The organism is Sphingobium sp. TomMM35A (assembly GCF_054771735.1).
The window spans coordinates 755,344-811,267 of sequence record NZ_BSRC01000002.1; the positions used below are offsets into that span (position 1 = coordinate 755,344).

Consider the following 55,924-nt stretch of genomic DNA (forward strand, 5'->3'; position numbering starts at 1 on the left):
GGTGGACTCGTTCGAAGCGATCGAGAAGATGACGCTCGCCTTCATGGATGCGAACGAAAATGATCCCGACCTAAAGGGCCGCCTGAAGGTCACCGTCAACCGTCCGCGCCAGGGCAATGAGCAGATCGACGCGCTGCTGGACGCGTCCCCCGCCTTCGGCAATGTCACCCGTTACGCCTATGGCCGCAACGGCCTGCAGCTGTTCGTCGAAACCGACCTGTTGTCGAGCGGCCAGATCGGCGACACGCTGATCCTCGAATTCGACTATGTGTGGCCCGGTTATGACAGCCACATCCTGTCGGTGGTCGAACTCTGACATAGCTTAAGGGGAGCAGGCCGCGCTTCGTCGCGGGCTGCTCCCTCCAGAGCGTGATCGTCTTACACGAACGCATCGCAGAGGCTCCTTTCCGTCACCCCGGGCTTGACCCGGGGTCCCGCTGTTTCAGCAGCCTCAGGTAAGAAGCGAGACCCCGGATCAGGTCCGGGGTGACGATCAATCCAACCTCGTCGTGCCTTATCCCACCATGATCAGCGTCAGATTATCGCGGCCGCCTGATGCAAGCGCGGCGGCCATGATCGCGTTCATGATCTCGCCCCGCTCTTCGCCCATATATCCGGCGATCTGCGCATCATCGAGCTCCGCCGTGATGCCATCGGAACAGAGCAGGAAGCGGTCGTCCTCGGCAAGGTCCACAGTGCAGAAATCGATCTCGACCTGATGATCGACGCCCAGCGCGCGGGTGATCACATTGGCCTGCGGATGATGCGCCGCTTGGTTTGAGCTCAGCACGCCTGCGTCCAACAACTGCTGCACCACGCTATGATCGTGGCTCAGCCGCTGGAGTTGCTGCGCACGGAAACGATAAACCCGGCTGTCGCCCGCCCAGAAGACATGGGCTTGATCCTGATCGAGCCACAGCCCCGCGACAGTACATCCGCCCCGCTGTCCTCGCTCGGTCAAATGCGCATGGATCGCCCCGTTGGTCGCCTGCAAGGTTCGGGCTATGGCAGGGGCGTCGATCGGTGCCGCATCCTCGCACAGGGCCGCGAGCGCGCGCACGGTCATGGTCGCCGCCACATCACCGGCATCATGCCCGCCCATGCCGTCCGCCACTGCCCAGAGCCCATGTTCGGGCGCTTCCAGATAGCGGTCTTCGTTCAGCAACCGGACCTTGCCGACATGCGTACGCGCGGCGGACCGATGGGGCGCGCCATCCGCCGGATCATCGCAAGCGATGCGCAGCGCGCTCATCGGCCTTCCTCTTCCTGCTGGGCGCTGACCTCGCCATAGGCCGTAACGAAGGCGTCGTTGAGCGTCCCTGCCTCGCCCTCCAGCTCCGCTGCCAGCGCCGCGTGGCGCCTGGACGCTTCCTCCCAACAGACCGCCGCCCGGCTCTTGAGCAGCGATCCCTGCCCCTCCGTAGCGACGGCGATCGCTTGTGGATCGAAGCTGTCGACGGCAGCGGCTAGGCTCTGTTGAAAGCCGTGGAAGGTCGCGACCAGATGCTTCTTTATGTCCCGGAACGACGCGTTGAGAGCGTCCGGACCGGACAGGAAGCTTCCTTCGCTCGCCAGCAGCAGGTCGATGGCGAGCCGCTGGGTCGGCGCCCATTTGAACGGGTTGTTGTCCGCGCTGGTGATGATCGTCTGGGCCAGCTGATATTGCCCCCGCACCCGGTCCCGCTCGGCCAGAAGGTCGCCGACACCCAGAACCATCTGGCGATAGACCGCGCCTGCGCGCCGCAGGATTTCCGCCGGGTCCTCCGCACCGAACTGCGCCGCGTCGATCCCTGCCCCTTCGCAAAAGGCATCGAACATCGTGCCGGCGGTGATCGGCGGGACGCTGGGTCCATCCGTCCAGTCGCTCGGCACATCAATACGGTGGCCAAGCGGCGGCATCATGAGCAGTGTGCCATTTTCCGGCGATCCGCCCGCCGACGCCTGTGGCGCATGATCGGCGGCTAGGCGGTAGCGGCCAAGCAGGATGGATTGGGGGAGGTTCAGCGCAATATCCTCGCCGATCGGTAGCCGTTCCTCCGTCGCTGCGTCGAAAACCCCGTTTGCGCCGGTACAATGGAGCAGCAACTGCCCATTTTCGACCCGCATGCTGAGGTGCGACCGGGAAATCTCCCGATCCGGATCGATCATCACCCAATCCGACGCAGGATCGCGTCCCACGGTCAGCACCCCCTCCGCCAGGAAGCGGGCATCGACCGGCGTCAACGCATCATCCTTGTTGAACAGGCGGAATATGTACATCAGGCGGCTCCCTTGCGTGGCGCTGCATCGGCCGACGCCGCAGGATCGATCCGCGTCATCAACATCGCCCGTTCCGCGTCCGCCAGAGCCGTGGCGACATATTCCTGCCGGTCGGCCATGGATGCGACCATGCGGTTCATGGTGTCGAACAGGTCGCCTATCTCATCCTTGCGCCGGTGCGAAATGCGGAAGGAGAGGTTGCCTGCCGTCACATCCTCCATCGCCCGTTTCAGGCGGCGGAGCGGGCGGCTCCATATGCGCACGCTCGCGGCGGTGCATAAGCCAAGTACCAGCGTCACGAAGATCGCAAACCCCGCGAAGAGCAGGCTGGCGGTGCGTTGCGCCCGGTCCAGCTGCCCGCGCTCCATCACCACATCGACCTTGCCGAACGGCACGCCTGCATAGCGGACCGGCTGCACGAAGCGCATGCCGCCGTCTGTCAGCGTCACGGCCGATCCTGCGGTTCGAGGGAGGGGCATTTCGTCCGCCGCTGCTCCCGGCCGGTATCGGGTGCCGAGCAGCCGCGGGTTGCTGGCCGCGCGGATGATGTCATGCTCGTCCGCGATGACGAGCTTGCGCAGGCTCGGATCACTCGCGGCGGCGACTGCGAAGGCTTGCAACGGCGCCCAATCCTGTTCGGTCGGCGGGCGGCCCGCATTCTCCGCCACATGCAGCGCCGCATTGCGGGCGACGAAGGATGCGATGGAAGAACCGGAAGCCAGCGCCATGTCCTGCATGACGGCCTTTTCCCGCTGCACCACGAAGTTGATCCCGCTGCCGAGCGCCAGCAGCACCGATGCGGCCAGCAGCAACGGCATCCGGTAGCGCTGGACCCACCCTTCCTGCCGTTGGTCCATCTCGCCGGTCGCCGCGTCATATTCGCGGCGCAGGGCGTCTGCCACCTCTCCGGCATCGGCGAAGCGTTGGTCGGGCTTCTTCGCCAGCAATTTGGTGATGAGGAACCGCAGCCCCTTCGGACAATCGGGCACGTGCCGCGCGATTTCCAGCGGCTGTTCCTGCGCGATCTGGATGGCGAGCGTGGCAAGCCCGGCGCCCGTGAAGGCGACCTTGCCCGTCACCATTTCATAAAGGACGACGCCCAGCGAAAACAGGTCGGATCGCGCGTCGACCGGCATCCCCAGCGCCTGCTCCGGACTCATGTAGCGCGGCGTGCCCAGCACGGCCCCGGCCTGGGTTCGCGCGGCCTGCCTTTGCGCCGACGATGTGTCGCGGCCGTCGATCCGGGCGATGCCGAAATCGAGCAGCTTGGCGGTCCGGCCATTGCCGCAGATCAGGATATTGGACGGCTTGATGTCGCGATGAACCACGCCCTGGGCATGGGCATAGGCAAGCGCGCTCGCGATCTGCGCGCCCAGCAGGGCGGCCTTGTCCGCCGTCATCCGCCCCTGCGCGGCGAGCATTTCATCAAGCGGGCAGCCGTCGATATATTCCATCGCGATATAGGGCGTGCCATCGGCCTCGCCCACATCGTAGATGGTGACGATATTGGCGTGGCTCAGCATCCCGGCCGCGCGGGATTCGCTCAGGAACCGGCGCGTAATCTCGCTGTCCGCGCGAAATTCCGGCTTCAGCAGCTTGATCGCGATGGGCCGGTCGATACTCGGGTCATGCGCGCGATGGACATGCGCCATCGCCCCTTCGCCGATCAGCTCATCGATCCGGTAGCGTCCAACCCAGGTCATCGCCGTGCCTTTACCGTTGCCTGCAGCCGCCGCGCGCGATCCAGGTCACGCTTGATCAGCGCATTGCCGGGGTCCAGGCGCAGCGCCTGGTTCAGCAGTCCGACCGCAGTGCCGATCTGCCCCTTGTTCAGCGCGGTGAGCCCTGCCGATCGCAGCTGGGCGGCGCGGCGCGGGTCGGCTGTGCGCGGCGTAGCGGCAGGCGCCGACGGAGCGGGCGCGGCCTTGGCGGCAGGGGCTGGCGCGGCACGCGGACGGGCGGGCGCCGGGGCAGGCGCTTCCTTCGGCCGTATCCCCGGCACCCTGATCGTCTGACCTGGCTTCAGCGAAGCGGGCACCGCCAGATCGTTGTAGCGGCTAAGCAGGTAGAATTTCCTGGCGTCGCCCAGGAACCGCTGCGCAATGCCCTGCATCGTGTCGCCAGCCTCGACGCGATAGGAGAATGCGGTGCTGCCCAATGCCGCGACCGGATCGGCCGTGATGCTTTCCATCAGCCTGGCGGAGGCCGTGTCCGCAGGATCGCGCTTCAGCATGGCGTCCAGCTTCTTGCGCGCGGCTTTCTCATCGCCATTGTTCAGCAGGGATACGACGTCCTCCACCTCCTGCGCGTTGCTGACCTGCTGCACCATGGGCGCGCGCACGCTCTCGCCGCCCGGCTTCGCGGCGCATCCGGCAAGGCCGGCCGCCACGATGGCAAGCAGCAATTTAGGCGCATTAATCCTCATTCAGGCGGTCCTTGCGTAGCTATTGGGTTCGGCCGGAGAGGGCCGGGCGTTGGTGGTGAACAGGCTCGTGATGGTCTGCCCGTTGCGCGCGAAGGCCAGGAAATCGGCCTCCGGCATGGGCCGGGCGAAGTAGAAGCCCTGGAACAGGTTGCAGCCATGACGGCGCAGCCACAGCATTTCCTCCGGCCGTTCTACGCCCTCGGCAAGCACGCTGATGCCAAGCCCGCGTGCGAGTGCGATGATCGACTGGCAGATCGCCTGGCAATCGCGGCGGCTGTCGACGTCCGTCACGAACTCGCGGTCGATCTTCAGCTTGTCGAAGGACAGCTTCTTCAAAGAGCTGAGGCTGGAGAAGCCGGTGCCGAAATCGTCGATCGAAATCGCAGCCCCCGACGCGCGAATGCGTTCGAACAGCTGGGCAGCCGTGCGGGAATCCGCCATGGCGATACTCTCTGTCAGCTCCAGTTCCAGCAGGCGGGCGGACAGGCCATGACGGCCCAGCGTGCGCTCCACCAGATTGTCGAAGCCCTCGCGTTCCAGCTGATGGCCCGACACGTTGACGGCGACCTTGACGCCCGGCAGCCCCATCGCGGTCCAGTTCCCCGCCGCGCGGCAGGCGGCGTCCAGCACCCATGTGCCAAGCTCCGCCGCCAAGCCCGCAGCTTCGGCCAAGGGGATGAACTCGGCCGGGCCAACCAGCCCCCGAACCGGGTGCCGCCAGCGGATCAGCGCCTCGGCGCCGCAAACCGATTGGGTCCGCGCGTCCAGGAAGGGCTGGAACCATGTTTCGAATTCGCCAGCCGTGATGGCGCGACGCAGATCCTGTTCCAGCGCGAAGTCGCAGCTGACGGCCTTCGACGCCTGATCGACAGGACCAGACGCCATGCCATGACGGCTCGCCAGAAGGGAAAAAGCGCGGGAAATCAACTTCGCCGCTGGGGCGATGTCCGGATCGCATGCCACATGGCCCAGGCGAATGACCGGCAGCAGCTCATCGCCATCGATCAGCATCCGGTCCTGCAGAGCATAGGCGATCGCCTGCAACGCCGGGGCCGCTTCTTCCTCGCTGTTGCCCGCGAACCAGAGCGCGAAATGCGCCCGGTCCACATGGGCGGCCATGCGGGACGTCCCGGCCATGCGGCTGATGCGCCTCGCGATTTCGGCGAGAACATGATCCGCCTTTTCCGGATCGATGGCGCTCAGCCGGTCGAAGTCGGCAAATTCGATCATGCCCAGCACGCCCGGCCGCTCGGCCATCGCCTGGATCAGCTTTTCGCGGGTGGGAAGGCCGGATACGCCATGACGCTGCACGAAACGCTGGGCCATGGAACGGTTTGCCTCGATGAGCTTCAGCGCTTCAGCATATATGCCGCGGGCAAGCGGATAGCTGCCTTCGATGCCGAACGCTCTGCGCAGGCGCATAAGCCAATATGTCTCCGCGCTCGCATGCAGCAGCGTGATGGCGAGCAGCAGCGGAAGAAAAAGGGCGGCTGCGGCTGGATGGATCAGGATGCCCACGCCGATTGCGATGGATGCACCGGCCAACAGCCATAACCATGGCCGTCCCTTTCCACCCAGCATCCTGTGACCAATGCGCGGCATGCTCACCCTTTCGGGTCGAGGATTTAAGGCAAATTGTGAAACAGATGATTAAGGGAAGAGCGCAAATTCGGGCAGCTTGCCTAACCTGCATTAGTCTTCAAAGGTTAAGGACTTATCTATCGGCGGATGGCTGCTCGTCTTCTTCCACCCGGTAGGACAGCCATCGCAGCCCCATTCCCGCGATAGACGTCGCCATGCCGATGACCAAGCATAGCGACAGCAGCGGGTCCCGGCTGGCGCTGCGCCATGATACAAAGCCCAGCAAAAGGACGCTGATGGTAGATATCGCATATCCGGCGGCTTTTATCGCAGCGCTTTTGATCATTTCGCCTGGTTGAATGTTTCTAATTGTTACTGGTTCCCAACGACCAGAGGCAACAGTGTAGAGAAACATATGGACCGCATCTTCACCGCCTTGGCGACCCGGATCGCCTCCGCCGCCGGACAGCCGCTCAGCTTCGTCCTCGCCTTTGGACTTATCCTGGTCTGGGGCGTGTCCGGGCCGCTGTTCGGCTATTCCGATACCTGGCAACTGGTGATCAACACCGGCACGACCATCGTCACCTTCCTCATGGTCTTCCTGATCCAGAACAGCCAGAACCGCGACGCCGCCGCCATGCAGGCGAAGCTCGATGAAGTGATCCGCGCCCTCGATTCCGCGCGCGAACAATTTATCGGCATAGAGCATCGCAGCGCGGGGGAGGTGGAGCAGATCCGCGCTGCGCTGGAAAAGGAAGTCGGCTGCGATGAAGGCAAGGCCGGAACGGCGGACGACAGCGTCGAGCATGTCCTGCGGCGGACCTGAAGCAGGACATTCTCTTCACCCGTTCGGGCTGAGCTTGTCGAAGCCCTCCATTTTTCTAAGAGAAATAGAGCGGTTGGCTTCGCCGCTCCGATCCTCCCCTATCCAAACTGCTTGATAAGTGAAGAAGTGGCGCTGTCGGCATTGGCATCCGCAACGATGGCGTAAGCCGCGCGCGCGATGACTTCCGCCTGGCTCAGCGCAGCGGGCATGGCGCTGGCGGCGACCTGCTCGACGGCGGCACTGCCGGACCTGTCCGCCGCTGCGCTGCGCGAAAAGAAGCCCGCATCCGACAGCAGGCTATCCAGCGACCGCGATGATACAGGCGCCTGGCCGATCTCGGTACGCGCAGGTGGCGAATAGACTAAAGCTGGCTCAACCGATGCCGTTATGATCGGTGCAGGCGATGACGACGCTACGCTGCTGCTGGCCGGTTCGCTCGGCGCCGGAGTTGCAGACGGCTCCGTAGCGGTTGTCGAGCCTGAACTGCTCGTCGTGCCGGTGGAATTCTTGTTGTTCCAGTTGGCAATGGCGTTGGCGTTTGAATTGATGCTGACCACGCAAATCTCCGATGTCCCATCCTGCGGCTATCGGATCATCTCTTCCAGACCATGAAGGGGCATCGTCAGCGGGGCGTTAAGCATAACAAGACGCATGAATTCGCGTTCTGGATCGCCACCACCCTGAATACCGTTCGCCCTGAGCCTGTCGATCCGCAGGGCGGCGAAGCCAACGGCTCTACTCTTATCTTTGAGATAAGGGACTCAACCCAACGAGTCGGAAATCCACTCTGATTCAGGGGAGAGACCGGAAAGCCTCTCCCCCTCCAATCGCGTCAGACCCCAAAACCACCCGACACCGAAATCACCTGACCCGTCACATAACGAGCCCGTTCCGACGCAAAGAACACCGCCGCCTGGCCGATATCCTCCGACTGGCCCCAACGCTTCAGGCAAAGCAGCTTCTTGGTTTCGGCGACCCAATAATCATCGAACACGCCTTGCGCGGTCAGTTCATGGAACATGCCCGCGTCGATGACGCCCACCAGCACCGAATTGGCGCGGATCTCATGCTTGCCTTCTTCCTTGGCGATGCCCTTGATCAGCGCTTCGTTCGCTGCCTTGGGCGCGACCGACAGGCCATCGAGCTTGGGCCACCAGTCATGTCCCGCCGATCCCAGATGGACGAACGATCCGCCACCCTTTTCGCGCATGTGCGGGATGAAGGCGCGGGCGGCATTGTAGAAGCCGAACACCTCGACCTCCATCGCCTGGCGGAACTGCTCGTCGCTCCATTCGGCGATAGCGACCTGTGGCACCAGCGGACCCGCGCCCCAGACGACGCTATGCACGCGGCCATGCGCGGCGGTCGCCGAAGCGACGACCGCGTCCACCGAAGCGCGATCCCGCACATCGACCTGATGCAGGCTGGCCTTGACGCCCAGCGCGTCGATGGCCTGCGCCGTCGCCTCCGCCACGTCTTTCTTGCTGCGATAGCAGATGGCGACGTCCGTGCCGGACTTGGCGAACTCGACCGCGACGCCCTTGCCGATCCCGCCGCTGCCGCCAAAGATGATCGCTGCGCCTTCCGGGAAATCCCTGTTCATTCCTGTTCTATCCTCTTCTGTTTAAATGTCATTCGGCCGCTGCGGCCGTGGGCGCCTGATCCACCCCCTTGGTGGCATGGTCGCCATTGGCGCGGCCCTGATGGCCCGCCGCCTGCGCGCGCGGATTGTAGAATTGCCGATACCATGCGCGATTGCGGTGGAACGGCCCATCAGTCGGCAGGCGCAGTATCTGCAGCGCTGGTGCCTTCGTCCGCCAAATCTCGAAATCCTGCGAGAATGCGGAAAGGCCCAGCTGCTGATATTGGCGATGCAGTTCGACATCCTCTGCGGATGGCGGCACCTGCCGTCCCCGCGTAATGATGCCATGCCACACATGGGTCACGCCATCCTCGACCGGCGTATGCAGCACGATCTGCACCGCGTCCGTCTCCCCCGAAAAGCGTGCGATCAGGATGCCGGGCCCAGTATAATAGGCGTCGACGTCCAGCACCCCGCCCTCGCTGGTCATCGTCTCATGACCGCCGCCGGACAGCTGCCGTCCGGTGACGCCCTCGAAGCGCGAGTTGAAATAGGCCAGCCTCTGCCCATGCACCGGGCCGAAATGCCGCGCATCGACCAGATTGTCGATAATCTCCTGCGGGTGGACCGGGATCTGCCCCAGATCATCATAGATGCACCGTATCCAGGCGGCATCCTCCCATTCCGGCAAGTCCGGCAGGGGATAGTCGGGCTCCATCTGCTCGGGATCATGCCAGGCAAACAGGCATCCGAACCGCTCCTCCACCGGAAAGGCGCGCACCCGCGCCGCCGGGGGCAGCGGCCCGTCGAAATAGGGCACATTGTTGCAGATGCCGTCCGGCCCGAAGCGCCAGGCATGATAGGGGCAGCGGATCGAGTCTCCCTCGATACGCCGCGCGCCCGCGCCTGAACTTTGCTCGGCGGCCAGATGCGCGCCCATATGGGGGCAATAAGCATCGAGCAGCGCTGCCCGGCCACTCTCGCCGCGATACAGCACCAGGTCCCGCCCGAATATGCGCAGCGCCTTGGGCGCGGAAACGGCGTCCTCCACCCGCGCGATCATGAACCAGCCACGGGGAAAAGTGAATTCGCCGAGGCCATAGTCGGCCGTGGTCGCCATCCGTCCATCCTCTCTCTTGTTCTGCGCGCATAGTGAAATATGGACGCCTCCGGATCAATTCGCGCTTGCGATATTCGATCATATCGTGATCCTCTACGATCACTAAATGATATGGATCGACATATGCCTCAAAAGGAAAGCCCCGGCGTCGCCGCCATATTGGCGCAGCTCCGCCACGAACTGCGAGTGCAGGGCATCAGGGTAGCAGACCTTGCCGCCCGCTTGGACGTAGCGGAGCCGACCCTGTGGCGCTGGCTACGGGGCAGGGGGCTGACGCTCGACAATCTCGACCGTCTCTGCCTCGCCATCGGCATCGACGTACGCGACCTGCTCGCCCGGTCGGCCGATGGCGGCGCGGACCGCTTCACGCTGGCGCAGGAGCGGGTTCTGGCCGCCGACCGCAGCCTGGCGCTGCTCTTCTTCCTGGTGCTGAACGGCGCGCAGCGGGCGGAGTGCCAAGCGACGCTCGGCATCGATGAAGCGGCCCTGGACGAAGCAATCGAGCGGCTCCGGCGGCTGGGCCTCGTCGACAGCCTGCCCGGCGGCCGCCTGCGCCCGCTCACCAGCCGCGCCGTGCGCTGGCGACCCGACGGCCCGCTCGACCAGGCCTTCAACCGGGTGGTGAAGCATTTCTTCCTCGGCCCCTCGCTGCTCGAAGGGGACGCGCGCTATGTCTCCGACATGCTCTGGCTCGGCCCCAACGGCCGCGACCGGGTGCAGGCCCTGTTCGAGCGGCTGCGCGACGACGTCTATCTGATCGCCCGGCAGGAGCGCGAAGCCGCCGCGGACACAGGCGATTGGTGCGCCCTATTCCTGCTCGTCCGCCCGCTGCAAATGGCGCGCGTCACCGAAGATCTCTGAGGCCTCAAGCCCCCAGCCACCACAATATGCCAATCAGCGTGATCGACGCCATCGTCGTCGTCAGCATGACCGCCCAAGCGCTCAATTCCATCGCCCATCGCCCCGCCTTGCCCGCCAGCACGAAGCTCGACGCGCCGCACGGCATCGCCGCCATCAGGATCGCGACCTTCGCCCAAAGCGGTGGGATCGGCGGCAGCATCCACAGCAGCCCCGCCGTGATCAGCGGCTGGGCCAGCAGCTTCAGCGCGACGACACGGCCGATCGGCCCGGGCGTGGCGCTTTGCCGGGGCAGCGCGATGAAGATGCCGATCGCCGTCAGCGCACAGGGCGCCGTCGCCTGCGCCAGCGTCTGCATCAATATGTCGGCTGGCCCGGTCAGCGGCAGGCGCAGGACCGACCAGACGCACCCCAGCACCGCCATGAAGATGAGCGGATTGCGCACCGTCGATCGCGCCGCCAGCTTCAATCCGGTGCCCACCCCATGGCCCTGGCTCGCGGTTACTTCGCTCATCACCAGCCCAACGGTGAACACGATCGCCGAATAGATCAGCATCGTCACGGATACCGGCGCGACCGCTTCCGGCCCCCAGGCCAGCGTCGCCACCGGCAGGCCGATGAAGCCCGTATTGCTGAAACAGGCGCACAAAGCCGCGATATTCGCGTTCGCCCCCGACCGCCCGAACCGCCGGGCAATGGCAAAGGCCAGCGCATAGGTGATCAGCGCGCCCAGCGTGACCGCGATGAACATGCCCGGCACCGCCAGGTTGCGCGGGTCCATATGCGCAATCGAACGAAAGGTAAGGATAGGCAGGGTGATGGCGATGACGAAGCGGTTCAGCACCTCGAACGCGCGGTCGCCCAATATGTCATAGCGCCCGCACACATAGCCGATCAGGATCAGCCCGAAGACCGGGACCAGAGCGCCCAAGATCGTCACAGCCATGAAAAGCGCCACCTCATGCTCGACGGCTTCGTCCCGTCGCATCCGCTCCTATGACAGGGCGGATGCGACGGAAATGCCTTTCTGTGCAATCGTGGATGCGCGCAGAACAATCAGGCTAGAACTGCGCCGCGCTGCTCTCGAAACTGCGCAGGGCGGCTTGGCGCAGCGGTAGCTGGCGGAAATCGTCCGACAGGATTTCCACGCCATAGGGCCCATCATAGCCTGCCCGGCTCATCGCGCGGATGAAGCCCGGCACGTCGAACTCTCCCTCGCCGCACAGCTTGCGATGGCGCATCGTGTCTTCGGTGATCTCACCCTGCATTGCAATCATTGCGTCGCACAGTTCAGCCGCGATGACGAAGCGTGGCGGAAGCTGCGCCACCTCTTCCATCGTGCCGCCCGACCGCATCACATGCCAGATGTCGACCAGCAGCCCGCCATTGCGCGCATCCGCCGCGGTGACCATCTCCAGCGCGGAGCCGAGGTTTGGCAGCATTGAAAAGGGCAGCATCTCCAGCCCGATCAGCAGTCCATGTTCCGCCGCCTGCGCACAGAGCGCGGCGAACTCGCCCGCCAGATCATCCCCCGCCGGATCGCCCGGCAGGAAGGGCGGCATGACCTTGATATGACGCGCGCCCAAAGCATCGGCGGCGCGGAACAGCTCCGCCCGTGCCGCATCCGACCGGCTCCGCCGCTCCCCTGTCGCGAACCAGTCGGCCAGAAACTCCAGCTCGACGATCCGCTGCCCCGCATCGTCCAGCAGGCGCCTCAGCGAGCCATAATCCCGCCCACTCTCTTCCCAGGCGATAAGGTCGCCCAGCCAAAACCCTGTTCCCGCATAGCCCGCGCGCGCCGCCGCCTCGATCCGCTGATCCAGCGGAAAACGGCCCAGATTGTCCGGCCGGTCGGGCCGGACATCGCCTGCCGTCGTCCAGCAGGTGGCGATCAGTTGCGGCGCGCCCATGGCTTGCCGGGTCAATCCATGCGTGGGGTTTCAACGCCTGCATTGCGGCAGGCATAGTCGAGCAGTGCCGAATAGTCCTTGCTCGCATAATCCGTCGCCCGAGCGCCGCCGAACGCCGCATGCGCCGCCGCGCCCATGGGCAGGCCGACGCGGTTTTCCGCCGCCGCGTTCATCGCCAGCGTCAGGTCCTTGAAGGCCAAGTCGATGGTGAAGCCGGGCTCCATGTCACCCTTCAGCACCTTGTTCGCCATCAGCACATGCAATGATCCGTTGCGGGCAGTGGTGCCGCCGGTCACGTCATGGATCGTCTGGATGTCGAGGCCGAGCTTGGTGCCGAGCGCGATGCATTCCGCATCGATCTGTGCGGTCGACAGCAGCATCAGGTTGTTGATGATCTTCATGCGGGTGCCCATGCCGGGCTTGCCGCAGCGGAAGATATCCGTGCCCATCGCGTTCAGCGCTGGTTCGACGCGTGCGAAGTCCGCATCTTCCGCGCCGACCATGAACAGCGACTCCCCGCGTTCGGCGTGGAAGGACAGGCGGCCGATCGGCGAATCGATGAAGGCGATACCCTTGTCACGGCAGGCCGCGATGACGCGATCGGTGCCCTTGGTGTCGATCGTGGACAGATCGACCAGCAGCGTGCCTGCATCGATATGCGCCAGCACGCCATCTTCGCCCAGCACCACCGCCTCGACATGCTGGGTCGCGGGCAGAACGGTGAAGACGATATCCTGCCCCCGCACCGCTTCGGCAATGCTCGCGGCCTTGGCGGCGCCGAGCGCGGCAACCTTGTCCATCTTGTCCGCATCGATGTCGAACACCGTTACGGCAAAGCCCTTGCGCTGAAGGTTCGATGACATGGGCAGGCCCATGGCGCCCAGTCCGATGAAGCCGATCTTGGTGGTCATTCTATCTTCCTCTCAACATTTGGCCCTTGGCTTGGCCATGATGAATTTCGATTTTATTCACGCGGAGACGCAGAGACGCGGAGGGATGATAAAGGCGCCGCAGGCGCTCTCAACCTTCGGCATAAGGGGGGAAGCCTGCCTGATATAAGCTTCGCTTCCTCGATTCCCCCTCCGCGTCTCCGCGCCTCCGCGTGAAAAAACTTAATGCAGCTTTTCGGCGATAACCCCCGCTTCCACAAGCGCCGCGATCTGTCCTTCGGACAATCCCAGCACATCGCTCAGCACATCGCGCGTGTCCTCGCCCGAACGGGGCGGGGCGCGGCGGTAATCGGCGGGCGTCTTTGAAAACTGGCCCGGATAGCCCAGCACCTTGACCGGCGTGCCGTCCGACCGAACCATGTCCTTGATGACGCCACGCGCGGCGATATGCTCGTCCGCCAATATGTCGGGGATTTCGTTGACGCGCCCGCCGGGCAGCTTGGCGGCTTCCATCGCGGCGATCAGGTCGTCCGATTTCCACTTGGCGATGGCCGGTCCCATCTCATCCTGCAATGCCTTGCGATTGGGCGACCGGTTGCCATTGTCGACGAAGCGGGGATCATCAGGCAGGTCCGGGCGGCCGATCAGTTCGCAGAAGCTGCGGAACTGCCGGTCATTGCCCAGCGCAACCAATATGTCCCCGTCGGAGCAGGAGAAATCCTGATAAGGCACGGTATTGGGATGCTCATTGCCCAGCCGCCGGGGGATCATCCCCCCGTTCATATAGTTGGACGCCTGATTGGCGAGCAGCGCCACCTGCGTGTCGAGCAGCGCCATGTCGATATGCTGCCCTTCCCCCGTACGGTCGCGATGGGCGAGCGCGGCGAGGATCGAGATCGCTGAATAAAGACCGGTCACAAGGTCGCTGATCGGGATGCCTACCTTCATCGGCCCGCCGCCTGCCTCGTCATCGGGACGGCCGGTGATCGACATCAGGCCGCTCATCCCCTGGATCAGGAAGTCGTAACCGCCGCGATCCTTATATGGCCCGTCCTGACCAAATCCGGTGATCGAACAATAGATGAGCTTCGGGTTGATGGCCGACAGCGACGCATAATCCAGCCCATATTTGGTGAGCCCGCCGACGCGGAAATTCTCGACGACGATGTCGGCGCCCAGTGCGATCTGCCGGATCAGGTCCGCGCCGCGCGGATCGGCCAGGTTGATGGCGACCGACTGCTTGTTGCGGTTCGCGCAGAGATAATAGGCCGCGTCCTTCGATCCATCGTCCAGGAATGGAGGGCCCCAGCGCCTTGTATCGTCACCCTGGCCGGGCTGTTCGATCTTGATCACGTCCGCGCCCAGATCGCCCAATATCTGCGTGGTCCAGGGCCCCGCCAGCACGCGCGAAAGGTCCAGGACCTTCATCCCCGCCAAGGGGCCAGTGGCTGTCTTTTGCTCGGTCACTTGTTCTTGAACTCCGGCGCGCGCTTGCCAAGGAAGGCGGCGATCGCTTCATGATGGTCTTCGGTATAATGGGCGAGCGACTGATACCCCGCCGCCAATTCAAGCAGCGTCGGCAATTTCATGTCCGCGCCTTCGCGCATCAGCCGCTTTGCCATGCGCGTCGCATGACCCGGATTCGCGGCGATCTTGCCCGCCAATTCCAGCGCGCGGTCCATCAACTTGTCGGCAGGCAGGACTTCGGCGACCAGCCCATATTCCAGCGCCGTTGCCGCATTGATCGCATCGCCGGTCAGCGTCATCAAATTGGCGCGCTGCGGCCCGATCAGGCGTGGCAACAGCCAGCCGCCGCCGCCGCCCGGAATGATGCCGAGCTTCACATAGCTCTCCGCCACCACGGCGCTGTCGGCCATCAGGCGAATGTCGCACATGCACGCCATGTCGAGGCCTAGGCCGATTGCGGGCCCGTTGATCGCCGCGATGATCGGCACTTCCAGCTCATGGATCGCCGGTCCGATCATCTGCACGCTGGTGCGATAGGCGTTGCGGATTTCATAAGGCGTGCCGCCGAACATGCCGGATCGCTCGGCCATATATTTGACATTGCCACCCGCGCTGAACGCCTTGCCATTGCCGGTAAGGACGATCGCGCGCACTGACGTGTCGCGCACCATGCTGCGGCAGAAATCGACGATCTCCTCGCTCTGCTCGACCTCGGTGATCGTGTTGCGTTCATCGGGGCGGTTGAAGCGGGCGACGACCACGGGGCCATCGCGCTCGACGAGAAGGAACGGATCCAAGCGGGACTCTCCCAATCCAGATATGAAAAGTTCGCGGCGACGCTAGGCGCTCGCTTACTCCCAAGCTAATATTGATTTTCGACTGTTCGATATATGAAAGCTATCATGGAACTGCGCCAGCTCCGCTATTTCGTCATGCTTGCCGAAACCGGCAATTTTCACCGCGCGGCGGAACGGCTCAACATGTCGCAGCCGCCGCTGACCGTCGCCATCCGCAAGCTGGAGGAGGAATTGGGCGCGGCCCTGTTCGTGCGGAGCGCGCGCGGCGTTTCCTTGACGGCGGCGGGCCGCGCCTCGCTCGACATGGCCCGCGCGACGCTGGCGCAGGCGGATCGTTTTCGGGAGGCGGCACGTGAAGGCGCTGCCGGGGAGCGGGGGCGGTTGCGCGTCGGCTTCGTCGGGTCGGCGACCTTCGAACTGCTCCCCCGCCTCATTGCCGAGTATCGCCACCGCTATCCCGCCGTCGAACTGGTGCTGGAGGAAGCGACCAGCGCAGAAATCGCGCGAAAGCTTGCCGCCGCCGAGCTGGATGTCGGCCTTGTGCGCTTGCCGCTGCTTCAGATCGCGGCTGTTGACACGCAGGTCATCGACCCCGACGAACTGCACGCCGCCTTGCCGGAGGGCAGTCCCTTTGCCGGTGCGGACGGCGTGGAGCTTGGCGACCTGGCGGAGCAGCCCTTCATCCTGCAAAGCCGCATCAGCGTGCTGCATTCGATCACGCTGACCGCCTGTCAAAAGGCGGGCTTCATGCCGATCGTCGCGCAGGAAGCCGCGCAATTGAGCGCCGTGCTTGCCCTCGTCCGCTCCGGCCTTGGCGTCGCGCTGGTCCCGTCGCGCGCCGCGGGCTCGGTCCCCCAAGGCGTCCGCCTCGTCCGCCTGGCGACAAAGGTGCCCGTCCTCACCGGCGTTGCGCTCCCCCGTGATGCTGCCAGCCCGCTCGCCAAGAATTTCGCCGCGATTGCTTCCGATAGTCATTGAATATCGAATAACCCCAATTCGATATTGGACTATCATTTCACAAAACGCGATTTAATCGCCACTTCCTTCACGGTTTCACGAGGCCGGCTTGTTCGAAACACTGACCCTTTCCGCCCTCCCGCCTGAGGATGAGGCAATCCGCCCAGCCCTCCGCGCGCTCATTCAGGAAGCGATCGCCGAACTGCCGGTTCACCGCCGCGCCCGATCCTGGCAGGGCTTCGACGCCGCCTTCAGCCGCAAGCTGGGGCAGGCCGGCTATCTCGGCCTTTCGCTACCCAAGGAATATGGCGGCGTCGGCCGTGGTCCCTTCACCCGCTTCGTCGTCGTCGAGGAACTGCTCTCCGCAGGCGCTCCGGTCGCCGGGCATTGGATCGCCGACCGCCAGAGCGGCCCGCTGATCCTGCACTACGGCACGGAGGAGCAGCGCCGCTTCTACCTGCCCCGCATTTCGAAGGGTGAAGCGCTTTTCTGCATCGGCATGAGCGAACCGGGCTCCGGTTCCGACCTCGCCAGCGTCCGCAGCCGCGCCGAGCAGCAGGCGGACGGCGGCTGGTTGCTCAATGGCCAGAAGATCTGGACCACGAACGCGATGCACAGCGATTACATGATCGCTCTGGTCCGCACATCGGGCACCAGCGCTGACCGGCAGCAGGGCCTGTCGCAGCTGATCGTCGACCTGAAGGCGCCGGGCGTCAGCATCCGTCCGATCGTCGATCTCACCGGCGACGCGCATTTCGCCGAAGTCTTCTTCGAGGATGTTCGCCTCGCTCCCGACGCGCTGATCGGCGCGGAAGGGCAGGGGTGGAAGCAGGTCACCGCCGAACTCGCCTTCGAACGCAGCGGGCCAGAGCGCATCTATTCGTCGGTCGTGCTGATCGACGCCTGGGTCCGCCATCTCGAAGCGGTCGGTCGCAAGGACAGCGCTACGCTGCGCCTCGTCGGCTCGCTGATGGCGCAGCAGGCGGTTCTGCGTGAAATGTCGCTGGCCGTGACCGCGCGGCTGGTCGCGGGTGAAAGCCCGGTGGTCGAAGCGTCGCTGATGAAGGATCTCGGCACCAGCTTCGAACAGGCCGTGCCGCAGCTGATCGGCGATGATCTGGCGGCCAACCCCGACGAGCCGGTCGATCCCGAACTCTACCGCACTTTGCTTTACGTCACCCATATCGCGCCCAGTTTCTCGCTGCGCGGTGGCACGCGCGAAATTCTGCGCGGCATCATCGCCCGCGGCCTTGGCCTGCGCTGAAGGGAGCCACTTCATGGACATGTCCGAACTGATCGATCCCTTCGCCCGCCTGATCGAGGATATCTGCACTCCTGCCGCGATCCGTGAGATCGAGCAGGGCGGCGACAGCAGCGCGATGTGGAATGCCTTTGTCGAATCCGGCTTTCTCGACGCGCTCGTCGCCGAAGAGTTTGGCGGGGCAGGGCTCTCCTTGGAAGACGCCGCGCCCTTGATCGCCCTGCTTGGCCGTCATGCCGTGCCGTTGCCGGTCGGCGATACCATGATCGCCCGCGCGCTGCTCGCCGCCGCTGGCGTTGAAGCGCCCGAAGGTCCGATCGCGATCGCTACCGGTGCGGGGGCAGTCCCCTTTGCCGCCGTCGCCTCGCACATCCTTTCCGGCACAGCAGACGCGCCGGTGCTCACCGCGGCAAAGATCGAAGCGACTGGCGTCCCCCATGACGTCGACGCTCATGTGGCCGGGCTCAACGGCGCGGCATTGCGTCCCATCGCGGCGGTGCTGCGGGCGCAGCTCATATCCGGCGCCGCTGGCCGGGTCATGGAAATGACCGTCGCCTATGCCAATGAGCGGGTGCAGTTTGGCAAGCCAATCGGCAAGCAGCAGGCGGTGCAGCAGCAACTGTCCGTTCTGGCCGAACAGGCCGTCGCCGCCCGCATCGCCGCCGCGATCGGCGCGCGCTCGGGACTTCAGCCGAAGCCTGCCGACGCCGCGATCGCCAAGCATGGCGCCAGCCTGGCAGCGGGGCAGGTTGCCGCAATTGCGCATGCCGTTCATGGCGCAATCGGCATCAGCGAGGAATATGACCTGCAACTGCTCACCCGCCGCCTGCATGGCTGGCGTCTGGCTGACGGGTCGGAAAGCTATTGGGCGGGCCTGTTGGGTGAATTGCGGCTGGCTGCCGCCGCATCGCCGACCGCTGATTTCATTCGGGGCGCCTGAACCGCGCCATTCACTGGCGGCCGGGCCTTTCCCCTGCTGATCAGGAAGGGTAAGAGGCCGCCAACCCATGCGCCGCTGATCGTCAAGGCATGAGCTTTGCGGCGCATCCAAGAGCTGGAGGACCCTGCGCATGACCAATTCGACGCCCCGCCCCATCATCGATGGTCAGGAACGCAGTCAGGGGTCCCTTGGCACGATACAATTGGTCAACCCGGCCACCGAAGAACTGATCGCCACACTGCCATCCTGCGGCGCTGAGGAAGCGGCAGAGGCGGCGCGGCTGTCGGTGGACGGCTTTGCCCAATGGTCGGCCATCTCCCCCTTCGAACGCAGCAAGGTCCTGCGCCGCGCCGCTGACCTGATGCGCGGCGAGGCCGATGAGGCCGCTGCAGAAATGACACGTGAAGGCGGCAAACCGCTGGCGCAGGCGCGCGGTGAATGGCTGGCGTCGGCAGACCTGCTCGACTGGTATGCGGAAGAAGGCCGCCGCGCCTATGGACGTCTGATCCCGACCCGCGCCAGCGACATGCGCTGGGCGGTGGAGCGCCGTCCTGTGGGGTCTGTTGCTGCCTTCACGCCCTGGAATTTCCCGGCCTGGACGGTGATGCAGAAGGTCGCGCCCGCGCTGGCGGCGGGATGTTCCGTCGTGCTCAAATGCGCCGAGGAAACGCCAGGCTCAGGCTGGCGGATCGGCCGGGCGCTGTTGGCAGCGGGTCTTCCGCCGCGCGCCATCAGCGTGATCTGGGGTGATCCTGCCGCGATCTCGTCCACGCTTTGCGCGGCTCCGGAAATTCACAAGGTGACGCTGACGGGATCGACCCGCGTCGGCCGCCTGCTGGCGAGCGCGGCCGGACAGCATCTCAAGAAGGTGACGATGGAACTGGGCGGGCACAATCCCGTCATCGTCGCGCGGGACGCGGATCTTTCGACGGTCGTCCCCCTCGCTACCGAATTCAAGTTCCGCAACGCCGGGCAAGTATGCGTGTCGCCGACCCGCTTCCTGGTGGAAAAGCCGCTCTACGCCGATTTCGTCGCAGGCGTGACCGAAGCCGCTGGCAAGCTGCGCGTCGGCGATGGCCTGGACACGGACACGCAGATGGGCCCGCTCACGACCGCAGGCCAGCTCTCGAAGATCGAGGCACTGGCGGCAGATGCGGTGCAGCGCGGTGCCAGAATTGAAACGGGTGGGTCGCGCATCGGCAATCGCGGCTATTTCTTCCAGCCCACCGTCCTGTCGGGCATGACCCCTGAAATGGACGCCATGAATGAGGAGCCCTTCGGTCCTCTCATGCTGGTGATGCCAGTCGACGACATCGACGCCGCGTTGACCGAAGCGAACCGCCTTCCTTATGGCTTGGCCTCTTACGCATTCACCAACAGCATGAGCACTGAGCGCAAGATCTCCCAAAACATCCATGCTGGCATGCTGGGCCTCAATCACTTTGCGATGGCCATGCCGGAAACGCCCTTCGGCGGCGTTGGCGACAGCGGCATGGGTTCCGAAGGCGGCAGCGAAGGGATGGAAGCCTATCTCCGGCCCTTCCTGGTCTCCGCAAAAATCGGCTGATCCCACACTCCCTCAACGATGAAGATGCTGCTCCGCGCTGATGAAGCGCGGGGCAGTTTTTGTTCGTGTCCAATTGACGAAATCCTCTCAGCTCCTTGACTCGGAAACTGATTGGTTTACCAAATCAACCTAACGACAAAAAGGAGAGGACCTAATGAGCGAGTCCGATGGGCCGGGCTTAAGCCTGGGCCAGCAATATGCCGCAACCATGCCCTTGGCGCGCGTACATGGCGTGGGCGACATGCGCGTGGATCAGGTTCCCGTCCCCGAAGTCGGCCCCCGCGACGTGCTGGTGCGCATCAGCGCGACGGGCGTATGCGGCAGTGATCTGGGATATGTCGCGGCCGGTGGCCTGGGCGGGGGCGCGCCGCTCATCGATCCACTGCCGATCGGGCATGAGTTTGCAGGCGTTGTCGAGAAGGTGGGGGAGCAGGTCAGCGGTATCCGGCCCGGACAGCGCTGCGCCGTCAATCCGGACGCGGGGCTGATAGGCGGCGGAGGGCCGGCCGGGGGCTTCGCGCCGTTCATCCTCATTCCGGATGCGCGTGCCGGAGCCGACATCTGCCCCATCCCCGATAGCTTGCCGCTTGAAAAGGCCGCCTTGGCAGAGCCCCTGTCGGTCGGCCTGCATGGTGTGAACATCGGCCGGGTGCAGCCGGGTGAAAAGGTGGTGATACTCGGCGCAGGTCCGATCGGCCTATGCACCATCATCTGCCTTCGCCATCGCGGCGTGGAAGACATTCTCGTCGCTGATCTGTCCGACGCCCGACTGGAACGAGCTCGTCAGCTCGGTGCTGCCGTCATGGTCAACCCCTCGCGCGAGCCGCTGATCGAAGCCGTGGGGAAGGCGCATAGCACAGGCGAAAGGTTCGGCATGCCATATGTCGGCAGCGATGTGATCATCGATGCGGCAGGAGCGCAACCGCCGCTGGCCGAACTGCTGGACGTGGCCAAATTCCGGGCGAGGATCGTGATCGTCGCCCTCCATAAAAAGCTGATGCCGATCAATTTGTGGAAGATGATGGCCAATGAGTTCAGCATTTCCGGATCGATCGCGACCGACCGGGAGGACGAATTCAACGAATGCCTCCAGATGCTGGCCAGCGGGGATATCGACGTCGACCCGCTGATCAGCCATCGGGTAGAGTTCGCCCAACTGGATGAGGCGTTCCGCATCGCTGCGGACACGGATGCCTCCGCGAAAGTCATCGTCACTTTCCCCCAAACTGCATGAAGCTGGCTCAGCCACGCAATAAAGGATCAACAATGAACGGAACCACGCTGCCGGAGCCGCAGGAAATCCATATCAACGATATGGCGAACCCGGTCATCACGCCGATGTTGGAGGCAGCCCGCCAAGGTCCTGCAGACCGTCCGGCTCACATGACGGTCGATGAAGTTTTGGCCCAGGCCATCGCGAATTCAGGCGGCCTTGATGATTTCGGCGAGGATCAAAGTTTCCGCGAACGCATGGCGGTGACGCTTCAGGCGTGGGATGAGGATGAAGGCCTGACTCGCGGAGGCCGCATCACCTTGCTCGACCATCTCGTCCGGGTGATGGTGAACCGCCTGCGCATCGAGGACATCGTCAAGCGGCATCCGGAAATTCTCGACATAGAGATCGACCGTCCGCTCTTCATCGCGGGATTGCCGCGTTCGGGGACGACCCATCTGGTGAACTGGCTCGCACGTGACGAGCGGTTGCGTTCGCTGACGCTCTGGGAGGCCGAGGAGCCTGTGCAGCTGCGCGATCTTGCGCCCGGCGAGGTAGACCCGCGCATCACCCGCAGTGCGGAACTTTGGAGCGCATTCGAAGCAGTCCTGCCTCACATGGCGGCGATGCACGGCATGGATGCTGCATCGATCCATGAAGACAATGAACTGCTCTACATGGATTTGAACTGCTACAGCTGGGAGTTCCAGTCCCGCATCCCTCGTTGGATCGACTATTATTTCGCCCATGACCGCACGCCCAGCTACGCTTATGAGAAGAAGGTGCTGCAGGTCCTAACCTGGCATCGCGGCCCCAATCGTTGGCTGCTGAAATCGCCGCAACACATGGAAAATCTGGCGGCGATCAAGTCCGTGTTTCCCGACGCGACGATGGTCATCACCCATCGTGATCCCATCGCCGTTTTGCGATCGCTGACCACCATGCTCGGCTATAGCGACCGCATCCGGCGCGACCCCATCGATCCGCCTGCACTGGCCCGGCTCTGGATGGAGCGGATCGAGCGGCTGCTGCGCGCCTGTGTCGAGCAGCGGGATGCATGGGGGCCTGACCAGTCCGCCGATATTCTCTTCCATGAATATATGGCTGACCAGGAACAGGTGATGCGCCAGGTTTATGATCTGGCGGGGCTGGATTTGACCCCAGAGGTCGAGGCCCAACTGCTCGGCTATCTCAACGAAAATCCGCGCAACAAGCATGGGAAGGTGATCTACGACCTTGAAGGCGTGTTCGGCCTGAATGAAGCCGCTGTGCGCGAACGCTTCAGCTTCTATTATGATCGTTTCCCCGTCCGGCATGAAGGCTGAGGCTGGTTGATGGCGACACCGGAAGCAAAGCTTGCCTTGGCAGATTCAGCTCCGGCCCCTGCGCGGATGGGCCGGGCGGATCAGACCCTCGCAAAGAAGCGCCGCTTGCTGCAGATCGCTCGAGAGGAATTTATCCGCCAGGGCTATCGCGCCCTCACCATGGATGCGATCGCCCAAGCGGCAGGTGTTTCGAAGCGGACGCTTTACCTTTGGCATGAAGACAAGGCGGCGCTGTTTCGGGCCTGCCTAGCCGCCGGGGTGGAGCGTTTCCCCCTGCCGCAATTGAATGACCCGGCGGAGCCGGAGGCCGATCTGCGCGCGTTCGGCGTCGCCTTGCTCCTGGAATTCACCCGGCCCTCGACGGTAGGCATGGCACGTTTGCTCTTGCGTGAAGCGCATGAGTTCGCCGAATTCGGCCCGATGATCCGCCAAAGCCAGGATGACTATCTGGTCGCTCCCTTGGCCGCGCATCTCGCGCGTGCTGGTATCGCCAAGGATAGCCCTGCGGCAGCAGCGAAGATATTGCTGTCGATGCTCCTGATGCCTGTTCACAACTTCCTGCTGATCGACGCCGAGCTTCCGGGTGAAGTGGAGATCGAAGCCCATGTCAGGATGGTTGTCGGCACATTCCTCGGCGGCGCATGAAGGAAGGCAACGCCCAACTTGACTTCGAAATTGTCCTTCAATATCCATAAGTGAGTAAACACTTACATCTTGAGTCGGAGAGGTTCTAAAGATGGTCGAACATGCAGAAGCCGCGGTAATAGCGAGAGATTGGCACGACCGCAGCTTGCCGCTGCCTGACAGCGATGAGCTGCGGGAAGCGTTGGACAGCGCGAATATCCACACGTTGCTGATGGTTTATGTGCACCTCACGCACGATGCGGTGATGCTGGACATCTTCGGCAACTACATCAAGCCGCCATTCGCGGTTCCCGGGACCGAGATACCGGACGAATATGCCCAAGAATTGCGGTCGAAGCTGCTGCATGTCCTGACGACGCCGGGTGCCGCGCGGGAAGATGATCCTTCCGAACAGCTGATGCAGCGGATGATGAGCGTCGGCGTGGGTGAGGAAGTCGCCGACGAATTCCTGCCGCTGCTCTTCGACCAGATCGGTTTCAAGCTGCCCAAGCCCCGCAAGGAAATCGAAGGCCGCACGCCGCCGCAGGCAGGCTTCAAGGTGCTGGTCATCGGCGCGGGCATGACGGGCCTCGCGGCCTCGCTCAAGCTGGAAGAGGCTGGCTACGAGCATATCGTCATTGAGAAGAATCCCGAGGTCGGCGGCACATGGTATGAAAACCGCTATCCCGGCGTCGGCGTCGACACGCCGAGCCACTTCTATTCCTACTCTTTTGAAATCACGCCGGAATGGACGCACTATCATCCCAAGGGCGTGGACATGCAGAAATATCTGCTGCACGTCGCCGACAAATACGACCTGCGCCGCAACATCCGCTTCAACACCGAAGTGGTCGCCCTGCGCTATGACGATGCCGAAGCCGTCTGGAACGTGACAGTTCGCGGCAAGGATGGCGCGGAAGAAGTAATCCGCGCCAATGCTGTCATCAACGCCCATGGCCCGGTGAACCGCTGGAAATGGCCGGATATCCCGGGTCGCGAAGACTTCCAGGGCAAGATGATGCACACCGCGACCTGGGACCCGTCCGTGCGGATCGAGGGCAAACGCGTCGGCATCATCGGCACCGGTGCCAGCGCCGCGCAGCTGATCGGCGCGATTGCGGATCAGGTGGGTGACCTCACCGTCTTCATGCGTACGCGCTACTGGACGATCTACAATCCGGAGATCAATCATGAGGTGTCGCCGGGCATGAAGTTCGCCCTGCGCTACATCCCGCACTTCCGCGAATGGTTCCGCTTCCGTGTTTACTGGTTCGCAGCGGACGGCCTCTACGGCAATGTCGTCAAGGACCCGGAATGGCCTGTGGACAGCCCGTCGGTCTCGGCTGCCAACGAAGGCGCGCGCCAGTGGGCCTTGGCCCATCTGGAAGCGAAGTTCCACGACCGGCCGGACCTCAAGGAAAAGATGACGCCGGACTTCCCGATCTTCTCCAAGCGCATCATCCTCGATGCGGGCTGGCTGGATGCGCTCAAGCAGCCCAATGTGACGCTGGAAGATGGCGGGATCGAATGCTTCACCCCCAAGGGTATCCGGACGAAGGACGGGAAGGAGTATGAGTTCGACATCATTGTCTGCGCCACCGGCTTCGACGTCGCCAACATGATGGGCAAGCTCGAAATTCACGGCAAGGGCGGACGTTCGCTCCGCGACGAATGGGGGCAGGACGATCCGCGTTCCTACCTCGGCGTGACGGTGCCGGGATATCCCAACTATTTCATGACGGTCGGCCCCAACAGCGCGCCCAACCACGCGGCTGGACAGAATCTGATCTCCGAAGCGCAGGTCAACTACATCGTCGAATGCCTCGACTGGATCAACGCCAGTGGCGCGCGCGCCGTTGAGCCGACGCAGCAAGCTTTCGAGCAGTGGAACCGCGCGGTGGAAGATCAGATGAAGAACATGATCTGGACCCATCCGAAGGCGAGCAGCTACTATAATAACTCGAAGGGCCGCGTATTCCTGTCCTGGCCGTGGCGGCTTGTGGACCTCTGGAATCAAACACGCGGGCCGGTCAAAGAGAATTTCGAACTGCACTAAGCAGCTCGGATGTAGAAAAGGAGCCGGTCTGCAAAGACCGGCTCCTTTCATATCGGATGCCCATAATCAGCCCGCGACGGTATACCCCCCGTCGACGGCCAAGGTCTGGCCCGTGATCCATGCAGCGCCCGGGCTCGACAGGAACAGGATCGCATTGGCGATGTCTTCAGGTTCGCCCGGGCGGCCCAGCGGCGTTCTCGCAAGCGTCGGCGCCATCCACTCATCCTGCGCGAACGTGCCCTCCGTCATGCGGCTGCGGGTCAGCCCTGCCGCGACGGCATTGACGCGGATGCCGCGCTCACCCCACTTCACCGCCAGCGTTCGGGTAAGGCCAAGCAGGCCCGTCTTCGCCGCCCCATAGCCCGGCACGATCGGGATGCCGAAATAGCTGCTCATGGATGCGATGCCGACGATGCTAGCGCCACCCGCGATCTTGCTTTGCGCCAGCAGGTCAGCGCTTTGCCGGGCCATGCGGAAGGCGCCGACCAGCAGCATATTGACGGATCGCGCGAAAACATCAGGCTCATATTCGTCGAGCCCCAGGCTGGGTAGCGCCATCCCGGCATTGTTCACCAATATGTCCAGTCGGTCGAGGCTGGCGGCAACGGCGTCGATGCTCTCGCCATTCTCAATATCCATCTGCAGATAGCGATAGCCGGACAGGTCGGCATCATATTCGCTGGCGCTCCCGCGCGTGCCTGTGATGGTCACATTCGCACCGGCTTCGCGATAGGCTTCCGCTGCCGCAGCGCCAATGCCGCTGGTGCCGCCGGTGACGAGGACATGCGCGCCGGAAAAATCATAGGATGGGTTCGTCATACTGCCTCCACTTCGACCCAACGGCCTTCCGCGGCGGACAGGCGAGCGGCGTCCAGCACCGCCTGCCCCGCCGCTGCGTCCTGAAAATCACCCGCCGGATCAGGCAGCGGAGGCGCACGCCCTTCGATCCTGGCCTTCATCTGGCGGAACAGCTTGGCATAGGGCGCGACATCGAAGCCTTGCGTATGCCAACGATCCATTTCGGTCTGGATCAGTTCCTTGACAGCAAAGGGCTCGGGCGCCGGGTTGACCAGTTCGTCGGGCATCGGCACCTGACGAGCCCCGTCCGCGTCCTTGATCCAGACTTCTTCGGGATCGCCAAAGGCGCTGCCGGATTGGATCCACGCAGCACCCTTCGTTCCCGCGACCTTCGTCGCCATGACGAACGGGCCGGGGAAGTTCATCGCCGCTTCGATCACACCCATGCAGCCGTTCGCCGTGCGGAATTGCACATTATAATAATCGTCCGACGTCATCGTGGGACGGCTGGTCGTAAGCTTGCGCAATATCGCATTGACCGCGACGATCTCGCCCACGGTCGAACGAACCTGATCAATCATGTGCGTGCCAAACGCCCCCAGAAATCCGCCACCCTGGGCTGCGTCCGTCCACCAATCCGCAAGCGGCTCGTCCTCGCCCGTGCCGGGTTGCTGATAGATGCGGCTGAACATCAGCGGATCACCGATGAGGCCGTCCTGCACCGCACGCCGCAACAGTGCTTGCGCGCTGTCGAACCGGAACTCCGCGCCCAGAGCATGGACGATCCCTGCCATGTTTGCCGCGTGGAGCATCTCGCGCGCTTGCGTCAGATCACGCGCGAAAGGCTTTTCGCACATCACATGGCGACCGGCGGCGATCGCCTGCATGACTGGCGTATAGTGGGCGTGCGGCGGCGTTGCGACTGTCACAAGGCGGATCGCGGGATCATCGGCGAGTACCTGTTCCAGATTGTCCGACGCCAGCGGGATGCCGAGTGGCGCGGCGCGTTCTGCGGTGCGTTCCCTGTTGCGCCCGATGATCGCGCGAACGTCAAAGCCTGCTTCCCGCAGCGCTCTCACATGTGTGAACAGGCCAAACCCCGTGCCCACGACCACCGCGCCGATTGGCGCCTCCTCTCCATTCATTGTATCTCTCTTGCCTTTCTGATGATGCCGTGGGCGGCTGGCGCCCAGGATTTTATCGCTTCGGCCATCGGCGCCGACCGGGTCGAGGCCGAAAAGATCTCGACGGAAATCGGTGCTTCGGTCCCCGTCCGATCCAGTGTTCGAATGAAGCGCGGGAGGTCGAAACTGCCTTGCCCAGGGATCAGGCGGGCACTCATCGTTTCCTGCAGCAGGTCGGGTTCAGCCTTTGCCGGGGCATCATTGATCTGGATGGTGTGGATGCGCGATCCGGGAATTTGCGCCAGCAGCTCAAAGCTCGAACCACTGCGGAAGAAGTGCCAGCTGTCGAGCGTCAGGCCGCCATTGACCCGTCCTGCCGCCTGAACAATCGCCCATGCGCTCGCCAAATCGGGAATCCCGCCAAAGGGCAGGAACTCGATATGCACCTTCAGACCATGTTCAGCGGCAAGATCGCACAGATATGCGAAGGCTTCCGCCGCTTCATCGAGCGATGTTGTGACGCCCATCATCTCCACGGCAGTGACGGAGGGCGATCCGATCCGCGCTGCGGCTTCGATCACGCGATCTGGGGTCAAGGATCGAAGGAGCGTTGCCATGGGAACATCGTCACCCGCAGTCCGCTGGCCGGGCAACCAGCAGGCCGTGCAATCCATTTCCATGACGGCGAGGCCATGGTCTGCTATCCGCTGGCCGATCTCGACGGCGTTCATCCCGGCTGCTTCCAGCGACCAGATATCGCCGGGCATCAACGATATGGCGGAAAAGCCTGCTTCCCGCGCGGGTGCCAGGCGATCGAGCAGCGGCAGATGCCCAAAGGGTGGGCCCGACAGGACCAGCATCGGATCGGCCGTCATGCCTGCTCCAAACGAAAGTTGAGTTCAAGGATGATCCCGTTCCGCTCTTCCACGAACAGCTGGACGAGATTGGCAGGCGGATAATCTTTCCGCACAACGTTCACGCCTGCTGTCGTCAGACGGCTCAGCATCACCGGCAGATCATCGCACTCCAACGCGACATGATGCACCGCGCCACTTCCCCGTGCGGGGTGGAAGGGAAATGCGTCGTCACTTGGATAGCGCGCCTCGATCGGACCGATGTGGATGATCGGCCGGCCATCGGGGTCATGGATCCAGCAACCCTTGTCGATGGATTCCGCGCCCGGCGCGGCGGCGGCGCGAAGGCCCAGCGCATCCTTGAAAAAGGCGGCAGTGCCCGGCACGTCCGCCGTGCGGATGTTTACATGGTCAAGCGTGCGCACAGCCATGGCATCAATCCACAAATTGTCCGGTCAGGATCGCTGCGTCGGGAGTAAGCGCTGCTTCCCCCTCTGCCTCCAATCGGGCGAGCGGCAAGCGCCACAGATTGACCTCTGCGGTGCTCTCCGTTCGCACGAGCCGCAAGCCCCAGATGCCCCTTTCATGACCGAAGGAATTCACCCAATTCCCGCCAAGGCCTGGATCATGTTCGGCGATGATGATGCGCACGCGGCCGTCAGGCTCGGCAACGAAGCGGTAGTTGTTTACCCATCCATTGCCATCCTCGAACGTGTCGAGATTTTCCTGCCACATGTTGCAGATCTGGAAGTTCCAATATTCGCATTCAGGCGGCACGAACTCCAGCACCAGCGTTTCGTCCAGCTTCTTTTCCCAGCCGCCAAAGGCAACGTGGCGGTCGGGCACACCACCATTCGACAGATATTGCGCGCGGCTATAGTCGAGCCGGTTCAGCTTCGCGGCGAAGTTGCCTTGAGTGCCGTTCCACCAGTTGCGCACCAGCTCCGCATAGCCAAGCACGGCCTGCCCGGCCCACGCCAGATTATTGGCCATCAGCGCGGGGGTGAGTGGTTCGGGCGCCGCTTCATCCATCCGCTCGATCCGCATGTCAGGCGCAATTTCCCTGTCCCGGTCGCTCCAGACGAGCCGGATAAGGATGCAATTGCTGTCGGGCTGCAGTTGCAGCCAGTTCTTGCCTTCGCCCGGATCATTTTGCGACAGGATGATCTCGAACGTCCCGTCATCCTCGACATGAAGCTGCTGACTGCCCAGGAACCCGGTCGTCTTCAGATTGGATGGGTCGAATTCCTTTAGGCCGTTCAGGCCAAGTTGAGCCCAATCGCGTGCCCCGACATCTTCTGGCGCGGGGGCGGTCAAAATGGCGAGAACGAAATAGGGTATGGTGCCGCGCGTGCCGATGATCCGGTAGTCACGAGCTTCATCGAACTGGCACATCAGATGGTCCTGATCGACCGTCTGCACGTTGATCGACTGCCTCCACACCATGTCCCGCAGGCGCGGGCGCGTGGGCTCGGCATTTTCGATCAATCGTTCGAAGCTTGACCGCGCAACGCGGGTCAGGAACCGATACCATTCGGCCCTGTCCAGATCGGACGGGTCATCACCGAACCGGTCGATCATCCCGCCCGCAACCTTCAGGACATCGCAGAAATCTTCCCAGGACTGGCCAGAGAGCAGCCGCTCTGCCGCGCGCGCTTCCATATCGCGCTTGTCGTTCGATCCGTTCAACGCGTCAGCCATTGCGCCCTGTCCTCTCCTATCTTGTTGTGGGGAAGGTGCCACCGTCGCGCTTGTGGGGCCAGCCATTCTTCTGTCGATCCCGTGCCATTATCCTTCTTGTGTGACGCAAAATGGCCAGGCGCTGGGAATGAGCATCCACTCACCAAAGCGGATTGACGAAAAAGTTATAGATCGATAACTTTGTTCCATCGATGGCGAATGGGACGATTCGCCTGGCTGTTTGGAGAGGAGTTCGAGAGCCATGTTGAGCAATGAGCAGAAGCGGCATTTGTCCGACCTCCTGCAACCTGTTTCGCCGCCGCGCGAGTTGAGCAATGTGTATACGGAGGATCAGCGTCGGCGGCTGCTGGACGTGGTCCATAGCGGAGCTTGGAAGCTCATCATTGCCCAGCATTTCCCGACGCCTGAGTCCCTTATCGCGACTTTCGCTGGCGGATTTCCGGAAGGGTTCGAACCGTCGCTGGACATGTTCCTGACGCCCACCTTCCGGGGCTTCTATGCCAATTATTCGACCTGCATGTATCCGGAAATCCAGGACACCTTCTACAATCCGACCTTCCTGGAATATGCCAAGTCCTACTGGAACGCGGAATATGCCAAGCCGCAGATGATGCTGTTCAACGTGAACGGCCCCTGCGGCAACACTGATCCGGGCCATCTGGACTCGCCGAGCTTCCGTGGCGTGCGTTATGAGAACTCGCCCACTTGGCTCTGTTCGATCATGGGCCGCTCGGGCCTGTTCCAGGACTATCTGATCAAGATGGCACAGGTGATCACCTGGTTCAGCCATGACCCGGAAAGCGGCTTCACCTATTGGCCCAAGGGCCCGCTGGAAAAGCCCGCCCGCTTGCAGCCGCCTGTCTATAATCGGGGCGTGCTCGTCCAGAACGAGATGCTCGTCCATCGCGGCGAAGCCAACGGCCCGATCGAGCGCCGCAAGCCGAAGGGTCTGGGCTTCGACTCCTTGTTCAGCGGCGAACCGGGCAACCCTGATGGTTGGCTGGTAAAGACCGGTGACGAAGTCATCGAGCGTTATCATACCGATGAACTGCGCTTCCTCGTCCACTGGTCGGCCGAAGTGTTCGAAGATTATGCCGAGCTCAAGAAGAACATGGATGGCTCGGACAACCTCACCTATGATCAGGTGTTCGACACGCTGATCAAGGATGTCCGTTCACGCGGCTTCCAGATCGAGACGCCGACTGATCCGCTGAATGATCCGGCTTTCATCAAGGCGCTGAATGCCGCTTATGACTATGGTGGCCCTGCCGAATATCCGGCCGAAGCGCCGCGTGAGCTGGTCGGCGCATAAGCGCCAGCGCGCTACGCGACAGGAAGAAGGGGCGCCCGGCCAGGTGCCCCTTTTTCGTTAGGAAACCGGCTCCATGTCGTCCGGTCCCCAATAAGCTTTTAGACTGGTGATGCGTCCTTCCGCATCGAAGGTGCACACGTCGAGCGACCTGACCAGCAGGCGAGGGCCTTCGGGCGGCTGGAACGTCACGTCGAAGACCAGCGCGGCGGCATTGGCGTGAGATCCCCTGATGGGCGCAACCGGCCGGATGTGCGTGTCGAAGGCGATCGTGTCGGCAAACCAGCTCTCGATATCTGCGCCTGTCTTGGGCGGAGATCCGAGCGGATCTTCGATCACCGCGCCGGGGGCGAACAGCGCAAGGACGCCGTCCTTGTCGCCAGCATTGATGCGATCGACATAGGCTTGAAGCGCCTGCCGCATGAGATCCTGGCCCGGAGCGGGAAGGCCAGGCGGAGAGGGTTCCGACATATTCTGCTTACCTCATCATCAGGATGGCTTCAAAACGCGCATTTAACATATGAACTTGCTTTCTGGATCGTGTTTTGCGTAGAAAGAGGGAGATTTCAAGGCAGGCGATGGGCGAGGCTGTGACTCGCTGCATTAGCTGCTATTTTGCCGCGCGCAGTGAGAGGATCAAGCAATGGCGACATCGTCGGACTATCGTCTGGGAGAATTCACCTTTCCACGTGGCTGGTTCATGGTGGGTGAGAGCGCCGAGGCGACGAGCAGCCCCAAGGCGATGCGCTATCTTGGCCAGGACATGGTGATGTACCGTGGCGAGAGCGGGCAGGTCTATGTGACGGAAGCCTATTGCCCGCACATGGGCGCGCATCTGGCGAAGAACACGACGAGCTACATCGTGCGCGACGGCGAGCAGGTGGTGGGCGATTCGATCCGCTGCCCCTTCCATGGCTGGCAGTTCGGCCCTGACGGCGCGTGCAAGAACATTCCCTATTCCGACTTCGTGCCCAAGGCGGCCAAGCTCAAAACCTTCCCGGTGGTGGAACGCGCGGGTACGATCTGGATCTGGCATGATCCCGAAGCGCTCGAACCCAATTTCGACCTGCCCGATTTCGGCGGCCATTATGATGCGCCCGGCTGGGTCAACTGGAAGATCGACTTCATGGGCGATCTCGACATCCACCCGATCGAGGTCGTGGACAATATGGCCGACTTCGGCCACTTCATCCCGATCCATGGCGCAAAGGACTTCGTCTACTTCGCCAATGAGTTCAAGGATCATATCGTCCATCAATATTATGCCGCCGGACACCGCACGCTGGTGCAGAACCCGGAAGACGTGCTGACGCTCGACACCTGGTATACCGGCCCCTCGATCCTCCAATCGGAGATGGAAGGGACATTCGACAGCTTCATCCTCATCACCCACACGCCGATCGAGGATGGCAAGATCCGCGTCTGGCATGGCCTGATGGTGCAGGTGAATGACGGCACCGCGCCCGTCACCGACGAGCTGCGCGCAGCCGCGCTCGAATATCAGGAAGGCAGCCGCCTCGCCTTTGCCCAGGATGTTGAGATCTGGCAGAACAAGAAAGCCTGCCTCAATCCGCTCGTCATCCCCAATGACGGCCCCTATGGCAAGGTGCGGACCTGGTACAAGCAGTTCTACAATCCCCGCGACAAGACCCCCGACCTGCACGAGCGCACCAACGGCATGCATGTCACGCTCGACAAGCGCAGTTCCACGCAGGCGGCATAAGGAGAACAGAAAATGGAGAGAAGTGAACGTCCGGTCGCGATCGTAACAGGCGCGAGCAGAGGCGCAGGCCGGGGCATCGCCGCCGCGCTGGGAGAAAAAGGCTATCGCGTCTATGTTACGGGCCGCTCTGTCCGCGAGGGTGATGCGGAACTGCCCGGCACCATCGGCGCCACCGCGGCGCAGGTAGACGCAGCCGGTGGCGAGGGCCGCGCGGTGCAGGTCGATCATGCCGACGACGGCGCGATCGCTGCGCTGTTCGAGCGCGTTCGCGATGAAAGTGGCCGTCTCGACATATTGGTCAACAATGTCGCCGCTCTGAACGACGATCTGGTGAAGCCCGGTCCCTTCTGGGAGAAATCCACCGGCCTTGTCGACCTATTGAATGTTGGACTGCGGTCGCATTATCTGGCGAGCTGGCATGCCGCGCGCATGATGGTTCCGGCAGGCAATGGCCTCATCGCCTTCACCTCCTCATTCGGCTCCGTTTGCTACATGCACGGTGCGGCCTATGGCGCGCAGAAGGCTGGCGTGGACAAGTTCGCCGCCGACATGGGCGTGGACTTCCGGGGCACCGGGGTTGCCGCCATCTCGCTCTGGATGGGGCCGCTGCTCACCGAACGCAGTGCCCGCACGCTTTCGGAACATCCCGAACAATATGAAAAGTTCATGGCAGACGCGGAAACGCCCGAATTCAACGGTCGGGTGATCGCCGCCATCCATGATGATCCGAACCGCGACGAACTGAACGGCCAGACCCTGATCACGGCTGAAATCGCGCAGCGATATGGCATCACCGAAGCGGGCGGCCGGACGCCGCCTTCCTACCGCGCGATGCTGGGCGATCCGCGCATCCCGCACCCCGCCATCGTGGCATGAAGGAGCAGGCCATGGACATCGGACGCCGATTTGCAGGCAAGTCGATCATCATCACTGGCGCAGCGTCCGGCATCGGGCGTGCGACCGCGATCCGCCTTGCCGCAGAGGGCGGCCGGGTGCTGGCGGTCGACCTGGATGAAAAAGGGCTGGAAACGCTGACGCAGGAACAACCCGGCATCGCCGTTCGCGCTGGATCGGTGGCCGATGAGCCTACTGCCCGCTCGATCGTCGCGCAGTGGGTGGAAGAAGCCGGGCAGCTCGACGTCCTCATCAACATGGCTGGCATCATCCGGTCGAGCCATGCAGCGACGACCGACTATGAAGCCTTCATGTCGATCATCGCGGTCAACATGGGCAGCACATTCCTGATGTGCCGCGAAGCATTGCCGCACCTGGAAAAGACGAAGGGCAATATCGTCAACGCCGCTTCGACCTCCAGCCATTTCGGCCATCCATTTCTGACCGGCTACGCCGCCAGCAAGGGCGCGGTCGCCGCCTATACCCAGAGTCTCGCCTGGGAATATGTGAAGCGCGGCGTGCGCGTAAATGCCGTGGCTCCGGGCGGCATTGAAACGCCGCTCGCCAACAGCGTCCAAACCGGTATGGTGGAAGGAGCCGACTGGGAGTTGTATAATCATCTCGGCCCGATCAATGGATTTGCGACTCCTGACAAGATAGCGGGCGTCATCGCCATGCTGGCGAGCGAGGATGGAGGGCATATGAATGGGGCGATCGTGCGCGTTGATGGAGGCGTTCACGCCTGACCGGCCGGGTGATGCAGGAGGGCGGCTGTCATGACCGTCCCTCCGAACGGATTTTGCCTGGACCATCTTTCGCTCGTCAATCTGGACGCGCTGACCGTGATAGAGGCGGCGGCGAGCGCGGGCTTCACCGCTGTCAGCCTGTTCGTCACCCCGATCCCGATCAGCCCGACGCCTGACCTCTTGGCGGACAAGGCTGCGCGCAGGGCTGTCGTGTCCGCCTTGCGCGACACGGGGCTTCGCGCAGGCATCATCGAACCCTTCATGCTTGATGCGGAGCCTGACTGGGACTTGCTTGAAAGCAGCGCGGAGCTCACCGCCGAGTTGGGCGGCACCGTCAACATATTGGGTCTGGACCCCGATCATGCGCGGCTGCGGGAATCCCTCGCGCGCATGGTTGAGATTTGCCGTCGGGCGGCTGTTCCCGCCATCATCGAACCCTATCCGCTCTCTTCGATCCGGTCGCCGTCACAGGCGCTGGAGATCGCTCATTCGCTGGGCGCGGAAGTGGGCTTGTGCATCGACACGCTTCACGTCATCCGTAGCGGCGGAAGCTGGGACGATGTGGCGTGCCTGCCCGCTGATCGCATCCGTCATGTCCAGTTTAACGACGGCCCGATCGAGCCGCCCCATGACCGGGTCAATGAAGCGGTGTTCGACCGCCTGCTACCCGGCGATGGGGAGTTCGGCCTCCGCGCGTTGCTCCCGCTGCTGCCGGGCCACGCCACCATAGCGGTAGAAGCGCCCTCGCGTGCTCTGGCGAAGGGCGACCCGCACGAGCGCGCGGCGCGATTGATGGACGCGATGACGGCCTTGTACGCGCCGGAATGACGCGTCATCCAAATTCGCCAGGTACATAATCCGCGTTCGGGCTGAGCCTGTCCAAGCCCCTCCTTTTTAAAAAAGAGAAGCCCTTCGACAAGCTCAGGGCGAACGGAAGGTAGCTGGCGCAGTCGAGTTTCGGGCGGAGCGCGCTGCCCCGCCCGCAAGACACCTCACTCCGCCGCCAGTGTCGCCTGCTCGCGGAAATAGGGGATTACCTTCTCGCCGATATTGCGGATCGTCTCCATGATCACGTCATGGGGAATGCCGCCCATCTGGAACATGAAAAGGATTTCGTCGGCGCCCGCATCCTGCAGTCGCTTGATCTGGCGGATGCAGTCTTCCGGCGTGCCATAGGCGTCATCGACCACTTCGAAGCTTTCGGTATGATGTCCGCCGACGGTGATCTTTTCGTCCGACAGCCAAGCCACCGTCTCTTCCTTGTGACGCTGAAGCGCGGCCAGGCTTTCGCTGGCGTCGAGATCCTCGACATCGGGCGCGGGGCCGCCCGAATACCAGTGGCCGAGCGACTCAACGAAGAAACGCTGCCCGCGCAAACCGATACGCCGGGCTTTCTCGCGGTCCTCCAGCACGACGGCAGGGCATAGCGCGGCAAGATGCTGGGTCGGACGGTAACCGACCTGATCTTGAGCTTTCCGGTTGGCGAAAGCCTCACGATAGATGGCGTTCTTCTTCGCGATATCCTCAGGCCCGGCAAAGCCAAGAACCAGCGCACCGATGCCGCGCGAACCGGCGGTGACCAGCGTATCGGCGCGGGTGCAGGCCATGTAGATCGGCGGATGCGGGTCCTGCATCGGGCTCGGGTGGATCGGGCGGAAGGGGATCTTCACGAACTGGCCGTCATGCTCGATCTCGCCATGTTTCAGGATCTTGGGGATCAGATACATGCTCTCGTCAATCATCGGCGGCAGGTCTTCGAGATTATAACCGAAGGTGCCCGCTTCCTGCTGCGTCCCGCCCTTGCCCATGCCAAAATGGACGCGGCCACCCGACAGGATGTCGAGCGTCGCGATGCGCTCTGCGACCTTCACCGGATGGTTCATCGCGGGCGGCAGGCAGACGACGCCATGGCCGATGCCGATGCGCGAGGTACGCCCGGCCAGATAGGCAAGGAAAGTTTCCGGAGCGGACATATGCGCATATTGCGTCAGCGCGGTATGTTCGACGGCCCAGATCGTGTCGAAGCCCATTTCCTCGGCGTAGATGGACTGCTCCACGATGTCGCGGAACACCTGCTGCTCATTCTGGCGCGACGTGTCGGCCATCTGCGCTTCGTAAATGATCGAGAACTTCATCATCTTCTCCACAAAACTTTTCGTATCGTGGATGCAGGCTATGCTTCGGCCCGTGCCGCTGCATCATCCAAATGGATCAGATTTCGGGTTCGCTGCCGATCGTGCGCAACAGCGTGATCAGTTCGACCTGCCGATGTGTGTTGGTCTTGGCGAATATCGCGCGCAGATGGGAACGCGTGGTATTGTAGGCGATACCCAGAGCGTCCGCCGCGTCGGCCAGCGTGGCGCCCTGCGCAAGATGCAGGGCCAGACCCGATTCGGCGCGGGTGAGGTGAAAGCGCTCCCGCAGTATCTCTTCCGACGGACCTGCCGGGCGGCTGGGGTCTGCGATGAACAGCGCTAGCCACGCGCCATCCGCATAAGCGGAGGACGGCACCGCGCGGGCCCGCGCATGCAGGGGCGTGCCGCCGGTCGCGATTTCGAACAGGATCTCCTCGCCCTGCGGCGGTGGCGATGAAAGGATGCGGTTGATTGTGGCCGCGCTGGAGCCTGTCCTGACTTCAAAACTGCCATGCTGCTCCGCGATGATGCTTCCCTCTTCCAGCATCTGCGTGGCGAGCGCATTGCGGCGCAGGATGCGGCCCTCGCGGTCGAGGATCAGGGTCGCGACCGCGAGACCCGCCATGGCGCTGCTGAACAGCTGGCTTTCCGCCTGGGTGATAGTCAGCCGCGCGTGAAGGTCCAGCGCAATGCGCAGATGTGGGATCAGTCGTTCGAGCAACGCGCGTTCGGCATCGCCAAATTGCGTCTGACTGTCTTCGCGCGTGAGGCGCAGCCGCACGGCGACGTCGGGCGGCCGGTGCAGGTCGACGCCCAGAATTTCGCTGCTGCGCGCCACGTCCAGCCAGTCGCGGAAGCGCGCTGGGACATGGTGGACGAAATCGCGAAAGGAAACGACCTGCCCCTCCGGCAATCCGACAAAGGGATCGGCCTGCGAGATGCGCTGATATTCCTGCGTGCGCTCCGGGTCCGCTCCCGGGGTGACATGGGCGTCGATCCTCGCATGACCACGGCCGATCAGCAGTGTGGCGAAGGTCGTATTGGTGATCGCCGCCAGTGCCCGCAGGAAATCCTCCCATGGAGGCGACCGCGTCAATCCGCCATAAAGCGTCTGCAAAAGGTCGGCAAAGGCGGTGTCATTGCTCATGTTTCAGATCGGCCGCCAACGGCCCCGGCGATGGTTTGCACCGCCGGGGCCATGTTCCGGCTTAGCGCCGCAACGCCAGCGTGATGCTGTAGCGGCGAGGCGGCGAATAATAGGCTTCCGTAAAGCCAAAGCTGGTCGATGCATCATAACCCGCCGTGATGATGCGCCGGTCCGTGATATTGTCAACGCCGACGCGCACCGACAGGCCGCTGTCCGCAAAGCGCAGCTCCGCGCTGGCGTTGAGGATCGCGTGGTCGGGCTGCCGCAACAACGGCGTGTTTTCGGCATCGACAAAGACTTGGCTCTTATAGGCTGCGTCCAACCGCAGCACGCCTTCCACATTGTCGCTGAGCGGCGCCTGATAAACCGCGCTCGCATTGGCCGTGATATCGGGCGCCTGCTTCAGTTCGCGGTTGCTGACATCGGTCGGCACACCGTTGATGACGGACACATATTCCAGATATTTGGCATCCAGCAGGCCGAGTGCGCCGGTCACGGTAAAGCGCGGCGACACCTTGAACGCGCCTTCCAGTTCGATGCCCTGGATGCGGGAGCGACCCGCATTCTCATTGCGGACAATGATCAGTCCCGTGGCCGGGCTGACGGTGGACACCAATATCTGCTGATCGCGATATTCGTTACGGAACACGGCAAGGTTGATCGTCGCGATCCCGCCGAACCCAGCTTTGACGCCAGCCTCATATGAGGTCAGATATTCCGGATCATAGGACCCGATTTCCTCGACCGACGTGGGCCGCCCATTAAACCCGCCAGACCGGAAGCCCCGCGAATAGGACGCGTAGGCCATCAGGTTAGGCCGGAACTTGTAAGAGAGCGACACGCGCGGGGTAAAGGCGTCCCAGCTCTTTTCCAGCGTGTAGCTCGGCGTTCCAGCCAGCAGCGGCTCGCCTGAATAAATGCGCGTTGCCGACTGGAAGAACTTCTTCTTCTCCCAAGTATAGCGTGCGCCCAATTCCAGCGACAGCCCGTCGATCAGTTCATAATTGCCGTTTGCGAACAGCGCGAGATTGTCGGTGCGCTGCCGGTTGCGGAAATCGATATTGAAGTCGAGCGACGACGCGGGAACGGCAAAGGGAGGGAAGGGAACTGGGAAGGGGTCAAGCCCCGCCGCAACCAGCGCCGGATAGAGCCCGTCGGCGACGATCAGCCGGGTATTGTCGCGCGTCTTCTCGCGATAGGCGAAGGCTCCCAGCAACAAAGTGCCACGGCCGCCAAGGTCAAGCGAGAGCTGCAATTCCTGACTGATCTGCCGCGCCCGCTCGTCATGAATGTCACCGGCATAATTGACCGCCGACGACGCATCGCCATCGCGGCCGAACAGCGCATCGACATAGCGATAGGCGGTGATCGACTTCAACGTCGCGCCGCCCAGATCCTTGGTCAGGGTCAACGATGCGTTCACCGCATCGGTGTGATCCTTGTTCAGCTCCGAATTGCTGTCGGTGCGGTCGATGTCGCCCGGCACGGTACAGCAGGGCGCGATGAAGGTCGATTGCAGGATGGAAAAGAAGGTGGGCGTGAAGGCGATCATGCTGTGCGGCGCGCTGTGCTGCCGCCGGTGGAGCCCGTCGACCTGCAACACAGCGTCCAAGCCTTCGCCGTCATAATGCAGCGCCAGCTTGCCAGCCATCACCTTGCGGTTGCCGAGATTGTCTCCGGATGGGATCTTCTGCCACCCCTCGCCAAACTCGCCCAGTGCGGCGACGCCAAGCGACCAGCTGTCCGACAGCGGCGTTTCGGCATAGACCCGCCCGCGCACCGTGTTGAACGATCCATATCGCAGATCGGCTTCGAGCCTTTGCTCCCGGCCCGGTATCGCCGACACGATGTTGATCGCGCCGCCGACTGTGTTCTTGCCAAACAGAGTACCCTGCGGCCCGCGCAACACTTCGATCCGGTCGATGCCCAGCAATTCGGTGGTCGCGCCGAAGGTGCGTGCGACATATACCCCATCGATATAGACGCCAACGGCGGGGTCGGACGTGATGATGAAGTCGTTCTCGCCCACGCCCCGGATAAAGGGCGCGATGCCGCCGCTGTTGCCACCCTGGCCAGGCGTGAACTGAATGTTGGGCGCGATCTGGCTGATCTGCGTGACATTGTCGAGCCCACGACTATCAAGAGCCGAAGCATCGACGGCGCTCACCGCGATCGGCACATCCTGCAACCGTTCTTCGCGGCGGCGAGCCGTGACGACAATGTCACTACCGCTCGCCGCGCCAGCTCCCAGCGCGTCTGTTTGAGCAAAGGCAGTCCACGGCGCTGCCAGTGCGATGAGTGAAACGATCGGATATAGCGTCTTGCGCATGCTTTCCTCCCCAAAAAAGCCCGGTTTTATTCTGACGGGTTATCGTTTCCCCGCGCTTCCATTCTCCATCCACAGCCGGGAAATGGCCCGGCCGTGGCGGAAGAGCATCACCTTTAGGTCAAGCCGCTTCCCATTCGATCAAATGGCTGATGTCGCTGCGCTGCTCTGGCTTGCGGCCTGCGGTCGCGAGATGGTGCGAGGTGATCTGCGCATCCGCAGCCAGCGGGCGGATCATTTCGAACACGCGATCATATTCGGTACGCGCGATCTTCCAAAGGCCATCTTCACGCCGGTAAGCGTCACGGTAAATGGCGCTGCCGATGGTGTGATCTTTGCGCTCCACGTCGATGAAGATATCTTCGAGATACCAAATCCCGTCGGCGCTGTCCTCGCCCGTCAGCGTGATTTCGGGCATATGGCCGTGATGCATGGCGACGGCGCCGGAATGGAAGCTGTTCGCCAGGAACTCCAGCATGTTGTCGCGGCCTTCCAACCGGACGCGATAGGTGCCGCCCCGGTAATCGACGGTCAGGTCTTCTGTGAAAAGGGTGCCGAGCAGCGCCAGATCAGCCGTGTCGATGCCCCGGAAATAACGATGCTTGAGGGTCCGGATATCTTCCAGGTCGCTCAACTGCTGCAGGGTATAAGCCATCAATCCTCTCCACTTCTGACGCGATATGCGCTTCTGATGCGATCCTATACCTGATCTGCGTAACAATCTGCAATGACCACTGCATTATCACTGGCGAAAGATGCCGCGGATTGACTATGGAGCCGTTCAAATGGATGTGCTGACTGCGCATTATTCAGAAGAGGAAGGACAAGGCTGTGGGCGAGACGGGTGTAGGCAAGGTCGCGATCGTCACCGGCGGAACGCGCGGCATCGGCGCAGCGATCGTGCGGCGTTTGCTGGCGGAAGGCTATGCCGTGGCAACATGCGGGCGCACCGCGCCTGACGAACCGATCGGCGTCGATGGCAAAACGGCCGAGTTCGCTGCATGCGATATTCGCGAACCGTCGGCCGTAAACGCGTGGATTGCGGACCTGGTGGCGCGGCACGGCCGGATCGATCTGGTTGTCAATAATGCGGGCGGATCGCCGCAGGCCGATGCCGCCACTGCCAGCCCGCGCTTTTCGGAACGCATCCTGCAACTGAACCTGTTGGCCCCCCTGCATGTATCGCAGGCCGCCTATTCCCATCTGAAGGCAGTGGGCGGATCGATCGTCAACATCGCCAGCGTTTCCGGCGCACGTCCGTCGCCCGACACAGCGATCTACGGCGCGGCAAAGGCGGGCCTGCTCAGCCTGACCACCAGCCTGGCGCAGGAATGGGGACCGGAAGTTCGCGTCAACGCCATCATCGTCGGCCTGATCGAAACGGAAACGGCGGAAATGACCTATGGCTCGCAAGCCGCGCAGGATCGGATCGCTTCTTCCCTGCCGCTAGGCCGTATGGGCCGGGGTAGCGACATCGCCGAAGCCGTGGTGTTCCTGGGTTCGCCGTCCGCCGCCTATGTCAGCGGCGCGCGGCTGGAAGTGCATGGCGGTGGTGAACGGCCGCTCTTCCTGGAAATCGTCAAGCAGGAAGCTGCAAAGGCCTGACGAAAAAAAGGGCCGGGCGAGGTTCAACCCGCCCGGCCGCTTTTTCAGATGCCCAGCAGCGCCCGCTGCTGTTCGCCCAGTTCCGGATTGCTCTGTTCCTGGAAGAAGGCGATACGACCGGCGAGCGACTGTTCCGTCATCTCCGGCTGGCTCGAAATCCAGAATTTCCGCGCAGCGATGCCTTCGACGAAAATGCGGCAGCCTTCGTCCAGGTCCATGCCGTAATTGGCCATCATATGGGCCATGGTCGCGCGATGCCCTGCCGCGCTTTCCGGCTCGCCAACGCCAGCATCGGCGTCGAAGATGCTGGTCTTCAGCATGCCCGGGATGATCGAGCAGACATTGATCGGCGCCTTCGCGACCTGCATCTCCAGATAGAGGCATTCGCTGAAGGACTGGATGGCGTGCTTGCTCATGATATAGGCGGTCTGCGTCGGCATCTGACCGAATGAACCAATCGAAGCCAGGTTCGCGATCCATGCTTCCTGACCGACGCGCAGCATGTGCGGCACGAATGCGCGCACGCCATGGACGACGCCATGGATGTTGACGTTCAGCGTCGTTTCCCAGCGCGCGGTCGGGATTTCCCAGACATTGCCGATGGTTTCGATCCCCGCATTGTTGATCAGCAGGCGGACGGCTCCGTGCCGGTCAAACACATCCTGGGCAAGCGCGTCGAGCGCTTCGGGCTTCGAAACGTCTAGCTGGATCGCTTCAGCCTTGCCGCCTGCAGCCACGATTTCGGCGGCGACCTTGTCGGCGCGGCCCTTGTCGATATCAGTGACGATCACAGTCATGCCGATCTGGCCGCAGCGGCGGGCAAGACCCATGCCGATGCCAGCGCCCGCGCCGGTGATGACGGCCACGCCGCCCGAAAAGACCTTTTCTTCTTCAGTCATGTTCATGCTTCTCCGAAAGGGAAGGGATTAGATCGATGTCAGCGATGCCGGCGCAGCGGGCAGATAATGGTGGTAGTAGCCGGCCGCCCAGCCGCCATCGACCGCCAGTTCAGCGCCGCAGATGTAGCTGGCTTCGTCCGAGCAGAGGAACAGGCTGGCGGCCGCGATTTCCTCGGGCTCGCCGATCCGCTGCAACGGCACGCGTTCATAGCCGTAGTTCTTCGCGTCGCCTTCCAGCGACTGCGGGTTGCCCATCGCCGTGTTGACGCCGCCCGGATGCACCGAATTGACGCGCACGCCCTGATGGCCGAACTCCATCGCCGCGCTCTTGGTGAAGCCGCGCACCGCCCATTTGGAGCTGCTGTAGAGCGACACCGAATTAACGCCGCGAAGGCCGTCCACCGACGATATGTTGACGATGGCCCCGCGTCTGGCGGCGCACATCTTCGCCCCGACATGCTTCATCCCTAGCATCGTGCCCTTGACGTTGATGCCAAGAACGCGGTCGATGTCTTCGACGCTAAGGGCGGTGATGGGGCCGAAAGCGACGACGGCCGCATTGTTGACCAGCGCATCGATACGGCCATGGCGAGCGATGACCGCATCCACCAGTGCGGTCCAGCTGCCCTCGTCCGATACGTCCAGCCGCTGGAACATCGCGGCATCGCCAATGTCGGCGGCCAATGCCTGGCCCTCAGCCTCCAGTACATCGGCGATGACCACCTTCGCGCCTTCGCGCGCGAACAGGCGGACGGTAGCTTCGCCCATGCCACGTGCACCGCCGGTGACGATGGCGACCTTGTCTTGCAACCTGCCAGTCATGATTCCTGCTCTTTCTTGCTGATCAACTACTGAATATAGGCCTTGAACGCGTCCCAGGGCACGTCCGAGGTATAGAGGGCGGCTTCATCCATCGATCCTGTGGGGATGTGGAAGCCGTTCGTGTCCATCACTGCGTCAAATTGTGCAAGCGCCGTTTCAGGGGTCCAGTCCTTGTCCGTCGCGCGGTAGCCCCGCGTGACGCCTGCGAACACCCGCGTATAGCCGCCGCCCCCTGCGGTGAACATCTCGCCATTGCAGGGCGCGCTGTCATGCGCCAGCATCGCCACCACCGGCGCAACCGCGCGCGCGGGGAAGTCGCGCTCCATCAGGCCGTGTATCTCAGGGCCCATCAACTGCGTCATCCGGCTGCCCGCGATGGGCATGATCGCGTTGATCTTGACGTCCTTGCCCTGCGCTTGGGTCGCGGCGGCCAGCCCGCGCGTCATCGCCCATACCGCGCCCTTGGCGGCGGGATAGGGCACCGCGCTCCCCATGCCGAACCAGGAGCCTGACGAGATGTTGACGATCCGCCCGAAATTCCGCTCCAGCATGCCGCCCCACACTGCGCGGCACAGGTAAAAGGTGCCGCTGGCCGACACCGCCATGTCCTTGTCCCACTGTTCATCTGTGACGTCGGAAAGGGTGCCTGACGCGCTGACGATGCCAGCGTTATTGACCAGAATGTCGACGCGGCCCCATCGCGTCAGCGCGTCCTGCACGATCGCCTGCGCGCCAGCCGATGTCGCGACGCTGTCGCCATTGGCCTCTGCAATCCCGCCAGCGTCACGGATTTCCCGGGCTGCTGCGTCCGCATAGCCCTGATCCTTGCCCTCACCCTGGAAATCGCCGCCCAGGTCGTTGACCAGCACCTTGGCTCCACGGGCAGCGAGCAGGGCAGCATAGGCTTTGCCCAACCCGCCTCCCGCACCCGTGACGATCGCCACCTTATCGTCGAAACGCAGTTCAGGCATCGGCCTCTCCTTTATGTTCCCGATCGCAGCAGCGTCAGGCTTTCAAGATCATGTCCGCCGCCTTTTCGGCCACCATCATCGTGGGGACGTTGGTGTTGCCGCCCGGCACGCGGGGCATGACGGATGCATCGACCACCCGAAGCCCAGCGATGCCGCGCACTCGCAACTGCGGATCGACGACCGCCATCGGGTCATGCCCCATGCGGCAGGTGCCCACCGCGTGAATATCGGAAATCGCCGTCTCGCGCAGATAGGCGTCCAGCTCGTCGTCCGACTGGATGCTTGCGCCGGGCGCCAGTTCCTCACCCCGGAAGGGATCGAAGGGAGCCTGCGCGAAGATGTTGCGCACCGCCCGGATCGCTGCGCGGCCCATCGCCATGTCATTGGGGGTCGAAAGTATGTTCGGATCGATCGACAGCGGCGCGGATGCGTCCGGACCGGTCAGCTTGATTTCGCCGACGCTCTCCGGGTTCAGCAGGTCGATATGCGCGAAATAGCCATGTTCCATGATCAGCTTGCGCCCCATCGCTTCGTAGAGCGCCATGGCGAAATGCACCTTCACATCGGGATATTCCGCGCCCGGCATGGTCTTGAGATAGGCGCCGATCTCCGCCGGAGGGCTGGCCAGCGGCCCCTTGCGGAACAGCAGGAAGTTGGCGACCGCCTTGGCCGCCACGACCGGATGGAAAACGTTGAAGAGCGACACGGGCTGCGTGCAATATTGCTTCACGCTGACCGCCACATGGTCGCGGTAATTCTGGCCGACGCCGGGCAGGTCATGCGCCACCGGCACCCCGGTCTGGCGCAGATGGTCCGCTGGTCCAATCCCCGACAGCATCAGGATCCAGGGCGAATGGATGGAGCCTGCCGACAGGACCACCTCGTGCGTCGCATTCGCCTCTTCCAGCTGCCCCTCGCGCCGCCACGCAACGCCAGTCGCGCGGCCGTCCTTGACGATCACCCGCTCCACATTCGCGCCCGTGATCACGCGAAGGTTGGGCCGCTTGCGCGCAGGTGTCAGATAAGCGCGCGCCGCGCTCCATCGCCGCCCGGCCGACGCGGTGACATCGGCGGGCACCACGCCCTCGCGCTGCGATCCGCTGGGATCGTCATTATAGGGAACGCCCGCCGCGACCGCAGCATCGCGAAACGCCTTGGCCAGCGGATTGTTGATGCCGGGCCGCGTGACCAGCACTGGCCCGCCCTGGCCATGATAGCCTTCTTCGCCGCCCGGCTGAAAATCCTCCAGCTTCTTGAAATAGGGGAGCACATCGCCATAGCTCCACCCTTCATTCCCCAGCTGACGCCAGCCGTCATAGTCCGCCGCCGCGCCCCGGTCATAAACCATGCCGTTGATGGAGGAGGAACCGCCCAGCACCTTGCCGCGCGGCGTATACATCTGCCGCCCGCCTGCATTGGCCTGCGGCACGCTGACATGCATCCACTGGAACATGCCGCGATACATGATAGGCAACAGTCCGCCCGGCGCGTGGATGAAGACGCTGTTGTCCCTGCCGCCCGCCTCTAGCAGCAGCACGCGATTACGCGGATCTTCAGACAGGCGCCCAGCGAGCACGCATCCTGCCGATCCGCCGCCAGCGATGATGAAGTCGTAACTGTCGGCCATGATCTCTCCCGCGCGAATTCCAACGTCCATTATCTTCTACGATGCTAAGGCGCCGGGACTCGGCAGAAGTACCGGAGCAGGCTGGATCGCGGATGACGTGTTGCGCGCTGAATTGGTCAATATGATACGCAGGTCAAGCCGGATTTACCCCGCGCGCCGCCATTGACCGGCAGAAGCTGCCTGTTATTGTCTACGCAAACAAGCGCGACACGTAGCGGAACCTGCGATATTCGCGTTGCCAAACAGAGGCGGCACGCCTGCCGGTTCGCCCTTATCGAGGAGAAGAGGATGTCCACGCAAACCCTGACCGCTGATCGTTTCGATCCGTTCAAAGTCTATGATCCCGAAACGCTGGTCGCGTCCGACCCCGTCGAAATCGACGCGCCTGCGATGGTCGTTTGGAAAATCCTGACCGACATGCCCCGCTATGGCGAATGGAACCCCTTCTGCGTCTGGGCGGAATCGACGCTGGAAATGGGTGCGCCGGTCTATATGCGGCTCAACAACTACGCCAATCCCGGTTCGCTCGCGCCTAACTGCGAATATGTCTGCGCCTTCGAACCCGGCCGTCTTCTGTCCTGGGAGCTGCCCGACAATGAAGCATGGCCCTATCCCGCTCGCCGCGATCAGATCATCGAGGAACTTGGGCCCGAAAAGTGCCGCTATCAATCGACTGACGCCTTTACCGGCCCCAACGGCATCCACGTCATGCGCTTCTGCGGACCCTGGGTGACGCGCGCCTTCAACGACACGGCCAAGGCTTTGAAAGCCCGTGCCGAAGCCATGCACCGGGGCGAGATCAGCTGATCGCCGCCACCGGCAAGTGAGGATAACATTACGCCAGATCGCGGTATTCGAAGCCGTCGCCCGCACCGGCAGCGTGGCGGGCGCGGCTGACGAGATCGGGCTCAGCCCCTCGGCCGCGAGCATGTCGCTCAAGGACTTGGAAACCCATCTGGGCGTGCAACTGTTCGCCCGGTCGGGCCGTCGCATGCTGCTGACCGACCGGGGCCGCCCGATCCTGGAAATGGCGCGCGGCATATTGGTGCAGGTCGCGGACCTTGAATCCCTTTCCCTGCCTGAAGAAGTGCGCGGGCGGCTGCGCATAGGGGCGGCGGTTCCCGTCGGCGACTATGTGCTGCCCGGCCTGTGCGCCGCTTTCATGCGCCTGCACCCCGGCGTCCGGGTGGAAATGCGCATCATGCCGTCCCATGAGGTGATGGAGGGCGTACGCAACATGGCGCTGGACGTCGGCTTCGTCGGGGCCCCGGTCAACAGCAGCTATCTGGAGGCCGAGCCATGGCTGCGCGATCGGCTGGTTGTGTGCGCCGCGCCGGACCATCCCCTCGCCGGACGTGAGGCGGTGCCGCTCGCGGACCTCGGCGACCAGCCATGGGCGCTGGAAAAGACCCTGTCGAGCGAGCGCATCTCCTTCACGGTCGAAACGCTCAAATCCATGAACTCGCTCAACATCGTGTTCGAAGGCGAGAGCGTGGAGGCGATCAAGCGCATCGTGCGCGACGGAGCCGTGCTCGCCTGCCTGTCCAGCCTGACCGTCGCGGATGAACTGGCGCGCGGCGAGCTGGTCGAACTGGCCGTGCCGGAACTGCACTTCACCCGCATCGTAAGCCTGGTCAGCCGCCGCGACACCCAGCAGCCCCAGGCCTGCCGCGCCTTTCACGAATTCGCCCGGCAATGGGGCAAGCAAATTGGCGGATCAGGAAAATAGCTTCTTGCGCTGCCTATCCATCAGTTTTTCTGATGTCATACGTCGGAAATACGAAATGGTAGCATCGCCTCCAAAGGCCTAATCAGGTCATGCATCCCCGGTAGGTGTGTTCAAGGAGAGTGATGTGAAAGCCATGATCTGCAGCGCATTCGCGCCGGTCGAAGAGTTGCACCATGGCGATTTCCCCGAGCCTCAAGCAGGGCCGGGGGAAGTGGTGATCGACGTGGCAGCCGCCGGGGTGAATTATCCCGACGTGCTGATCGTGCAGGGCAAATATCAGACAAAGCCAGCCCTGCCGTTCGTTCCCGGCAGTGAAGCAGCGGGGCGCATCGCCGCCGTTGGACCTGACGTAAAGGGATTCACTGTCGGGGACCGCGTCATCGCCTTCACCGGCAGCGGCGCTTTTGCCGAGCAAGTGCGCGTGCCCGCGACGCAGGTCTGGCCGGTGCCCGACGGCGTCGATCTGGAGGTCGCGGCGGGCATCTCCATTACTTATGGCACCTCCTATCATGCGCTGAAGGACCGCGCGCAGTTGAAGCCCGGCGAAACGCTGCTCGTGTTGGGCGCGGGCGGTGGCGTTGGCCTTACTGCCGTGGAACTTGGCAAGCATATGGGCGCGCGCGTGATCGCTGCTGCGTCCAGCGCGGAAAAGCTCGCGCTCGCCAAGGCTCAGGGGGCAGACGAACTGATCGATTATGCGCAGGAGGATCTGCGCGAACGCATCAAGCAGCTGACCGAAGGAAAGGGCGTCGATGTCGTCTATGATCCTGTCGGCGGCCCCATGAACCTGACGGCGGTGAAAAGCCTCGCTTGGGGCGGCCGTCTGCTCGTCATCGGTTTTGCCGGTGGCGACATCCCCTCCATCCCCGCCAACCTTTTGCTGCTCAAAAGCGCGTCAGCGGTCGGCGTCCTCTGGGGCAACAGCGTCCGCGCCGATCCGGTCGCGCAGGGCGAAAACATGCGCCAGCTGCTCGCCTGGCTGGCGGACGGCTCGCTCAAACCCGTCATCGACACGCGCTTCGCCCTGCCTGACGCAGTGGCCGCGCTCCAGCATCTCGAAAAGCGCAAGGTGAAGGGCAAGGTGCTCCTGACCCTCCAGCCTGCGTCCTGAACAGGAAATCCTTCATGTCCGAAACAGTCAGCTTCCACATCCATGGCGCGATCGCCGAAGCGGTGATCGATAATCCGCCGGTCAACGCCACCTCCGCCAGCGTGCGGCAGGGGCTTTCCGAAGCCATTCGCCAGCTGGAATCCGATCCCGCCCTCCAGGCGCTTGTCATCCGTTGCGAAGGCAAGACCTTCATCGCTGGCGCGGATATCAAGGAATTCGGCAAGCCCATGGCTGATCCCGGCCTGCCGCTGGTCATGGAAATGATGGACCATTCGACCAAGCCGATCATCGCCGCCGTCCATGGCACGGTGCTGGGAGGCGGCCTCGAAGTCGCTCTCGCCTGCCACTATCGCATCGCCGCGCCGGGCACGAAATTCGGCTTTCCTGAAGTGAAGCTCGGCCTCATGCCCGGTGGCGGCGGCACCCAGCGCACGCCACGTCTCGCTGGCCTCGCCACCGCAATCAAGCTGGTGACGGAAGGCAATCAGATCGGCACGGACGAGGCGCTGAAGTCCAACCTTATCGACGCCGTCGCGACGGGCGGCGACCTTGCGACCGAAGCACGCAACTTCGCGGAAAAGCTGGTGGCGGAAGGGAAGGGGCCGCGCAGCTCCTCCACCCTGCCCATGCCCGCCGATGATCCGACGCTGTTCGAAGAAGCGCGCAAAACCGTCGCCAAGAAGATGCGCGGCCAAACCGCGCCCCTGCGCGCGTTGGAAGCCATGCGCCTCGGCTATGAACTGCCCTTCGACGAGGCGGTGAAAAAGGAACTCGCGATCTTTCGCGAATGCATGAACGGGTCGCAGTCAAAGGCGCTGCGCCACCTGTTCGCCGCCGAACGCGAAGTCGCGCGCATCCCCGGCCTCGCGCCCGACACCCTGACCCGCAACATCGAGCGCGTCGGCGTCATCGGCCTTGGCGTCATGGGACGCGGCATCGTCATGGCGGTCGTCAGCGTCGGAATCCCCGTCATCGCCGTGGGCCTCGATCAGGCCAATATCGATGCCGCGATGAAGGCCATCACCAAGATGTGGTCGTCCTCCGTCGCGAAGGGCAGCATGTCGCAGGAGACGATGGACAAGCGCCTCGCGCTCATCACCACTAGCGACGATCCCCGCGACCTGTCGCCGACGCAATTGGTGATCGAGGCAGTGACCGAGGATCTGGACATCAAAAAGGCCGTCTTCGCCAAGCTCGGCGAGGTTACGCCCGCTGGAACCATCCTCGCCTCCAACACCAGCTTCCTCAACATCGACACGCTGGCGGCGGCATCCGGACGCCCCGAAGACGTGTGCGGCATGCACTTCTTCAATCCCGCCCATGTCATGCGCCTGCTGGAAAATGTCCGCGCCGCAAAGACCGATCCTGAAGTCGTCGCGACGATCATGGCGCTGGGCAAACGCATCGGCAAGCTGCCGGTCCTGTCGGGCGTCTGCGATGGCTTCATCGTCAACCGCATGCTCTCCAAGCGCTCCCGCGAGGGCTTCTTCTTAGTGGAGGAGGGCGCAAAGCCCGCCGCGATCGACAAGGTGCTGCTGTCCTACGGCTTCCCCATGGGGCCGTTCGCGCTTGGCGACCTCGCAGGGCTTGACGTGCAGGCCGCCGCCCGCAAGGCCCGCGCCGCCAGCGCGACGGAACGCGAATTGCGCGCCGACTTCCCCGAGCAGATGGTCGCCGCGGGACGGCTGGGGCAAAAGACCGGCTCCGGCTGGTACAGCTATGACGAGAACCGCAAGGCGAGCCCCAATCCCCAGACCGACGAAATGATCGCCGCCCATGCTGAGCGCCACGGACTCACCCTGCGCGAAATCGGCGAGGATGAAATCCGCGAACGCCTGCTCTACGCGATGGTGAATGAAGGCGCGAAGCTGCTCAGCGAAGGCATCGTGCCGCGCCCGCATGAGATCGACGTGGCGCTGGTGAACGGCCTCGGCTGGCCCAGCTACACCGGCGGCCCCATGCATTGGGCCGATCAGATCGGCCTCGATAAGGTGCTTGCCACCATCGAGAAATTCCGCGCCGAACAGGGCGACGCCTATTGGACGCCCGCGCCGCTTCTTGAGCAATATGCACGTGAGGGCAGGGGCTTCTACGCATGAGCTACGAACCCAATGCGAAGACCGCCGACCTGCTCGCCCGCCTGCGCGCTTTCATGGACGCGCACATCTATCCCAATGAGAAGCGTTACTATGAGGAGGTCGCTACCGGCGACCGCTGGGCGCATGTCACGCTCATCGATGACCTCAAGCCGCTGGCGAAGGACGCGGGTCTCTGGAACCTGTTCCTCCCCGAAAGCACCCATGGCGCGGGGCTCACTAACCTCGAATATGCGCCGCTCTGCGAGGAAATGGGCCGCGTTCACTGGTGCCCCGCCGTCTTCAACTGCGCCGCGCCCGACACCGGCAACATGGAAACGCTCGAACGCTTCGGCACGGACGAGCATAAGGAACGCTGGCTGAAACCCATGCTGGCGGGCGAAATGCGCTCCGCCTTCGCCATGACGGAGCCGCAGGTGGCTTCGTCCGACGCCACCAATATCGAAAGCTCAATCGTGCGCGACGGCGATGACTATGTCATCAACGGCCGCAAATGGTGGATTTCGGGCATGGGCGAGGCGGACTGCGCGCTCATGATCTTCATGGGCAAGACCGATCCGACTGCGCCCAAGCACAAGCAGCAGTCGATGATCCTGGTCCCCCGCGACACACCCGGCATCACCGTGCTGCGGCCCATGACCGTGCTCGGCTATGACGACGCGCCGCACGGCCACATGGAAATCCTGTTCGAAAATGTCCGCGTGCCTGCCTCCAACATGCTGCTGGGCGAGGGCCGCGGCTTCGAAATCGCACAAGCCCGCCTTGGCCCCGGCCGTATCCATCACTGCATGCGCATGATCGGCATGGCCGAACGCGCGCTCGAAGCCATGTGCCGCCGGGTGAAGAGCCGCGTCGCCTTTGGCAAGCCGCTCGCCGAACAGGGGGTCATCATCGAACGCATCGCCAACAGCCGCATCATGATCGATCAGGCGCGGCTGCTCACCCTCCATGCCGCGCACCGCATGGACACGGTCGGCAACAAGGTGGCGAAGGCGGACATCGCGATGATCAAGGTCGCAGCGCCCAACATGGCCTGCCAGGTTATTGACTGGGCGATGCAGGCGCATGGCGCGGCGGGCATCAGCCAGGATTTCTTCCTTGCCAGCTACTATGCCCACGCCCGCAAGATCCGCTTCGCCGATGGCCCCGACGAGGTGCACCGTCACCAGCTCGGCCGCCTCGAACTCGCCAAATATGACTGACGTCCGCACGCTCGACACCAACCGCCTCGGCCCATGGCTTCAGGCCCATGTGCCGGGCGCGGACGGGGAAATCAGCGCAGAGAAATTCGCGGGCGGCCAGTCCAACCCCACCTATTTGCTGTCGGTGGACGGGCGGCCCCGCTTCGTCCTGCGCCGCAAGCCCGATGGCGTGCTGCTCCCCTCCGCCCACGCGATCGAGCGCGAATATCGCGTCACCGATGCGCTGAAGGACAGCGCCGTCCCCGTCGCCCGCCCCCTCGCCCTGTGTGAGGACGCGGGCATAGTCGGCACGCCCTTCTTCATCATGGCCTATGCGCAGGGCCGCAATTTCTGGGACGCGCGCCTCCCCGATCTTGCGCCCGCCGACCGCGCTCCCATCTATGACGAAATGAACCGCGTCCTTGCCGCGCTGCATGCGATTGACCCGGCACAGGTCGGCCTCGCCGACTATGGCAGGCCCGGCAATTATTTCGCCCGTCAGGTCGCCCGCTGGACCAAACAATATCGCGCCACGCAAACCCAGCGGCTCGACGCGATGGAGCAGCTGATTGACTGGCTCCCCACCCACGATCCCGGCCTCGAAGCCAGCCGCATCGTCCATGGCGACTATCGCAACGACAATATGATCTTCGCGCCCACAGAGCCCCGCATCATCGCGGTCCTCGACTGGGAACTCTCCACGCTCGGCCATCCCCTCGCTGACCTCGCCCAGCATCTCATGGCCTGGCGCGTGCCCAAGGAAGGCTATCGCGGCCTGTCCGACGCAGACTTGCCCACGCTCGGCATCCCGTCCGAAGCGGATTATCTGCAAGGCTATGCACAGCTTAGCGGCGCAGGCCCCATCGACCCCAGCCATTGGCGCTACGCCCTTGCCTTCGCCATGTTCCGCAACGCCGCCATCCGCCAGGGCGTCTATCACCGCGCGATCAGCGGCAATGCATCAAGCGAAGCCGCCGCCATCCACGGCGCGCGTGCCGGAGAAATAGCAGGCCTCGCCTGGCGCATCGCCCGCGGGGAAGAGGATGCCCATTTATGACAGAAAAACTTATCAACGCAGGCGACTACCGGCTCCGCGCTGTGGAGCAGGGGGAGGGGCCGCTCGTCCTCATGATCCACGGATTTCCCGGCCTCGCCTGGTCATGGCGGCACCAGATGGAGCCGCTCGCAGCGGCAGGCTTCCGCGCCGTCGCCATCGACAGCCTCGGCTATGGCGGCAGCGACCGTCCCACCGATCCCGCCGCCTATGATGCCGACCGGATGCAGGCCTACCTCATCGCCCTGCTCGATCATTATGAAGCGGACAAGGCGGTCATTGTCGGCCAGGATTTCGGCGCGCAATATGCCTGGAACCTCGCCATTCGCGCGCCGGATCGCGTGGCGGGCCTCATCGCCACCATCCCCTATGATTATGACATGGCCGGACGCGCCATGCTCGGCAGCGCGCCGCGCCTTTCCCCCGACGAGCCCGCGCGACCGGAAGCATCCTCCCCCGACCGGCTCCCCAGCGAACGCTTCGCCGTCATGGCCGCCGAGCATTTCGTCCACTTCCACTATTTCATGGAGGTCGGCCCCGCCGAGCGCGAACTGGCCGACCGCGCGCCTGAATTCCTCGCCCGCCTCTTCTACGCCCTTTCCTCAAAGGGCGACCTGTGGAGTTGGAAAACGGTCTCATCAGTCGGCAGCGGCTATCTAGACGTCCTGCCCCCCGCCCCTCCGCTCCCCTGGCCCTGGCTTTCCCAAGCAGAGTTCGACCGCTTCGTCAGCGAATATGTCGATGCCGACCCGATGCTGCGTTTCATCGGCGGCCTCAACAGCTATCGCACCGCCGACGTGAACTGGCGCATCGGCAAAAAGTGGGCCGACCATGATGTCGAAACGCCCACCCTGTTCCTCTATGGCGAAAAGGACCCGTCCTTCGGCTTCTTCACCGATTGGGAAGCGCGGTTACGCAAGCGCGTCCCCGGCCTGCGCGACATCATCGCCATCCCCGAAGCAGGCCATTTCGTGCAGCAGGAACAACCCGCCGCCTTCAACAAGGCGTTGCTGGACTTCGCTCGATCGGTGACGCAATGACCGCCCGCTGGCCCATCGGCGGTCATCTGGGCCTTAGCTCGCCCGACCAGCCGATGCTCGCGCATCTCGCCCGGTCCACCAGCCCGCTCGACCAGATCGACGTGCTTGTCGATCATGGCTTTCGCGGCGTGCAGGACCTGTTCCTGATGCTGCGGCCAGAGGCTGAGCAAGTCGCGATGGCCGATCGGATGGCGAGCCGCGGTCTTGTCCTCTCCAGCTTCAGCGACCTTAAATATTGGAACCAGCCGGTCTGGAGCGCCGAGGATGAAGCAGGCCTCGAACATCTGCGCAGCAGCGTGGAACTGAGTGTCGAGATTGCCGCCCGCTTCAACGGCGGCAGCGTCGTTTGCGTGGCTGGCCTGGACGATCAGCGCCCGCGTGACGTGCAACTCCGTGCGATGACGGAAAATCTGAAGCGCTACGCCGAACAGGCCGCCCGCAGCGGATTGACCCTATTCGTCGAACCCATCGCCGCCAGCCGCATCCCCGGCCTTCTGCTCGATCAGCTGGAGGACGCCGTGGAGATGGTCCGCGCCGTCGCCATGCCGTCGGTCCGCCTGCTGTTCGACACCGGCCATATCGCAATGATGGGCCATGATGTGCCCTCATCCTTCGCCGCCTGCGCGCAGCAGACCGGCCTTGTCCAGTTCGCCGACATACCTAATCGCGTCGATCCCGGCCTGGGCGAACTGGATTGGCCCGCCATCCTGAAGGCGATAGAGGATCATGGCTATCGCGGCATGATCGAACTTGAGTTCGAACCGGCCAACCCGACCGCGACCGGTGAAACGCAAATGCTCGACCGCCTGAAAGCGTTTGGCATCTTCTGACCGGCAGCCAGCGCCAATGTCCTGATCTGCTCCTTATGACGCATTTTGCTCCGTCGCGACAATAGGCCCCCGATCACCGCTTTGGTAAAAGGCGGCAACACATGATCAGAAGAGTCTGGCCCGATGAGAGTGGTTGCCAATCTTGCCCAATGTCAGGGGCACGCCCGATGCGAAGACCTGTGCCCGGAGGTGTTTTCAACTGACGCGATCGAGGGAAAGGTCGTCATAGAACAGCCCGAATTCCCCCCGGAGCTTGAGGAAAAGGTGCGGCTCGCCGTGCGCAATTGCCCGGAAGGGGCTCTCCGCATCGCGAAGGGAGCCGCGGCATGACCGTCACCTATTATCCCGCCGCGCCTACCCATGTGCCTGAAGACCTGATCCTGGATTTCGACTTTTTCGACATGCCTGCGGACGTGTCCGATCCGGTGCAGATCTGGCACGGCCTTATCCAAAAAGGTGCGCCGCCCATTTTCTACACGCCGCGCAATGGCGGCCATTGGGTGTTCCTGCGCTACGCCGACATTGCCGAAGCCTATCGCAATCA

General features: G+C 63.2%; 56 protein-coding genes (2 of these 56 running past the window's edge). 29 read left to right on the forward strand and 27 right to left on the reverse strand.

The window, feature by feature from the left end; all coding sequences use genetic code 11:
* Positions 1–316 carry the end of a hypothetical protein gene (locus tag ACYU8T_RS16435; protein ID WP_461160324.1) on the forward strand. It extends 362 nt beyond the left edge of the window, so only the last 316 of its 678 coding nucleotides appear in the window; its start codon lies off the left edge, out of view; its stop codon occupies positions 314–316.
* 198 nt (positions 317–514) lie between these two features.
* Here ACYU8T_RS16435 and ACYU8T_RS16440 read toward each other — a convergent pair whose 3' ends face one another.
* From ACYU8T_RS16440 to ACYU8T_RS16465, 6 genes are all read right to left on the reverse strand, one after another.
* Positions 515–1,252 carry a PP2C family protein-serine/threonine phosphatase gene (locus ACYU8T_RS16440; protein ID WP_461160325.1) on the reverse strand — a complete coding sequence of 246 codons (738 nt, stop codon included), beginning with the start codon at positions 1,250–1,252 and terminating at the stop codon, positions 515–517.
* Entirely contained in the window at positions 1,249–2,259 is a 1,011-nt protein-coding gene (locus ACYU8T_RS16445) for a type VI secretion system-associated FHA domain protein (RefSeq protein WP_461160326.1), read from the reverse strand. The genes ACYU8T_RS16440 and ACYU8T_RS16445 overlap by 4 nt, the downstream gene beginning before the upstream one ends.
* Entirely contained in the window at positions 2,259–3,962 is a 1,704-nt protein-coding gene (locus ACYU8T_RS16450) for a protein kinase domain-containing protein (RefSeq protein ID WP_461160327.1), read from the reverse strand. The genes ACYU8T_RS16445 and ACYU8T_RS16450 overlap by 1 nt, the downstream gene beginning before the upstream one ends.
* Entirely contained in the window at positions 3,959–4,684 is a 726-nt protein-coding gene (locus ACYU8T_RS16455; protein WP_461160328.1) for a LysM peptidoglycan-binding domain-containing protein, read from the reverse strand. Before ACYU8T_RS16455 ends, ACYU8T_RS16450 begins: the two co-directional genes overlap by 4 nt.
* On the reverse strand, positions 4,685–6,286 hold the full coding sequence (locus ACYU8T_RS16460; RefSeq protein ID WP_461160329.1) for an EAL domain-containing protein: 1,602 nt from the start codon (positions 6,284–6,286) through the stop codon (positions 4,685–4,687).
* Positions 6,287–6,398: 112 nt separating this feature from the next.
* Positions 6,399–6,680, reverse strand: a complete 282-nt coding sequence (locus ACYU8T_RS16465) for a hypothetical protein (protein WP_461160330.1) — start codon at positions 6,678–6,680, stop codon at positions 6,399–6,401.
* Between ACYU8T_RS16465 and ACYU8T_RS16470 the strand changes: the two genes are divergently transcribed.
* The 3 genes from ACYU8T_RS16470 to ACYU8T_RS16480 all read left to right on the forward strand — a co-directional run bounded on the left by ACYU8T_RS16470 (position 6,681) and on the right by ACYU8T_RS16480 (position 7,703).
* Positions 6,681–7,091 carry a low affinity iron permease family protein gene (locus ACYU8T_RS16470; protein ID WP_097092994.1) on the forward strand — a complete coding sequence of 137 codons (411 nt, stop codon included), beginning with the start codon at positions 6,681–6,683 and terminating at the stop codon, positions 7,089–7,091.
* Positions 7,092–7,268: 177 nt separating this feature from the next.
* The gene (locus tag ACYU8T_RS16475; RefSeq protein ID WP_461160331.1) at positions 7,269–7,451 is read left to right on the forward strand and encodes a hypothetical protein; all 183 of its coding nucleotides are present in this window, start codon (positions 7,269–7,271) and stop codon (positions 7,449–7,451) included.
* A gap of 27 nt (positions 7,452–7,478) precedes the next feature.
* Positions 7,479–7,703, forward strand: coding sequence for a hypothetical protein (locus ACYU8T_RS16480; RefSeq protein WP_461160332.1), 225 nt, complete (start codon positions 7,479–7,481; stop codon positions 7,701–7,703).
* Positions 7,704–7,923: 220 nt separating this feature from the next.
* Here the strand turns inward: ACYU8T_RS16480 and ACYU8T_RS16485 are convergent, their stop codons facing one another.
* Together ACYU8T_RS16485 and ACYU8T_RS16490 are read right to left on the reverse strand one after the other, a co-directional pair.
* Positions 7,924–8,694 carry an SDR family NAD(P)-dependent oxidoreductase gene (locus tag ACYU8T_RS16485; protein ID WP_461160333.1) on the reverse strand — a complete coding sequence of 257 codons (771 nt, stop codon included), beginning with the start codon at positions 8,692–8,694 and terminating at the stop codon, positions 7,924–7,926.
* A gap of 28 nt (positions 8,695–8,722) precedes the next feature.
* Positions 8,723–9,793: a Rieske 2Fe-2S domain-containing protein gene (locus tag ACYU8T_RS16490; protein WP_461160334.1), complete on the reverse strand. Its 1,071-nt coding sequence runs from the start codon at positions 9,791–9,793 to the stop codon at positions 8,723–8,725.
* A 123-nt stretch (positions 9,794–9,916) separates the two neighbouring features.
* On the opposite strand from ACYU8T_RS16490, the gene ACYU8T_RS16495 reads away from it, so the two are divergent.
* Positions 9,917–10,654 carry a helix-turn-helix domain-containing protein gene (locus ACYU8T_RS16495; protein ID WP_461160335.1) on the forward strand — a complete coding sequence of 246 codons (738 nt, stop codon included), beginning with the start codon at positions 9,917–9,919 and terminating at the stop codon, positions 10,652–10,654.
* A 4-nt stretch (positions 10,655–10,658) separates the two neighbouring features.
* Here ACYU8T_RS16495 and ACYU8T_RS16500 read toward each other — a convergent pair whose 3' ends face one another.
* From ACYU8T_RS16500 to ACYU8T_RS16520, 5 genes are all read right to left on the reverse strand, one after another.
* Positions 10,659–11,639 (reverse strand): AEC family transporter, encoded by a 981-nt coding sequence (locus ACYU8T_RS16500; RefSeq protein ID WP_461160336.1) that lies wholly within the window; start codon positions 11,637–11,639, stop codon positions 10,659–10,661.
* Positions 11,640–11,712: 73 nt separating this feature from the next.
* Entirely contained in the window at positions 11,713–12,561 is an 849-nt protein-coding gene (locus ACYU8T_RS16505; RefSeq protein WP_461160337.1) for a sugar phosphate isomerase/epimerase family protein, read from the reverse strand.
* 11 nt (positions 12,562–12,572) lie between these two features.
* The gene (locus ACYU8T_RS16510) at positions 12,573–13,472 is read right to left on the reverse strand and encodes an NAD(P)-dependent oxidoreductase (protein ID WP_201516329.1); all 900 of its coding nucleotides are present in this window, start codon (positions 13,470–13,472) and stop codon (positions 12,573–12,575) included.
* Positions 13,473–13,673: 201 nt separating this feature from the next.
* A complete protein-coding gene (locus tag ACYU8T_RS16515; RefSeq protein ID WP_201516384.1) occupies positions 13,674–14,879 on the reverse strand; it encodes a CaiB/BaiF CoA transferase family protein in 1,206 nt (401 codons plus the stop codon).
* A 35-nt stretch (positions 14,880–14,914) separates the two neighbouring features.
* The gene (locus ACYU8T_RS16520) at positions 14,915–15,715 is read right to left on the reverse strand and encodes a crotonase/enoyl-CoA hydratase family protein (RefSeq protein WP_461160338.1); all 801 of its coding nucleotides are present in this window, start codon (positions 15,713–15,715) and stop codon (positions 14,915–14,917) included.
* A gap of 93 nt (positions 15,716–15,808) precedes the next feature.
* Here ACYU8T_RS16520 and ACYU8T_RS16525 point away from each other — a divergent pair, with 93 nt between their 5' ends.
* The 8 genes from ACYU8T_RS16525 (at position 15,809) to ACYU8T_RS16560 (ending at position 25,658) form a co-directional block, all read left to right on the forward strand.
* On the forward strand, positions 15,809–16,693 hold the full coding sequence (locus ACYU8T_RS16525; RefSeq protein WP_461160339.1) for a LysR family transcriptional regulator: 885 nt from the start codon (positions 15,809–15,811) through the stop codon (positions 16,691–16,693).
* 88 nt (positions 16,694–16,781) lie between these two features.
* Positions 16,782–17,936, forward strand: a complete 1,155-nt coding sequence (locus tag ACYU8T_RS16530; protein ID WP_201516327.1) for an acyl-CoA dehydrogenase family protein — start codon at positions 16,782–16,784, stop codon at positions 17,934–17,936.
* Between the two features lie 13 nt (positions 17,937–17,949).
* A complete protein-coding gene (locus ACYU8T_RS16535; protein WP_461160340.1) occupies positions 17,950–18,873 on the forward strand; it encodes an acyl-CoA dehydrogenase family protein in 924 nt (307 codons plus the stop codon).
* A 130-nt stretch (positions 18,874–19,003) separates the two neighbouring features.
* Positions 19,004–20,440, forward strand: a complete 1,437-nt coding sequence (locus tag ACYU8T_RS16540; RefSeq protein ID WP_461160341.1) for an NAD-dependent succinate-semialdehyde dehydrogenase — start codon at positions 19,004–19,006, stop codon at positions 20,438–20,440.
* 154 nt (positions 20,441–20,594) lie between these two features.
* Complete coding sequence (locus tag ACYU8T_RS16545) at positions 20,595–21,674, forward strand: zinc-dependent alcohol dehydrogenase (RefSeq protein WP_461160342.1); 1,080 nt, start codon at positions 20,595–20,597, stop codon at positions 21,672–21,674.
* Positions 21,675–21,706: 32 nt separating this feature from the next.
* The gene (locus ACYU8T_RS16550) at positions 21,707–22,978 is read left to right on the forward strand and encodes a sulfotransferase family protein (RefSeq protein WP_461160343.1); all 1,272 of its coding nucleotides are present in this window, start codon (positions 21,707–21,709) and stop codon (positions 22,976–22,978) included.
* A 9-nt stretch (positions 22,979–22,987) separates the two neighbouring features.
* Entirely contained in the window at positions 22,988–23,623 is a 636-nt protein-coding gene (locus tag ACYU8T_RS16555) for a TetR/AcrR family transcriptional regulator (protein WP_461160344.1), read from the forward strand.
* A 91-nt stretch (positions 23,624–23,714) separates the two neighbouring features.
* Complete coding sequence (locus tag ACYU8T_RS16560) at positions 23,715–25,658, forward strand: flavin-containing monooxygenase (protein WP_461160345.1); 1,944 nt, start codon at positions 23,715–23,717, stop codon at positions 25,656–25,658.
* A 66-nt stretch (positions 25,659–25,724) separates the two neighbouring features.
* On the opposite strand, the gene ACYU8T_RS16565 is transcribed toward ACYU8T_RS16560, so the two are convergent.
* From ACYU8T_RS16565 to ACYU8T_RS16585, 5 genes are read right to left on the reverse strand one after another with little or no spacing between them, the layout of a single operon-like run.
* Complete coding sequence (locus ACYU8T_RS16565) at positions 25,725–26,477, reverse strand: SDR family NAD(P)-dependent oxidoreductase (protein ID WP_461160346.1); 753 nt, start codon at positions 26,475–26,477, stop codon at positions 25,725–25,727.
* Entirely contained in the window at positions 26,474–27,601 is a 1,128-nt protein-coding gene (locus ACYU8T_RS16570; protein ID WP_461160347.1) for a Gfo/Idh/MocA family protein, read from the reverse strand. The genes ACYU8T_RS16565 and ACYU8T_RS16570 overlap by 4 nt, the downstream gene beginning before the upstream one ends.
* Complete coding sequence (locus tag ACYU8T_RS16575; RefSeq protein WP_461160348.1) at positions 27,598–28,455, reverse strand: sugar phosphate isomerase/epimerase family protein; 858 nt, start codon at positions 28,453–28,455, stop codon at positions 27,598–27,600. Before ACYU8T_RS16575 ends, ACYU8T_RS16570 begins: the two co-directional genes overlap by 4 nt.
* The gene (locus ACYU8T_RS16580) at positions 28,452–28,865 is read right to left on the reverse strand and encodes a VOC family protein (RefSeq protein ID WP_461160349.1); all 414 of its coding nucleotides are present in this window, start codon (positions 28,863–28,865) and stop codon (positions 28,452–28,454) included. Before ACYU8T_RS16580 ends, ACYU8T_RS16575 begins: the two co-directional genes overlap by 4 nt.
* Before the next feature lie 4 nt (positions 28,866–28,869).
* Positions 28,870–30,135, reverse strand: a complete 1,266-nt coding sequence (locus ACYU8T_RS16585) for a DUF1214 domain-containing protein (RefSeq protein ID WP_461160350.1) — start codon at positions 30,133–30,135, stop codon at positions 28,870–28,872.
* 241 nt (positions 30,136–30,376) lie between these two features.
* Here ACYU8T_RS16585 and ACYU8T_RS16590 point away from each other — a divergent pair, with 241 nt between their 5' ends.
* The gene (locus tag ACYU8T_RS16590) at positions 30,377–31,447 is read left to right on the forward strand and encodes a hypothetical protein (RefSeq protein WP_097092975.1); all 1,071 of its coding nucleotides are present in this window, start codon (positions 30,377–30,379) and stop codon (positions 31,445–31,447) included.
* Between the two features lie 57 nt (positions 31,448–31,504).
* Here the strand turns inward: ACYU8T_RS16590 and ACYU8T_RS16595 are convergent, their stop codons facing one another.
* The gene (locus ACYU8T_RS16595) at positions 31,505–31,867 is read right to left on the reverse strand and encodes a nuclear transport factor 2 family protein (RefSeq protein ID WP_461160351.1); all 363 of its coding nucleotides are present in this window, start codon (positions 31,865–31,867) and stop codon (positions 31,505–31,507) included.
* Positions 31,868–32,087: 220 nt separating this feature from the next.
* Here ACYU8T_RS16595 and ACYU8T_RS16600 point away from each other — a divergent pair, with 220 nt between their 5' ends.
* The 4 genes from ACYU8T_RS16600 to ACYU8T_RS16615 are packed head-to-tail and all read left to right on the forward strand — an operon-like array spanning position 32,088 to position 35,635.
* Positions 32,088–33,167: a Rieske 2Fe-2S domain-containing protein gene (locus tag ACYU8T_RS16600; RefSeq protein ID WP_461160352.1), complete on the forward strand. Its 1,080-nt coding sequence runs from the start codon at positions 32,088–32,090 to the stop codon at positions 33,165–33,167.
* Positions 33,168–33,179: 12 nt separating this feature from the next.
* A complete protein-coding gene (locus ACYU8T_RS16605) occupies positions 33,180–34,043 on the forward strand; it encodes an SDR family NAD(P)-dependent oxidoreductase (RefSeq protein ID WP_461160353.1) in 864 nt (287 codons plus the stop codon).
* A gap of 11 nt (positions 34,044–34,054) precedes the next feature.
* Positions 34,055–34,807: an SDR family NAD(P)-dependent oxidoreductase gene (locus tag ACYU8T_RS16610; protein WP_461160354.1), complete on the forward strand. Its 753-nt coding sequence runs from the start codon at positions 34,055–34,057 to the stop codon at positions 34,805–34,807.
* A gap of 30 nt (positions 34,808–34,837) precedes the next feature.
* Positions 34,838–35,635: a sugar phosphate isomerase/epimerase family protein gene (locus tag ACYU8T_RS16615; protein WP_461160355.1), complete on the forward strand. Its 798-nt coding sequence runs from the start codon at positions 34,838–34,840 to the stop codon at positions 35,633–35,635.
* A gap of 164 nt (positions 35,636–35,799) precedes the next feature.
* On the opposite strand, the gene ACYU8T_RS16620 is transcribed toward ACYU8T_RS16615, so the two are convergent.
* From ACYU8T_RS16620 to ACYU8T_RS16635, 4 genes are all read right to left on the reverse strand, one after another.
* The gene (locus ACYU8T_RS16620) at positions 35,800–36,942 is read right to left on the reverse strand and encodes an LLM class flavin-dependent oxidoreductase (protein ID WP_461160356.1); all 1,143 of its coding nucleotides are present in this window, start codon (positions 36,940–36,942) and stop codon (positions 35,800–35,802) included.
* Between the two features lie 76 nt (positions 36,943–37,018).
* The gene (locus tag ACYU8T_RS16625; protein WP_461160357.1) at positions 37,019–38,089 is read right to left on the reverse strand and encodes a helix-turn-helix transcriptional regulator; all 1,071 of its coding nucleotides are present in this window, start codon (positions 38,087–38,089) and stop codon (positions 37,019–37,021) included.
* A gap of 61 nt (positions 38,090–38,150) precedes the next feature.
* Entirely contained in the window at positions 38,151–40,418 is a 2,268-nt protein-coding gene (locus ACYU8T_RS16630) for a TonB-dependent receptor (RefSeq protein ID WP_461160358.1), read from the reverse strand.
* Between the two features lie 118 nt (positions 40,419–40,536).
* Positions 40,537–41,070: a nuclear transport factor 2 family protein gene (locus ACYU8T_RS16635; RefSeq protein WP_097092967.1), complete on the reverse strand. Its 534-nt coding sequence runs from the start codon at positions 41,068–41,070 to the stop codon at positions 40,537–40,539.
* A 176-nt stretch (positions 41,071–41,246) separates the two neighbouring features.
* Between ACYU8T_RS16635 and ACYU8T_RS16640 the strand changes: the two genes are divergently transcribed.
* Positions 41,247–42,020: an SDR family oxidoreductase gene (locus ACYU8T_RS16640; RefSeq protein WP_097092966.1), complete on the forward strand. Its 774-nt coding sequence runs from the start codon at positions 41,247–41,249 to the stop codon at positions 42,018–42,020.
* Positions 42,021–42,064: 44 nt separating this feature from the next.
* Here the strand turns inward: ACYU8T_RS16640 and ACYU8T_RS16645 are convergent, their stop codons facing one another.
* From ACYU8T_RS16645 to ACYU8T_RS16660, 4 genes are read right to left on the reverse strand one after another with little or no spacing between them, the layout of a single operon-like run.
* Positions 42,065–42,919: an SDR family NAD(P)-dependent oxidoreductase gene (locus tag ACYU8T_RS16645; RefSeq protein ID WP_461160359.1), complete on the reverse strand. Its 855-nt coding sequence runs from the start codon at positions 42,917–42,919 to the stop codon at positions 42,065–42,067.
* Positions 42,920–42,946: 27 nt separating this feature from the next.
* Positions 42,947–43,741, reverse strand: a complete 795-nt coding sequence (locus ACYU8T_RS16650; RefSeq protein ID WP_461160360.1) for an SDR family NAD(P)-dependent oxidoreductase — start codon at positions 43,739–43,741, stop codon at positions 42,947–42,949.
* Between the two features lie 26 nt (positions 43,742–43,767).
* Entirely contained in the window at positions 43,768–44,712 is a 945-nt protein-coding gene (locus tag ACYU8T_RS16655; protein WP_461160361.1) for an SDR family NAD(P)-dependent oxidoreductase, read from the reverse strand.
* A 34-nt stretch (positions 44,713–44,746) separates the two neighbouring features.
* Positions 44,747–46,369: a GMC family oxidoreductase gene (locus ACYU8T_RS16660; RefSeq protein WP_461160362.1), complete on the reverse strand. Its 1,623-nt coding sequence runs from the start codon at positions 46,367–46,369 to the stop codon at positions 44,747–44,749.
* Positions 46,370–46,627: 258 nt separating this feature from the next.
* Here ACYU8T_RS16660 and ACYU8T_RS16665 point away from each other — a divergent pair, with 258 nt between their 5' ends.
* The 10 genes from ACYU8T_RS16665 to ACYU8T_RS16710 all read left to right on the forward strand — a co-directional run.
* The gene (locus ACYU8T_RS16665) at positions 46,628–47,146 is read left to right on the forward strand and encodes an SRPBCC domain-containing protein (protein WP_097092963.1); all 519 of its coding nucleotides are present in this window, start codon (positions 46,628–46,630) and stop codon (positions 47,144–47,146) included.
* A gap of 16 nt (positions 47,147–47,162) precedes the next feature.
* Positions 47,163–48,068, forward strand: a complete 906-nt coding sequence (locus ACYU8T_RS16670) for a LysR substrate-binding domain-containing protein (RefSeq protein WP_461160363.1) — start codon at positions 47,163–47,165, stop codon at positions 48,066–48,068.
* A 133-nt stretch (positions 48,069–48,201) separates the two neighbouring features.
* A complete protein-coding gene (locus tag ACYU8T_RS16675; protein WP_461160406.1) occupies positions 48,202–49,179 on the forward strand; it encodes an NADPH:quinone oxidoreductase family protein in 978 nt (325 codons plus the stop codon).
* A 14-nt stretch (positions 49,180–49,193) separates the two neighbouring features.
* A complete protein-coding gene (locus tag ACYU8T_RS16680) occupies positions 49,194–51,278 on the forward strand; it encodes a 3-hydroxyacyl-CoA dehydrogenase NAD-binding domain-containing protein (RefSeq protein ID WP_461160364.1) in 2,085 nt (694 codons plus the stop codon).
* Positions 51,275–52,477, forward strand: coding sequence for an acyl-CoA dehydrogenase family protein (locus ACYU8T_RS16685; protein WP_097092960.1), 1,203 nt, complete (start codon positions 51,275–51,277; stop codon positions 52,475–52,477). Before ACYU8T_RS16680 ends, ACYU8T_RS16685 begins: the two co-directional genes overlap by 4 nt.
* Entirely contained in the window at positions 52,470–53,513 is a 1,044-nt protein-coding gene (locus ACYU8T_RS16690) for a phosphotransferase family protein (protein ID WP_461160365.1), read from the forward strand. Before ACYU8T_RS16685 ends, ACYU8T_RS16690 begins: the two co-directional genes overlap by 8 nt.
* Positions 53,510–54,550: an alpha/beta fold hydrolase gene (locus ACYU8T_RS16695; RefSeq protein WP_461160366.1), complete on the forward strand. Its 1,041-nt coding sequence runs from the start codon at positions 53,510–53,512 to the stop codon at positions 54,548–54,550. Before ACYU8T_RS16690 ends, ACYU8T_RS16695 begins: the two co-directional genes overlap by 4 nt.
* Entirely contained in the window at positions 54,547–55,380 is an 834-nt protein-coding gene (locus tag ACYU8T_RS16700; RefSeq protein ID WP_461160367.1) for a TIM barrel protein, read from the forward strand. The genes ACYU8T_RS16695 and ACYU8T_RS16700 overlap by 4 nt, the downstream gene beginning before the upstream one ends.
* A gap of 123 nt (positions 55,381–55,503) precedes the next feature.
* Complete coding sequence (locus ACYU8T_RS16705) at positions 55,504–55,710, forward strand: ferredoxin (RefSeq protein ID WP_461160368.1); 207 nt, start codon at positions 55,504–55,506, stop codon at positions 55,708–55,710.
* Positions 55,707–55,924 carry the beginning of a cytochrome P450 gene (locus tag ACYU8T_RS16710; RefSeq protein WP_461160369.1) on the forward strand. The gene runs 1,000 nt beyond the window's last position, so only the first 218 of its 1,218 coding nucleotides appear in the window; the start codon lies at positions 55,707–55,709; the stop codon falls past the right edge of the window. Before ACYU8T_RS16705 ends, ACYU8T_RS16710 begins: the two co-directional genes overlap by 4 nt.

Bases quoted from the DNA above. Each gene is read 5' to 3' on its own strand.
- ACYU8T_RS16610 (WP_461160354.1), top strand. From the start codon at position 34,055: ATGGACATCGGACGCCGATTTGCAGGCAAGTCGATCATCATCACTGGC.
- ACYU8T_RS16605 (WP_461160353.1), top strand. From the start codon at position 33,180: ATGGAGAGAAGTGAACGTCCGGTCGCGATCGTAACAGGCGCGAGCAGA.
- ACYU8T_RS16645 (WP_461160359.1), bottom strand. From the start codon at position 42,919: ATGACTGAAGAAGAAAAGGTCTTTTCGGGCGGCGTGGCCGTCATCACC.
- ACYU8T_RS16450 (WP_461160327.1), bottom strand. From the start codon at position 3,962: ATGACCTGGGTTGGACGCTACCGGATCGATGAGCTGATCGGCGAAGGG.
- ACYU8T_RS16525 (WP_461160339.1), top strand. From the start codon at position 15,809: ATGAAAGCTATCATGGAACTGCGCCAGCTCCGCTATTTCGTCATGCTT.
- ACYU8T_RS16460 (WP_461160329.1), bottom strand. From the start codon at position 6,286: ATGCCGCGCATTGGTCACAGGATGCTGGGTGGAAAGGGACGGCCATGG.
- ACYU8T_RS16545 (WP_461160342.1), top strand. From the start codon at position 20,595: ATGAGCGAGTCCGATGGGCCGGGCTTAAGCCTGGGCCAGCAATATGCC.
- ACYU8T_RS16490 (WP_461160334.1), bottom strand. From the start codon at position 9,793: ATGGCGACCACGGCCGACTATGGCCTCGGCGAATTCACTTTTCCCCGT.
- ACYU8T_RS16690 (WP_461160365.1), top strand. From the start codon at position 52,470: ATGACTGACGTCCGCACGCTCGACACCAACCGCCTCGGCCCATGGCTT.
- ACYU8T_RS16500 (WP_461160336.1), bottom strand. From the start codon at position 11,639: ATGCGACGGGACGAAGCCGTCGAGCATGAGGTGGCGCTTTTCATGGCT.
- ACYU8T_RS16650 (WP_461160360.1), bottom strand. From the start codon at position 43,741: ATGACTGGCAGGTTGCAAGACAAGGTCGCCATCGTCACCGGCGGTGCA.
- ACYU8T_RS16455 (WP_461160328.1), bottom strand. From the start codon at position 4,684: ATGAGGATTAATGCGCCTAAATTGCTGCTTGCCATCGTGGCGGCCGGC.
- ACYU8T_RS16560 (WP_461160345.1), top strand. From the start codon at position 23,715: ATGGTCGAACATGCAGAAGCCGCGGTAATAGCGAGAGATTGGCACGAC.
- ACYU8T_RS16565 (WP_461160346.1), bottom strand. From the start codon at position 26,477: ATGACGAACCCATCCTATGATTTTTCCGGCGCGCATGTCCTCGTCACC.
- ACYU8T_RS16465 (WP_461160330.1), bottom strand. From the start codon at position 6,680: ATGTTTCTCTACACTGTTGCCTCTGGTCGTTGGGAACCAGTAACAATT.
- ACYU8T_RS16540 (WP_461160341.1), top strand. From the start codon at position 19,004: ATGACCAATTCGACGCCCCGCCCCATCATCGATGGTCAGGAACGCAGT.
- ACYU8T_RS16495 (WP_461160335.1), top strand. From the start codon at position 9,917: ATGCCTCAAAAGGAAAGCCCCGGCGTCGCCGCCATATTGGCGCAGCTC.
- ACYU8T_RS16620 (WP_461160356.1), bottom strand. From the start codon at position 36,942: ATGAAGTTCTCGATCATTTACGAAGCGCAGATGGCCGACACGTCGCGC.
- ACYU8T_RS16675 (WP_461160406.1), top strand. From the start codon at position 48,202: ATGATCTGCAGCGCATTCGCGCCGGTCGAAGAGTTGCACCATGGCGAT.
- ACYU8T_RS16590 (WP_097092975.1), top strand. From the start codon at position 30,377: ATGTTGAGCAATGAGCAGAAGCGGCATTTGTCCGACCTCCTGCAACCT.
- ACYU8T_RS16615 (WP_461160355.1), top strand. From the start codon at position 34,838: ATGACCGTCCCTCCGAACGGATTTTGCCTGGACCATCTTTCGCTCGTC.
- ACYU8T_RS16575 (WP_461160348.1), bottom strand. From the start codon at position 28,455: ATGACGGCCGATCCGATGCTGGTCCTGTCGGGCCCACCCTTTGGGCAT.
- ACYU8T_RS16655 (WP_461160361.1), bottom strand. From the start codon at position 44,712: ATGCCTGAACTGCGTTTCGACGATAAGGTGGCGATCGTCACGGGTGCG.
- ACYU8T_RS16535 (WP_461160340.1), top strand. From the start codon at position 17,950: ATGGACATGTCCGAACTGATCGATCCCTTCGCCCGCCTGATCGAGGAT.
- ACYU8T_RS16680 (WP_461160364.1), top strand. From the start codon at position 49,194: ATGTCCGAAACAGTCAGCTTCCACATCCATGGCGCGATCGCCGAAGCG.
- ACYU8T_RS16515 (WP_201516384.1), bottom strand. From the start codon at position 14,879: ATGAAGGTCCTGGACCTTTCGCGCGTGCTGGCGGGGCCCTGGACCACG.
- ACYU8T_RS16660 (WP_461160362.1), bottom strand. From the start codon at position 46,369: ATGGACGTTGGAATTCGCGCGGGAGAGATCATGGCCGACAGTTACGAC.
- ACYU8T_RS16700 (WP_461160367.1), top strand. From the start codon at position 54,547: ATGACCGCCCGCTGGCCCATCGGCGGTCATCTGGGCCTTAGCTCGCCC.
- ACYU8T_RS16475 (WP_461160331.1), top strand. From the start codon at position 7,269: ATGACTTCCGCCTGGCTCAGCGCAGCGGGCATGGCGCTGGCGGCGACC.
- ACYU8T_RS16585 (WP_461160350.1), bottom strand. From the start codon at position 30,135: ATGGCTGACGCGTTGAACGGATCGAACGACAAGCGCGATATGGAAGCG.
- ACYU8T_RS16580 (WP_461160349.1), bottom strand. From the start codon at position 28,865: ATGGCTGTGCGCACGCTTGACCATGTAAACATCCGCACGGCGGACGTG.
- ACYU8T_RS16505 (WP_461160337.1), bottom strand. From the start codon at position 12,561: ATGGGCGCGCCGCAACTGATCGCCACCTGCTGGACGACGGCAGGCGAT.
- ACYU8T_RS16625 (WP_461160357.1), bottom strand. From the start codon at position 38,089: ATGAGCAATGACACCGCCTTTGCCGACCTTTTGCAGACGCTTTATGGC.
- ACYU8T_RS16470 (WP_097092994.1), top strand. From the start codon at position 6,681: ATGGACCGCATCTTCACCGCCTTGGCGACCCGGATCGCCTCCGCCGCC.
- ACYU8T_RS16550 (WP_461160343.1), top strand. From the start codon at position 21,707: ATGAACGGAACCACGCTGCCGGAGCCGCAGGAAATCCATATCAACGAT.
- ACYU8T_RS16445 (WP_461160326.1), bottom strand. From the start codon at position 2,259: ATGTACATATTCCGCCTGTTCAACAAGGATGATGCGTTGACGCCGGTC.
- ACYU8T_RS16510 (WP_201516329.1), bottom strand. From the start codon at position 13,472: ATGACCACCAAGATCGGCTTCATCGGACTGGGCGCCATGGGCCTGCCC.
- ACYU8T_RS16600 (WP_461160352.1), top strand. From the start codon at position 32,088: ATGGCGACATCGTCGGACTATCGTCTGGGAGAATTCACCTTTCCACGT.
- ACYU8T_RS16440 (WP_461160325.1), bottom strand. From the start codon at position 1,252: ATGAGCGCGCTGCGCATCGCTTGCGATGATCCGGCGGATGGCGCGCCC.
- ACYU8T_RS16635 (WP_097092967.1), bottom strand. From the start codon at position 41,070: ATGGCTTATACCCTGCAGCAGTTGAGCGACCTGGAAGATATCCGGACC.
- ACYU8T_RS16705 (WP_461160368.1), top strand. From the start codon at position 55,504: ATGAGAGTGGTTGCCAATCTTGCCCAATGTCAGGGGCACGCCCGATGC.
- ACYU8T_RS16485 (WP_461160333.1), bottom strand. From the start codon at position 8,694: ATGAACAGGGATTTCCCGGAAGGCGCAGCGATCATCTTTGGCGGCAGC.
- ACYU8T_RS16480 (WP_461160332.1), top strand. From the start codon at position 7,479: ATGATCGGTGCAGGCGATGACGACGCTACGCTGCTGCTGGCCGGTTCG.
- ACYU8T_RS16695 (WP_461160366.1), top strand. From the start codon at position 53,510: ATGACAGAAAAACTTATCAACGCAGGCGACTACCGGCTCCGCGCTGTG.
- ACYU8T_RS16595 (WP_461160351.1), bottom strand. From the start codon at position 31,867: ATGCGGCAGGCGCTTCAAGCCTATGTCGATCGCATCAATGCTGGCGAC.
- ACYU8T_RS16685 (WP_097092960.1), top strand. From the start codon at position 51,275: ATGAGCTACGAACCCAATGCGAAGACCGCCGACCTGCTCGCCCGCCTG.
- ACYU8T_RS16570 (WP_461160347.1), bottom strand. From the start codon at position 27,601: ATGAATGGAGAGGAGGCGCCAATCGGCGCGGTGGTCGTGGGCACGGGG.
- ACYU8T_RS16630 (WP_461160358.1), bottom strand. From the start codon at position 40,418: ATGCGCAAGACGCTATATCCGATCGTTTCACTCATCGCACTGGCAGCG.
- ACYU8T_RS16555 (WP_461160344.1), top strand. From the start codon at position 22,988: ATGGCGACACCGGAAGCAAAGCTTGCCTTGGCAGATTCAGCTCCGGCC.
- ACYU8T_RS16665 (WP_097092963.1), top strand. From the start codon at position 46,628: ATGTCCACGCAAACCCTGACCGCTGATCGTTTCGATCCGTTCAAAGTC.